This is a genomic window from Microcoleus sp. T3_D1, assembly GCF_036700405.1.
In the GTDB taxonomy this organism is placed as follows: Bacteria; Cyanobacteriota; Cyanobacteriia; order Cyanobacteriales; family Microcoleaceae; genus Microcoleus.
In genome coordinates, this window is record NZ_JAUBOV010000048.1 from 1 (window position 1) to 41,796 (window position 41,796).

Sequence of the window (41,796 nt, forward strand, 5' to 3'; positions counted from 1 at the left end):
GCAGTTATGGATCGCGAATTAAATAACTTACAATTTTAATTGTTATTGTGGGATGGGCGCCCCGCCCGTCCAAAAAGGACGGGCGGGACGCCCATCCCACAAACTTGTGGAAGTTATTTAATTCTCATTCCTATATCAAATCCGGTGGCATCGGATTTGATATTACCTACAGTCAGGAGACGACGCCGTGCGGTTTCCCTACAATTAATCGGGCGATGGTTATATCTCTTATATTCGTATCAGCAACAGGCTTTCCGGCCTGTTCCACAAAGAGTAAACCGGGAGTTATTATAAATATCAGAATAACCAGCAATCAAAATAACCAGCGGGAGGCGAATCGTCATGCAAAATTTGAGCTTGGTCTAAATTAGGTATAGCTTCCGCCAATTCTCTACCTAATTTTACTTCCTGTGCTCTCTCTGTTAAGGGAAATGAAAATTGATAGCCATCTTGCAAATATTTTGCCCTAGCAACAATCTCGTCTTTCTCTAAAATAGCGCTGTTGCTACCAATCAAAACGCTGTTAATGTCCTTCCACGGACACACGCACACCTGAGAGAACACGCTTTGAAAAGTCTTGATTTTTTCCGCATAAAACTCATCTCTTTGCAGCAGATTTACCAGCACAACTCCTGCTGTTGACAAGTGTTTTTCGCAGAGTTGATAAAATTCTTTGGTGGATAGGCGGTGGGGAAAGTAGCCGTTGCCAAAAGCTACGTCGATCATGATGATATCGTACTGAGTATCTGATTTTTGCTGCTCTAAATACTCTCTGCCGTCTTGAATTGTTACAGTTAGCCGATCGTCCAATTTTACCCCAAAACACTGTGTAGCTGCTTCGATCGCGATCGGATCGACATCCGCACATTCTATAACAGTTTCCGGCAAATAGTGGTGCAAAACTAACGGAATTCTGCCGCCGCCAAATCCAGCTATGTAGATTCTTTGAGGTTGGTTTTGCCACACTAAACCTAACATCATCGCCTGAGTATATTCAGACACTAGATGTAAAGGATTGTTGAAATCGAAAACAGATTGCAGTAAATCTGTTTGCTGATTTATTTTTTCTACTAAAGATAGCTTAATGTGCGATCGCTCTTTTGTGACTGCAACATAGTGAACACCCGACTCTTTGCAAAAAATAACTTTGTCTGGCTGTTGCTGCAGCCAAGCCAGCCGCTGTCCAATAGCGGATAAATTAATAGATTGCCAAGTTTTGTGTTCCTCAATCATCTGATTTTAAATTTTATTTAAATTCGATATTCTCTAGGAATATAGTCTCATCAACCCGGTTGGTACGCAAATAGCGGAGTAGCCGAAACTCTGCGAATAAACCGGGTTTATAGCGAAGGCTGGCCAAAGTCATGTTCTCCTTTTCCAGCAGGGCCAAGAACGAGAAGACCACAGAAATTAACCCGATTACAGCCGCTTGTACGCCACCAATTCCAAACCTGAAACCGAAAGTTCCACTTTTTCCCAATTTTGCTTGTCACCTTCCAACTTTTCAAAGGCTGCTGAGGTAAGCAAAATCTCTCCGCGTTCCGCCAAATCCTCTCCCAGCTTGGATGCCAGATTAAATTCCGATCCGTACATATCCTCTCCTTCCAGCATCAAAACATCGCCACAGCCAATACCAATGCAGAGGTAAATATCCATCTCCGGCGGCAGTGTCGTGTTGACAGCCGCCGTTTGTTTCAAAGAGTCGATCGCAGCTTCCACCGCTGATTTTACATCGGCAAAAACTGCAAAAATATTGTCGGCTTCCTCCTTAACTACAGTGCCGCCGTATTCTGAAATTATCGGTTTGACAATTCCGTGCATCCGGTGAATCATTGCCAAAAAATGAATAATTCCGTAGCGGACTGTCGTGCGCGAGAATCCCGACATATCCATTACTAAAATGGCGTAATTTTTGCGAAAAGATTCATTAATTTTTGCATCAATTTCCGCCATTCTTTCGGGATGCTCGTTTCTTTCTTGCAGCAACTTTTCCAAGTTAGCGCGGTTATTTGTTTTCATTTTTGTTTAATTAAATTCCCAATCGCGACACAGTTCTTGAGGGCGGCCAGCAGGATGCACCGCACAATTGATGCCATCCTTACCGTAATAATAATCGCAGACTTTGCAAGGTTTAGTTTGCTCTAATTTTTTCATCAAAATTGTTCGGATTGTCTGGACTCGGTTGCGATACTTGTTTGCATTCGAGTGACTCGGTTCAATTGCCAAAGCTTGCTCGAAAGCTGCTAAGCTGGAATCGTACAATTTAATAATTTGCGAACTGTATTTTGTCCAAGCATCGGCATGGCTTTGATACAGTTCGACTGTACTTAAATTTAAAATTCCGTATTCTGTCCAAGCGTCGGCTGAAGCTGGATCGAACTTAATATTGGCATTGAGCAAAACTTTTTTGATCGTTGCTAAAAGTTCCCTCGGCTGCCAAGGTTTGCTAACATAAGCCTCGGCGCGATCGCGCTGGAACCTCGCAAATAAAGCTAACTGCTGTCCCTTGCCTGTTAAAAATACCACCGGTATGTTCCGAGTTTCGGGATTAGCTTTAATTAAACGACAAACCCCGTAGCCGTCCAGACGGGGCATTATGACATCTAATAATACTAAATCAGGGCAATTTTTCTCAATTTTATCCAGCGCTTCCACACCGTCAGATGCCTGAATTACATTCAATCCGCTGCATCTCAACTGATGTGAAATGCACTCCCGCTGGCTGCGGGAATCTTCCACCACTAAAACTGTACTCATCACTCCCCACCTGGTTTCTGAGGTAAACTTGTTCGCTGCTTCGAGTAACCCTTGCTGAAATCAGTTTACCCGCCTTGGATGAATTTGTTATCACTGGCAAGCTAAATTTACTAAAATTGCAACAAATCTTAAACTGGGGAGCAAAGAGGGTACTTATCAGAAAATGCTGGTTGCTAATACGCGGATAATTGTTGAAGGTTTGGGCGACAAATATTGGGCTTTTAAGCCTTAATAACGGCAAATCGTACTGATATGGGACGAAAACCTTGTTGAATTGCAACAGATAATCGGCTACTGTGTACGTTGAAGTTCTTAAGGACGACAAATGAATCGATTGCTCCTCACTTTATTGGTAAGTCCGACGCTGTTTGGATCTGTGATGTCTTTTAGCGCGATCGCAAATCCCGCTCTAATTGGCGAAACACCAAGCCAATCGGCTGATTCGCCCCAATGCGTGCGATCGCCCCACACTCAGCGTCTGACTTGCGTGCGGCTTCCTGGCAAGTCTGCTGCTGTGGCTTCTAAGCCGAGAATTACTTGGCAGCGCCCGGGTGAAGAACGGGTGGCGATGCTGGATTTTTCGGAAGCAGAAAGCGATGAGGCGGTGGCGCTGTTTGGCTGCGACTGCCAGGCGTGTATCAACTCGCTGCGGCAGTTGCGCGGTTTGCCGCCTCTGGATCTGACTTGAGGCCGATCGATCTCATATCTTGCATCATTCTCAATAAACCTTTTATGAACAGGCTCTCCGGCCTGTTCCACAAGAAAACTTATCTTTTCTGGAACAGGCCGGAGAGCCTGTTGCTGACAATTGTGCAAGATATCAGATCGATTGTGAATTAACCTTTTATGAACCGGCTTTCCGGCCTGTTCCACAAGAAAATTTATCTTTTGTGGAACAGGCCGGAGAGCCTGTTGCTGACAATTGTGCGCTTTTGAGTACCTTTAGCTTTCTCACTTTTAGAGAAATTATAGTCAATTTGTTCCATCATTTATAGAGATTTTTTATCTCTATAAATCGGGTCTCTACTTTTTAGCTTAAATTTGTTTAAGTTGAGCAGTTGCTTGCTCAATTTTTTCGATACTACCTGGGTTGACCAATCCGTAGTAGTCAAAAACGTAAACTCGATTATTTTTTGTGGCTGTTAGTTGATTCCAAAATGAATCGGATTTAAATTGGTCTAAAATTCCTTCTCCGCGATCGACTACAATGATAACTTCGGGATTAGCCTCTAAAACCTTTTCCGCTGAAAGCGTCACGTAGCCTCGCACGGGGCTATCTCCTTGCAATTGGGCTGCGACATTTTTCACGTTAAACTTACCCAGCAAATCTCCAGCACAACTGCTTTGATTGGGTGATAAAATCGATCGAAGTTAAAATAGCACCTATCCAAGCCGCCAAAGGCAGCCAAGTTTGAAATATTCCCAAAGCCAGCATGGTAATCGCAACCAACCCCGCACCCGCCGAAATTCCTAATACAAAAGGATCGGCTAAACCGTTGCGGAGCAAACCTTGCAGCAAAGCCCCTGACATTCCTAAAGCCGCACCAACCGTCAGCGCCGCGGCAACTCTGGGCAAACGCAATTCCCAGAAAATAGTCTGATTGACAGCATCACCTAGGTGCAGAAATGCTTGCCACAATTGAGCGGCAGTCATGGGTACCGCACCAAAAGAAAGCGAAAGGGCAATAGTTAATAGCAAACCCAACCCCAAGAATACAACTGCCTGAAAAACTCGATATTTTAGCCAGATTCTTTGCAGAGTCACTACATTACACCACAATCTTGATTAACAGCACTAAATACCATATTTCCTCTGTTTATAACTCTCGAACTCGTTAACTACAATAACAATAACCCATTCACCTGAAGACGGCTTCAGTGGGAGCAGATGAGCAGGCGATCGCACCCGCCGCCAAAATTAAATGTATAATATTAACGAAGTAAACCGCGACGAGTGAATCATGTCCGCAAACACCGCGCTACCCGCAGCCCTAGCTAAAATCGTTCAGCGCTTTCAGCGACATTCCGATCCCAAACAGCGCTACGAACAACTGCTGTGGTATGCCAAAAGACTCCCAGCATTTCCCGAAAGCGACAAACTGCCGGAAAACAAAGTTTCTGGCTGCGTGTCGCAAGTTTATGTTACTGCAAATTTGGCAGAGGGAAAAGTTTTGTATCAAGGCGATTCAGACGCTCAGTTAGTCAAAGGATTAGTTGGCTTGTTGGTGGAAGGTTTGAGCGGATTAACGCCTGCTGAAATTGTCACCATTACCCCAGATTTTATTCAAGACACGGGATTGAATGTGAGTCTGACACCTTCCCGCGCTAACGGATTTTACAACATCTTTCAAATGATGAAAAATAAGGCGCTTGCTTGTGAATTGAGCAAGCAAGCCGAAGAAAATTAAAAGAATAAACAGCCATGACTCAAACTACCAATTTAACAAAATCACATTCTGGCAACTATCCCGTCGCAGTCCAAGAATATCTCTGGAATTGGCAAGAAACGCAAATAAAAGTTATTTACGAAACCAGAGGACAGGGAAATCCTGTATTGCTGCTGCCGGCTTTCAGTACGGTTTCGACGCGAGAAGAAATGCGTCCTTTAGCAGAATTGTTAGCTTCTAACTTTCAAGTTGTGAGCTTAGATTGGCCGGGTTTTGGCGAATCGGATCGGCCGCGAACCGACTATCAACCGCAATTATACCATCAATTTCTCAAGGATTTTGTTGAGGCAAATTTTAATAGTCCTGTGGCTGTAGTTGCGGCAGGTCACGCGGCGGGTTATGCGATGCAGTTAGCGCAATCCAAGCCCAATGTATGGTCAAAGATTGTCTTAGCTGCACCGACTTGGCGCGGGCCTTTGCCGACGATGAGCAAACAGCAAAGTGGCTGGCACGGAATCGTGAGAGAATTAGTACGATCGCCCTTACTGGGACAATTCCTATACAAACTCAACACTGCGCCGTCATTCCTCAGCCTCATGTACCGCCGCCACGTCTATGTCGATGCAGCTAAAGTCACGCCAGATTTCATCCAAAGCAAATGGCAAGTGACGCAAAAACCAGGTGCTCGATACGGTTCCGCTGCCTTTGTGACTGGTGGTTTAGATACGGCAAAAGTGCGATCGGAATTTACAGATAATTTTCAACAATTAGCAGTGCCGGTGATGGTTGTAATTGCTGAAAATGCGCCGCCCAAATCCAAGGCTGAAATGGAAGCATTAACGGAATTACCGGGTGTTGAATCGCGAGTTATTCCTGGTTCTTTGGGTATGCACGAAGAGAATGCAGAAGCTTTGGCAAATGCGATTCAATCTTTTATTTGAGAGGATTAAGAGGGGATGAACCGCAGAGGGCGCAGAGAACGCAGAGGGGAGAAGCTTCCAGGGGATGAATGCAAGCTTTTTTTTTAACGTTAGTTTGGATGGTTTGCTATTGGTTTTGTCTGCCAGTTTATGCTGTCGGAGATCCGCCGATAATCAATTTGCCACAGAGTATTATTGAAGGTGCGATCGACTTTCACATTCATTCTTCTCCTGATGTGATTCCCCGCAGGTTGGATGATTTTGAAGTAGCGAAATTAGCTGCTGGGGCGAAGATGAAAGCTGTTGTATTGAAAAATCATTATGCCAGCACAGCAGGGCGGGCAGTTTTGGTTAATAAAATAGTAGCAGAAATCGAAGTTTTCGGAGGAATTGTTCTCAATCATTCGGTAGGTGGCATTAATCCCGAAGCTGTTGACGCAATGCACCGCATCGGTGGCAAATACGGTAAAGTAGTGTGGCTACCAACGGTTGATGCTGAGCATCATTTGCAGGTTTTTCACAAGCCGAGAATGGGGATTAAAGTTGCGGAAAATGGCAAGGTTTTACCGGAAACAGCAGCGGTGTTGAAGATTGTAGCCAAAGAGAATTTGGTATTGGAAACCGGTCATATTTCATCAGAAGAAGTGATGGCGGTTGTCGGTGCAGCCAACCTGCTCAATATTAAGAACATCCTGATTACTCACGCAATGGCAGATGTACCCGGTTTGTCCCTAGAAAATATGCAAAAAGCGGCCCAGATGGGAGCTTTTCTAGGGCGTCGGTTCAGTATTAGGAGTTGACAAAAAAAGGACTTTATGAAATTAGCCAGTGCATGAGTTCGACTCTATGCCCCGTTTAATTGGCCGAACCCTATCCATTCGAGCAATGACATGAAGATTATGAACAACAGCGACTCGCCGTAGATCGAAGAGATTTTTCCGCAGTCCAATATAGCGAGCACGGTTCCCCTGCCAATGGCCAATATGAGCCAGAGAGTGTTCAACTGTAGTACGTTTTCTCAAGTCTTGGCGACCAATAGCAGTGGATTGACGTGCTCGCAACTCTTGCATTAAGGCTTCATCAGGATGAATTGATACAGTCCGTCCTCTTTTACTATTCGTGCAACCAGACCTCAGAGGACAAATTGCACATTCATTCTGAGGAAAATGAACAGTTTTCCCCGGTTCAAATGGGATACTTACCTGATTGGGACAGCGAATTAAATGCGTATCCCAGTCAAGAAAAAAAGAATTTTTATCAAACCGTCCAGAATTTCTGACCGGCCACGCCTTGCAAAATATCTGTAATTTATCATCCCGTTGTGTCACCCAATGACTGGATAAATAAGCCCGGTCAATATGTAACTCGGCTAGGTGAATATTTGGAAATTTTAAGTCACGTTCTAGGTCAACTGTAGCAGCGGATTCTGGAGTATTGGCGCGTGTCAACGCAACCGCGCAAACTACACCACTCTCTAAATCTTTGAGGACGTGACGTTTATATCCATCTATTTTTTTAGAGCGGCTTTTACGCCCATGCCGCATATCGGGGTCTTCGATAGAAATGCGACGATCTTTGGCGACCCCTTGGCGGAGAGTCGGAACTCCTTGAGAGTCTAAAGTTACATTTTGGGATTCAATGACTCGGGCAACACACAAAGAATCTTGAGCCGCTTCAAAGTCATCACAATTAGCCTGGCTTTGCATCCATTCTTCTACGGAATTTAAGCTATTTAGGAGAATTAAGAGCGCATTTTGACGTTCTACTGGATCATCCCAGTTTAAATCTAAGGCCGTTTTTAAGCTGGAACTATTAACGATGGGTGCACCTGCTTCATGGGCAATTTCTGCTGGCTCCCTCCCCTGCACAGCAGCTATCACACTCACCGCCTTACGCAAAGCATGACCCAATAGATTATATGTATCTTCGACTTTCCCGGCTCCCCATAACGGGGATGAATCTAAAGCCACTTTAAGTTGAGATGAGCCAAATCCACCTTTTTGTTTGGCAATTTCTACGGTGCGGTCAATTAAACGTTGGTCTAGTTCTTTTTTAATTAAGCCCTTTCTGAATCTCACCAAAGTGGCTTTGCTAAAAGGGGGAGTTTCACAATTGAGACAATCAAGAACTAACTGCCAACGTTGATCCATGAGCATTTCTTCAATTACTTCATCATCAGAAATGCCTAAGTAGGCTTGCAGAATAATTGCCAAGGCAATTTGTGCAGGAGGAATTGGGCTCTGACCCACTGTGCTGTCTTTAAAAATTGTAGCAAGTTCTTCTTGAAACTCATCATTAAATATGAATGAACGATTCAATCGAAGAAACGTGAATAACTTGGCTCGTTTAATGCGTTTGACGATCGACGCTTCAGCGTCTGAGAGTTCAACTGGAGGATGCCATAAGGGAGGACGCATAAGGTTTCTTCCTTCTTCCTGATTGTGAGAATTTAACAGGCTTCTCAATTCACATATCATTTCCCGTCTGTTTTGTCAACTCCTGATACTGAACCGACGCCCTAGAACTAGCATTTGTGAACGATTTGATGGGAGAAAATGCCGCTGATGACGGACACAAAAACTGGCATCAAGTTCCTATTAGTAAAATGGCAGCAGCGATTAAACTAATAGGAGCAGAGCATTTTGTAATGAGCACGGATTTAGGAAGAAAACCCGATCCTTTGCCTGCGGAAGGTTACAAATTATTTGTGAAAAAATTGATAGATGAAGGCATTTCCCCGCAGGAAATTGATTTAATGATGAAGGAAAATCCAGCTCGATTGTTAGGCATTTAGAATTGGTAATTGGTAATTGGGTATTGGGAATCGGGGATTGGGAATCGCTAATTGCGAATTCTCTTCCCTCTTCCTTCTTCCCTCTCCCCTCTTCCTTCTTCCCTCTCCCCTCTTCCTTCTTCCTGACATCCGTTACATCCGTTACAGAATCCGTTGCCGAACTTCCCTCTTCCTTCTGCCTTCTTCCTGACATCCGTTACATCCGTTACATCCGTTAAAGAATCCGTTGCCGAACTTCCTTCTTCTATTCTTGATTGTCTTTGCCGCGCAGGTATCCGTTATCTGCTATGCGCCAAGCACCCCCAGCATTGCCCGTTAAATCGCTATCTTCCACGGTAGCAATGCCATCTCTGTAAACGGCGATCGCCTCACCTTCATTACCATTAATCCGACACCGGCGCACGATCAATTTTCCTCCCAATCCGACACCTATTCCCAAACTGCCGTTGTCAAAAATACTGCAATCTTCCACCGTTGCTTTCCCATTATCCGATATAAAAATTCCGTTCCATACCCCATCATGAATTTGACTGCGGCGGAGGATAGAATTTGCATCAGGGCCGAAAATTCCCACCACAGAATAGTCCGCAGAAGTGATATCGCTGTCTTCTACGATTAACTCGCCTTTGCGAATATCTACAGCGTAATATTTTCCAGTAGCACTCAGGGTTAAACCCCGCACTAAAGCAGTATCAGTTGCCATTTTAATGCAGTTTGAGTTGATACTTTCAACCACAATGCGATCGACCTCTCCGCGGCCGATAATTTCTACCGATTTGTCGAGAATTAGACTTTCGCGGTAAACGCCTGGATGCACCTCAATGTGAGTGCCCGGTGCTGCATTTTTCAGCGCTTCGCTAATAGTAGTATAATCGCCTTGACCCTGCTGAGAAACAACAAATCCTTGACTCTTCCCAACTTTGGTATGTGAAGTAGATGCTTTAATTTGCCCTGACTTCGACTCAAACTGCTCAGATTGTCGATCGCCCGCTTCGGAAAGTTGCGATGTTAGCTGCAAGCGTTCTTGATAAACTGTCTCTAGCTGATGTTCTAACTCGCATACTTGAGATAGAAGTTGAGCTTGATTCTGGTTTGCTGTCTCGATTTGACTTTGAGTTTCCGAGAGTTGAGAATAAAGGTGCGATCGTTCTCTGTTAGCAGTTTCTAGCTGAGATTCCAATTCAGTGCGACTTTGACGCACACTTTCTAGCTGGTGTTCTAACTCGGAGATTTGAGATTGAAGTTGATTTTGATTCTGATTGGCTGTCTCGATTTGACTTTGCAATTGGGAGATTTCAGAAGTGAGCTGAGATGCCAATTCAGAGCGAATTTGACGCACACTTTCTAACTGAGCTTCTAACTCCGATATGTGAGATTGAAGTTGATTTTGATTCTGATTTGCTGTCTCGGTTTGACTTTGCAATTGGGAGATTTGAGAATTGAGTCCAGATTCCAATTCAGAGCGACTTTGACGCACACTCTCTAACTGGTGTTCTAAGTCGGATACTTGAGATTGAAGTTGAGTTTGATTCTGGTGGGCTGTCTCGGCTTGACTTTGAATTTCCGAGAGTTGAGAATAAAGTTGCGATCGTTCGGTGTTAGCTGTTTCTAGCTCAACTTCTAATTCAGAGCGAGTTTGACGCAGGCTATTTAGCTGATTTTCTAAGTCCGATACTTGAGATAGAAGTTGAGTTTGATTCTGATTAGCCGTCTCGATTTGACTTTGGGATTCCGAGATTTTAAAAGTGAGCTGAGATTCCAATTCAGAGCGACTTTGACGCACACTCTCTAACTGTTGCTCTAACTCGGATATTTGAGATTGAAGTTGATTTTGATTCTGGTTTGCTGTCTCGGCTTGACTTTGCAATTCCGAAATTTGAGAAGTGAGTTGAGATTCCAATTCAGAGCGATTTTGACGCACACTTTCTAACTGTTGCTCTAACTCGGAGATGTGAGATTGAAGTTGATTTTGATTCTGGTGGGCTGTCTCGGTTTGACTTTGCAATTCCGACAGTTGAGAATAAAGTTGCGATCGTTCTGTATTAGCAGTTTCTAGCTGAACTTCTAATTCTGAGCGAGTTTGACGCACACTCTCTAGCTGAGATTCTAAGTCGGATACTTGAGATTGAAGTTGAGTTTGGCTCTGGTTGGCTGTCTCGATTTGACTTTGCAATTGGGAGAGTTGAGAATAAAGGTGCGATCGTTCTGTGTTAGCAGTTTCTAATTCAGCTTGCAGTTCTGATAACTGAGACTGGAGTTGCGAGCTATCTCCTTCCTTGCGATGTATCTGAGACTCCAATTCTGACAACTCAGACAGCAGCCTTTCTCGCTCTACAACAACCATTTCGGATTGAAGTTGTACTTCATGAAGTTGAAAGTTTAACTGCATTTTCTCCAGATTAGCTGCTTCTAACTGTCTTTGCAGTTCTAATAATTCAAAGGGAGGTTGCTTTGCTTGTTGGCGAGCGGTTTGCAATTGAGAGTTGAGTATTTCACGTTCTTGCTCTGCACTCTCCAATTGAGCTTGTATATCTGACAATTCCGAAGTAAATTGCGATCGCTCTGCTTCGACTAATTGCAGTTGAGCTTGCAAACCCGACAGTTGAGACTGAAGTTGCTGCCGCTCTTCAATGGAGCGATCGAACTTTATTTGAATTTCCGACAACTGGTACAGTACCTGCAATCTGCTTTGAGTAGCCGTTTCCAACTGACTCTCAAATTCCGACAGCAAAGCGTGAAATTGAGAACGTTCTGCATCAACCGCCTCTAACTGTGCTTGCATTTCGAGCAATTGAGCGTTAAGCTGCGATCGCTCCCGATCCGCAACTTCTAACTGATATTTAAGTTCGGCCACTTCTCCTAACTGCGACTCAGCTTGTTGAGCATTTTCTAGCTGAAACTGCAAATCAGCAATCAGAGAATCAATCTGCGATCGATCCTGGGCAATTCCTGCCAAAAATGCTTCCATTTCCGACACTTGATTTTTTAACAAGTCTTGCTCGCCCGTCACAGTTTCCAACCGACTTTGCAACTGAGATAATTCAGAATTTAGCTGATTTTCATTCTGCACCTTTTGCCGCAATTCCGAAGTTCTGGCATCCAACTGACCAGCCAAATTCGATATAGCCTCCTGCGAACCCTGCATCCGCACCAAATTGCGTGAATTTCGCTTATTCAAAATTAGCCAGCAGACTAATGCCCCGCCTCCAAATCCTATTAATAAAAGTAATGCTTGCATTTGTTTTATCTAATTAATATCAATTGAGCTATTTTGATGCAGACCCAAAAATGGACATCTACCAATCGCTATCTTATATCGTTTCCGGTTGCATCGGAATAATAAAATCGAGTCAACAGTTAACACTCAAGCATTCAGTTTTACGACTGCGAGTCAACTGTCAACTGTCAACTGTTAACTGTCAACTGTCATGAGGAGTGCAACCGGAATTGATCTTACTCAAAACTATCACAACTTGCCAGCCTGTGTTCACTTGGATCGAGAATTTATATTTCTTTACAAATCCCTTTTGGTTACAGGTAAGGTGCAGCGCACCCTGCAAGTCCGATTAATGAAGCAAATCCACAATATGAGGAATAATTTCGATATGCTGAGTCAACAGTTTATATTACTGCAAATTTGGCAGACGGAAAAGTTTTGTCTCAAGGCAATTCAGCCGCTCAGTTAGTCAAAGGATTAAGCTGTCACGCATTTAAATTGCATATTCAGGGCGGGCTCTTAGGCCCAACCCCTACTCCCCACAAGAATTAGATTGTTTTTTGACATTCTATTTAAATGCACAACAGCTTAGTTGGCTTCCTGGTGGAAGGTTGGAGCGGATTAACGCCTGCTGAAATTGCCACCATTACCCCAGATTTTATTCAAGACACGGGATTGAATATGAGTTTGAGACCTGCCCGCGCTAAGGGATTTTAGAAGAGTTTTCAAATGATGAAAAAACAAGCGCTAGAATCCCAGGTAAGTGAGCAATAATAACTGAATTAAGCATGAAAAATCCTCAGTAAAATCAACAGCCAATGATTTTTATAGAAGAGCAGCTTTTTTATTTTCTCTCACCCAAAACAAAGTTGCAAACATTGTCGAAACCATTAATAAAACCCCAAGCACCAAAAAAGTAGTATGTGTAGCAAAAAGTAATGCTTGTACAGGCGCATTGCTAATATCCATATTCGGTGCAAAATTAGCGCTAAAACTTGTTGTAAAGAAGAACAAAGCACCTACTATTGGTACTCCCAGCATCTGCCCTAATATCCGCGAAAATGACAACAATCCCGAAGCAATACCTAATCGCTCTTTTGGTGCGGCTCCCATAATAGAGCTATTGTTAGGAGAGTTGAACATCGCCACTCCTACCCCATAGGGAATAATTCCCCAAATATACTTGATGACTGTTAATTCAGTATCAAATCGGCTGATTAAAAAACATCCAATTGCCATAAATACTAGACCCATCAAAGTAATTACCTGCGTGCCAAAACGGTCGGAAAGAATACCCGCAATAGGCGCAGTCGTCACAATCAGAACTGACGGTACTACCATTAAAAAACCAGATTTTTGAGTTGAATAGTGTTCAAGGAAGGTGAAGAAAAAAGGAAGGATGAAGATGACACCTGCGATCGCGAAGTTTGCAATAAAACGTAGCGTTAAGCCCAGGCTAAACTCTACGGATCGAAATATTTTAAAGTCGATCATTGGTGCTGCTATTCGGGATTCAAACCATAAAAAGCCAATCAAGCTGACGAGAGAAAAACCCAGCAGATTTATGGCAATATAAGAATTACCCTTCTGTAATAGGGTAATGCCAAGAATAAAAGAAGTTAAGACTACGGTCAATATCAGCGTACCGATGATATCAAAGTTTTCTGGGTTTCCACTAATCGCAGAATTAGGTACAAAACAAGCCACAATCAAAATGGCAACAATCCCAATCGGAACATTCACCCAGAAAATTAAAGGCCAGCCTCCCACACTCATCAGCAGTCCTCCTACCATAGGCCCCAAGGTAATCCCCATTCCGTAAATTCCCGCTCTAATACCTAGTCCCAGTCCCCGCTCTGCCGCTGGAAATGCCTCCACAATCATCGCAGTTCCCAAGCCTGATAAAAACGCAGCACCTACTCCTTGCAATCCTCGAAATGCTATTAAAAACCCGACATTTGGCGCCATTCCACACAATAGTGAACTGATCGTAAAGATTGTTAAGCCAATAATGTACAATCGCTTCTTGTTCCAGATATCACCTAATTTTGATACCAATATTACAAATATGGCGATGGCCAGCAAGTAACTTAAAACTATCCATTGACTCGTGGCAAAACTGGTATGGAGAGATTCAACCATAACTGGCAAAGCCAAGTTAACTATATACACATCCAAAGCAAAAATGAATACACCAATACCAATACCAACTGTAGTCCACCATTTTTCAGATGATTTATTCTCTTCTTGCCTTAATTCGTTAGAGTTTTCTGCTGGGGTTATTGACATTATTACTATCTAGGGAGAGGTGGGTAAGCTGTGTTGCATCTATATTGCCTATGGTATTAGAGAGGGAGAGGGTCCGATGGGGAGCGGGGGAGAGGATTTGAGGATTTTTGATCGGGACTCGAAATATACAATTTAAATGCACAACAGCTTATTATTCTTAAATAATCCAAACTATAGCATTTTCTACTGGGTAGGTGCTACTGGAAATTAGCAATTATCAATAATTTCTATAAAGTCTTTATCGATATCGATTGGGGTTCCTCTTTTAGCAATTTCTTTAACTTTTTTAAGAATCTTAGCTACTAAATGTTTGTTTTCAGCTAGTTCCTCTCTGCCAATCTGCTTTAGAGCTAATTCTACAGCAGTCAATCCCGATTGCATCCCTAATGCAATACTACTTTTAATTCCCAAAGTTTCTGGATTTAAACTTTGATATAGGCGATCATCTTTGGCCATTGCCGTAACGTGAACACCTGCATAATGGGTAAAAGCATTTTTCCCCACGGCAGGGTGATGAGGAGAAATAGGTACATGAGAATACTCGCTTACCAAATTATACAAATCTTTCAAATATCCGAGTTTCCAAAAGTTTTTCTCCTCAATAATGTCGGATAAATTTATTAGTAATTCGGCCAAATCCACTATGCCAGCTCTTTCCCCTAGTCCCATCACGCTGACATCAATAATATCTGTTCCAGCTCTGTAGGCATCCAAGGCATTTGCTAGAGCTAAACCTCGGTCGTTGTGGCAATGAACTTCTATTTGTGGATATAATTCTCGTTTGGCTAGTTCCTCCTTCAGGATTTTGACAAAATAATAAATACTACGTTTTTGTTGAAATGGGGTTGTATATCCAGTGGTATCAGCTATGCTGATTATATTAGCTCCAGCCTGCACTGCTGCACTAGCCGCCTCAATCACATTTTTCAGAGGAGATCGAACTGTATCTTCCGGCGTATAGCGAATCAATAAACTATCATTCTGCTCTCTAGCATAAGTTATTACTTCCACAATTTTATCTATGGCGGCCTCTAAACAGATATTATAGTCGCATTGCAATCGTTGAGAGGATACACTAAAAAACACGCCTAAAAAGCTGACATTACAATCCAGGGCTTTTTTAACATCCTCTATTCGGCAGAGCGAATGAGCGCCTATTTTTGCTTTTAGTCCAGCATTGGCAATGCGGGTAACGGCTAAAGCAATTTCGCTATCTACAGCAGGATTGCCAGCTTCAATAATATCAACTCCTATGTGGTCTAAAAACTCCGCAATTTTTAACTTTGTTTCAGGTGCGAAATAAACTCCAGGGGTTTGTTCTCCCTCTCTCAAGGTAGAATCAAGAATTTTAATCATAATCTACGATCAATTTACCTACTAACACAATCTTGAAAAAGGGGCTGGCATCGGCGATGGCACAATACCTTATAGAAACTTGAGCCATGACCCCCAATAGATATCTCCAAAAAATACAGTCAAAGGCCACCAGGATGCCTGCTCCACAAAAGTTATTGGGGAGATCTAATAGATAAGTCTAAGGGTAGATCGCCAACTTTGCCAAAGCTGCCTGCACTGTTGGGGGTAATTGACGCATAATCTTACCTTTGTCCCGATCGACACCAACCAAAGTTACCTGTGCTGTCACATATAACTCCTGAGTATCAGCCGATCGAATTTCGTAATCCCAAAGCAGCCGCACACCCTCGGTAGCAGCCATCCGCGTTCTGACTGCCACAGATTGACCCATTTGTACAGCCCGGTGGTAGCGCAGCGAAAGTTCCACCACGGGCAATTCCAAACCCTGCGCCACCCAGTCTGCATACTCGATGCCAAGAGATCGCAAACTTTCCACCCTAGCTTCCTCCATCCAAGCCAGATAAGTCCCGTGCCAAACCACACCGCTGTAGTCAGTATGGTGAGGGTACACTCGCACCAAATATTCAAACCAGCCTTCAGAGTCTATCCCGCGCCGATTTTGAATAGCACCAGCCGGTGCGAGTTCTGGTTGAGTTCGATCGTTCTCTAACACTTTACAAATCGTTCCAAAACGCTACATTTCTACAAATCATAAGACAAACTTCAGGCTTATGCTTGACAGTAAGCAACTAGAGTACCAACGCCCTAGTTTAACGTCGCACAAGAAAACTCAACTGTTTTTACCGCCAAAAAAACCATGATAGAAAAAATTTTAGTAGCCGTCGCCGGTCGCGGCTTGTGCGAAGAGATGTTTAATATGTTGATGGACATCCCTTCCTTGCAACAAACCTCTGTCACCGTCTTGCACGTCGTGCCGCCCCAGGTAACCTCCGAGGGCATGGCCGAGAAGTTGGAAGAAGGAGGCAAGATTTTAGCACAAGCAGTCCAGTCTTTGAAAATAGATCCCAGCAAAGTCAACCCCCGGCTCAAACAGGGAGACCCGAAAACCACCGTTTGCCAAGTCGCAGAAGAAGAACAATCCGACTTAGTAATTATGGGTTCGCGGGGACTCGGACGGCTGCAATCGATTTTGGAAAACTCAGTCAGCCAGTACGTTTTCCAGCTAACATCCCGACCGATGCTGTTAGTAAAAGACGACATCTACGTCAAAAAAATCAAGCGCGTCATGGTGGCCGTAGACAAATCAGAAGCTGCCAAACAGTCATTACAGCTTGCGCTATCTTTGGTCAAAGAAGTCAGTGGCCCAGAGATAATTTTAGTACACGTCACCAAAGATTTGACGGGAAAATCCAGCACAGATTTAACAGCAAGTGCTGAAAAAGACGCTGTATTGGCCCCAGCAGTAGCACTAACCAAACAAATGGGAGTTAGCTACCGCTGCGTGAGTGCTACAGGCAAGCCAGGGGAAGAAATTTGTCGGATTGCAGACGAGTTGAATGCCGACTTGTTGGTAATCGGTTCCCCGGATCGGCGACCCAATGTTGCCAAAAACTTTGTGGATATCGATCGACTCCTGGGAAATTCCCTATCAGACTACGTGCGAGTTTATGCCAACTGTCCCGTCTTGCTAGCCCGCACAGTCGGCTAGAGTGTCAACGTTAAGAGTTAGCAGCTAACACTCAACATTTAACAAAAAAAGCGCCTCAGCAAAAAGCTGTTGGCGCTTTTTTTTTGCAAGCAGCAAAGCCAGAGAGAAATAGCAGCAGTTGCTAATCTTTTCTACCTTGACGGCTAGCTGTTTGAATGTACAGAATGATTAGAAAAACACTGGGAACCAATACAAAAAGAATGGTTGCCACAAACCCTAAATCGTTAACTTCCATGAAGACGCTCGCCTCTATCGGAAAATAGAAAAACACACACAACTAGGATATCACTCAAAGGCAAAAGGCAAACTCGAAGACAGAAGAAGAGCTGACGGATAAGCGTCGAAACCCGCTTTCTGCCTGAATGCCTCGTTGCCCAATCTCTTATTTTTCCTAGAAACCAACTTTCTTTTCCTAGGCGAGCAAAAGGCGTGATTATACAGTGAAATAGGAAAAAAAAACAAAATTATTGCATTCTGCATTTTTCTTTCCTTCTGCATCTCTAGCATCTCTAGCCTTCTGCCTTCTGAAAGTCACGGTTTAGTCTTCACGCTCACCTGGCCATTGACCATAGCTTGACAAGCCAACCGATAGTTTTCGGGCTTTTTCTTGAGCTTGCGGTTCTCAAAGTCAGTGCGGGGCGACAGATTTTCACTGCCCTCGACAATTTCTACAATGCAGGTGCCGCATTGACCAATGCCCCCGCAATTCATGAGCTTGCCCGAAAAGCTGTACAAATCGATGCGGTTTTCTAGAGCTTTGAGCCTCAAATTGGCCCCGTCTGCGGCGATGACTTCCTGATTTTCCTTCACAAACTTGATATTGGCCATTGCCGATTCCTTAACGCAGTTGACATGGAACTCTATTACAAAATATTAACTAATGTGTCGGACGTTTAATACCCGATGTCTAATTACCTGTGTGATTAAAGGACGCGCGTGCGTAGCTCTCCCGTAGGGAATCGCCCCAACCCAATCTCAAGGAGCATCCGAGAGGTTATTCGTCGGAAGATTGCTCACAGCCCGCTGGAGAGACGAAAGCCCCAGGTTGTAGGTGACAATTGCCGACAATCGGTTTCTCTCAGCCCTAGTCAAATCAGTTTCCGCCTGAATCACATCCGTCTGAGTACCCACACCAGCTTGAAAGCGCAGTCTAGCCAGACGCAGAGCTTCCCTTGACTGCAAAACCCCCGCCTCAGAAGTTTCGATATTCTCAAAACTCGATTCTAAGCCAAAATAAGCTTGTTCCACTTCCCGGCGAACCTGATTGCGGAGTTGGTCGAATCGACTTTCGGCGATCGCAATATCAGCATCCCGCTGTCTCACCCTCGCGTTCGCCGCGCCCCCATCGAAGATACTCCAAGTCAGACTCGCCCGGATCGAATACCCGTCGGCCCACCCACGAGTAGCAAACGGGTTGGGGTCGTCAGGGTCTTGGCCCAGCACGTTGTAACTACCCCCAACACTCAGTTGAGGCAAACGCCCCGCCTGAATCGATCGCCTCTGCTGCTTGCTGATATCCCTCTGCACCAACTGCTGTTCCAACTCGGGGCGATTCTTAAAAGCCTGCACAATACTCTCTTCCAAAGACAGCCTCCAAGAGCCCGCTTGTTCTACCGGATCTGCCGCTGTCAAGTTCGCCGACTGGCTGACATTCAAAATCTCAGCCAGACGCCGCTGGGCAACTCGCTGGTCGCGACGAGCAACTGACAGTTGTTGCACTTCGTTAGCCAAATTTGCCTGAGCCTGCAACACAGCAAACCGGGTTCCCACCCCTGCCCGTTCCAGGGCTTCGGCATCCCGCAAACTTTGCTGGGCATTTCTGACCGAAGCTTGGCGGATGGCAACTTGTCCGTCCGCGTTTTGCAAGTTGTAGTAAGCCTCAGCAGTGTCGAAGCGGAGTTCCTCGGCTTGGCGTTCCACATCCAGTTCCCGAAGGCGCAACTGTTCCTCTGCCGCGCGGATGTTAGCCCGCCGCCTTCCGAACAAATCGATGTCATAGCTCAACTGCAAAGTGCTGTTGAGACTGTTGCTGCCTAAATTTTGGCGGGCTTGCTCGGCGGGCTGCCCGGTTCCGTTAGCCCGAGAGTTGTTGAAGCGCTGCTGAGCCCGGACTCCGAGTTCTCCGCCGGCAGTCACAGACCGGCTCGCGTCCATTTGAAAATTCAGGTCTGGATAAAGAGCAGCTTGCTGTTCGCGCAAAGCGGATCTGCTTTGTTCCACTTGCTGTCCGGCGATTTGCAAAACTTGGCTGTTGCGGCGCGCGAGGTCGATCGCCTGCTGCAAGGTAATTGACTCTGTTTGCTCGATCCTGACATCCTCCGGGTTTGCCGGAAAATTCAGCGGATTCGGGTTGGGTTCCAGGGAAGCCGGAGGCTTGGTGTCTAAAATGCCCCTCGGAGGGAGAGGGGGGAAACTTTCGTTCGGAGTGCCCCGGAGAATTGGTACCGGGGAACTCGGCACAGGAACATTGTTGGGAGGGTTTGGGGAAGGCTGCTGAGTCTGTGTCGGTTCCAACCCTCTTAGAGGCGTTGAACCGGCCTGAGACAGAGTTGATGGGGAAGCCGGAGCAGCCTGTTGAGGCTTTGATGCTTGCTCGGGCCCGGTTGGGGGGTTAAGGGCGATCGACTGTTCGGCGTGTGATGCTGATTCTGCTGCTGTGTTCGAGGTCGATCGAACATTCTGCCCTAATTCGACGAGCTGATTGCTAGGGGCCAAGCTGTCCTGAGACTGAGCCGGAGGCTGTGCTGAAGCACTCTGTGCGGCGTTGCCCAAAGTAATTGCAGCGCCCACTCCGACTCCGATGATTTGACGAAAAACACGCATAATTTTTTAATTACTCTGCAATCCTAAGAGACAATTTTAGAGCAAGATTGAGGTCTCAAGTTTCTAGTCTGTAGCCTGAACTCGACGGTTACAAGTCACAATTACCATACTCATCTTAACTTTTGAATGTTCGATTCAAAATTTAGAATTTAACTTCAGCATTTGCCAGACCGATCGCCGCCGAGATTAGTTCCTCTACTCCGCTCACCGGCAAAATCCGGGTTTTCAGCGAGCTGGCGAGCTGTTCGAGGGTCATGTCGTCGAGAAAACGCGGTTCCCCCTGTTTTAGCATCACCGACGGCAGCAGGATGCCATCTCCCAAGTCTCGCCCCTGCAAAGCTTCGAGCAAATCTTGCCCGGTAAGCAAACCCGTGACAGTGATAGTTTGTCCCCAGTAGCGGCTGCACAGTGCTGCCATGTTGACGGACAAGCCGGGAATTTGGTTTAGTTGTTGTACGATCGGCTCAAAAGCTTTTTCGACAGCATTCCCCACCACCCAAACTAACTTGCGATCGGGCTCGACTTGCATCGGTTGCAGCTTCTCAAAAGCCGTTTCAAACTGCTGGATAAACTGCCTAATCGAACCCACACCATTACCAATTTGCGGATAATCTTCGTAATCAGCAGCCGACGGCAAATCTAAACCAGCTATTAAAAACCACTCGTCAGCCAGCCAAATACAGCGCGATTTTGAATTCTGCTTTTTAGCTTTTGGGCCACCTTTTCCTGTACTTAAAAGCACTTGAATTTTCTGCACTTGCTCGATTACTTCTCGCGCTTTTTGGGCAGTTACTGCGATCAGTTCATCTTCGGCAGGACGAAAGCGAGTTAAACCCACCGGCACTACAGCCACCGATGCTACAGCGGGAATACTTCCAGTATGAAACTTTGCCAAATCTAACAAAGTGCGTTCTAAATGTTCGCCATCATTAATACCAGGACAAACAACTACCTGAGCGTGAATTTGCAAGCGGCGTTCTTGAAACCATTTGATTTGTTCGAGAATCTTCCCAGCGCGGAGATTTTTTAGCAACCGAATTCGCACTTCCGGTTCCGTAGCGTGCACGGAAACATAGAGAGGAGAAAGCCGCATTTGTTCGATTCTGTCCCACTCTTTTTGAGACAAATTTGTGAGAGTGAGATAGCTACCATAAAGAAAACTAAGTCGGTAGTCATCATCTTTGAGATACAAAGTTTCGCGCTTTCCCGGTGGTTGTTGGTCTATAAAGCAAAAAGGGCAGCGATTGTTGCACTGAATTAGTCCGTCAAAAAGAGCGGTTTCAAATTCCAATCCTAAATCTTCGTCGTACTCTTTTTCGATTTCTAACTTGTGACTTTTGCCTTTACTGTCTAATACTTCTAATTCTAGAAATTCATCGGCGCACAGGAATTGATAGTCGATCAAGTCGCGGGGTTTTTGACCGTTGACGGCGACGATTGAGTCTCCGGCATCAAATCCGATTTCGGCGGCGATGCTGTCGGGGATGACTTTGCTGATTAGGGCCGGACGTGTTGACAATTCGCTCATAAGTTCGCTAAATTAGTAAGCTTTAAAATAATCTATTGTATGTATTAAGCCACATTAAATTTTTATCGTTAATTGTGCCTATTTTACGGCGGTTAGCGTAAAGGTAAAAATCGCACTTGCCCTTCCCATTCTCCTTCCAGACTGCACTCAGCAATTAGCAAAATTTCCTCGATCGCCAAACCTACAGATACACGGCGGCTGACTTCAAATAATCCAGGCATCGCAAGACCTGCTTGGATTCGATCGTAGGCGAAGTTGGTCATCGTTGCTACATCGTGAGTTAGTACCGCGCGCCCTTGCAGCGCTGCCCATTCTAAGACGGTTGGGTCGTCTGCTTCTATCAACCCCATATCTTGAACGCGGACAATATCAACGTCGGGATTTCGCCGCATAATACCCCGAACAATCTGATTGTTAAAGTTCTCGTCTGCCAAGAATCGCAGCATATAAAACTACCCTTTTTGGTTGCGTCTTGCTAATAGGCGATCGCGTATTCCAACTGGGTTAAAACGCCTTTCTGCTTCCTGCTGAACTTCTGCGGCAAGAAGCTGACGTTCCATCAGATAAGCATCAACTTCGGATTGGTGTCGCAAGTAATAACCGATCGCAACATAAATATCGGAAAGCTCAAGAGACGGGTACTGTTCCCGGATTTCTTCTGCTGTGGCTCCTTCAAGAAAAGCTGTAATGACTGTATCTAGGGTGACGCGGGTTCTACCAACACGGATGACATTGTTTGCATCAGCCACAAGTGGAATTGGTTCAGCCGTAGGAACGAGTAGCATTGTGAGGTTGAGAGCAATATTAGTTTTCTCTCTTCAGCATAGCCGATCGATACTCCCCGCTCTAATATATTTTTTCTGCACGTCCTCCTGCAATCCGTACCTCAAAGGTATTCCCGATCGCGCGAGGCTGCCATCCAAGCTGCACTGCTTGTTGTATCCATTGTGCTACATCAGAGGGCGTTACTGGTTTCACTTCGTTAGTACCCCAACATTGAGGATGAGGTCGATCGGTGATGATAACTAACACCGAACCCCGTTTTTGGGCGTGTTCGACACCAACATGAATATTTCCGCCAGCGTAGCATGATTGCGTATAAGTAGCTTGTCTTCGGATTAGCCAGATGAAACTTTCCCCATCAACAATTATTTTTCTGGCTCCTTTTTTCGGTATTGACATAGTTTGCTAAGGTCGATCGCCTTTAGAATCAGAATAAGTTCTGGGTTGTGAATTTAGCTTGGCTGTGAGAGGATGTATCAAAAATATGTATTTATGAAACTCAAAATTTTGACGGGTTCCTGACAGGCTTAGGATCGCGAATTAAATAATTTACACTCTTGAAAGTGGGGAGTAGGGGTTGGGCTTATACCCCGCCCTTTCTGGACGGGCGGGACGCCCATCCCACAAGAACCATCACGCATTGTAAGTTATTTAATTCTCATTCCTTAGTTGTTTTTGCCAGCACAACACCGCTCTTTTGTCAACCCAGCCGTCCGGGAAATAATCGCTTTTTTTGCGATACTCTTCCATATATTAGCACTGGGATTCTGAACGGAGAAGCCGTTTGAAATCTGATACTATTGTTCTCACAATTCCGGGAGAGATAAAGAAGGACATCGCTACACCAATGCTAGCAGCAGGAACCAGCATAATTAGCGCTAATTGTGCATTTTGGGGCTCGCTATCTTTGAGCATTCTACATTTTTCACGGCGACGCTCACTTTGAGTTAAAAGCTAACAGCTTGTCAGCTTTTAATAAGCTTTTTATGAACGGGCTCTCCGGCCCGTTCCACAAGAAAATTTACTCTTTGTGGAACAGGCATCTTGCCTGTTCTTGTTTTGTGGAACAGGCAAGATGCCTGTTCTTGTTTTGTGGAACAGGCATCTTGCCTGTCCTTGTTTTGTGGAACAGGCATCTTGCCTGTCCTTGTAATTATAACAACCTACGCATTTTTCACTGCCCCACCTGCGATCGCCGTTAAAATGGCTACGCCAAAAGCCAGCCGATACCACACAAATATCCAGGTATTTTGAGTTTGCAGGAACTTCATCAGCCACGCGATCGACAAATAAGAAAACACAAATGCCGAAATCGTTCCCACTATCAAAGCTGCAACTCCAGCATCGCCGATTCCTTCTCCTAAAGCACCCTTCAATTCCACTAATCCAGCCAGAGTAATTGCCGGAATTCCCAATAAAAAAGAAAACCGCGCGGCGGCGGGTCTTTCCAATCCTATAAACAATCCTGCTGTTAGAGTGGAACCCGATCGCGAACACCCCGGAATCAATGCAATTGCTTGAGCTAATCCCATCAAAATACCATCTTGAACAGTTAACTTTTCATAAGTGCGATTGCGCTTGCCAATTTTTTCTGCTATTGCTAACAGGAGCGACATGACGATCGAAGCAATGGCGATGCTGGTCAAACTCCTGAGTGGCGACTTGTCAAAATCGGGAACCAATGCCTTGATTAGCAGCCCAAAAAAGACTATAGGTATTGTTCCCAAAACAAGCCCCAGGGCCATTTGAAACTCATGCGATTTGTAGTCGCGCCGCACCACTGCATCTACAGCACCAACAGTTATATTTGTCAAGTCTTTCCAGAAATACCAAAGCACTGCCACAATACTGCCCAACTGAATAACAGCAGTATAAGCAACCCCCGGATCGCCCCATCCCAGGGCGATCGGCACTACCTTTAAATGAGCGCTGCTGCTGATGGGCAAAAACTCGGTTAATCCTTGTACAATTCCTAAAATAATCGCCTGCACCAGATTGATTTGAGCCGGCCCGGAAACATCAGCAGCCGGCGTTTGGGCGACGAGTGCATCAAGCAAAGCTATCATTAGTTGTAAATTCCCAGTTGTCAGTTTCTAGTAATCAGTTGAATTTAATATCTTGCACCCTTCTGGGAAGCTAGAAGCCCACCCCACCACAAATAAATTTTATTGTGGCGCGGACTGTTCCAGTCCGCCCCTGAAAAGCCGATCGCAAATAGTGATCTTCGGTCTGTAGAATCGCCTTGTCGATCGCCACTATCAGCAATTTACGATCGTCGAGCCGAAACTACTTTAACCTACTCAACAACATTTGCCTACATTTTCCTGATAAACTTAGGAAAGTTTTTGCATCTGATTTCGCTTTCGTTACAGCAACTGCCAACAACCTATGATATTTCCTGAGAAAAAAAATTCAATTGTTACTGCTGCTTCTGGCATCCGCTGGCTGAGGCGAATCTTGTCAGCCAGTCTTGTAACAGTGGCGATCGCACTTAGCTTAATACTGCTAAGCGGCACTGCGCCAGCCTTCGCAACTCTCACAGACGATCGCTTTGACGGTACAATCTTTGCCCTCTACGCCGGCAACGGTTCCCTAGTTCCTCCTAAAGTCAAGATCACAGATTCTTTCAAACGCAATAAACCCGTATTGTTAGTGTTTTACACTGACGACAGCAGCGACTCCAAGCAATACGCGATCGTCGTCTCTCAACTCCAGGAATTTTACGGTCGCGAAGCCGATTTTATGCCCATAACAGTTGACTCTTTGCCTCCACAACCGTCACCCGAAATCACCGAACCAAGCCATTATTACGAAGGTTTCGTACCTCAAACAGTCATCCTAGACCAATCGGGAAAAGTAGTTTTTAATGAGAAAGGACAAATACCATTTGAACAGGTAGATGATGCTTTTCGGAAAGTATTTGACTTGCTGCCCAGAGAAAAATCAATCCCTCTCAAACGCCGTGTCGTAAACGAACTCAATATCGAATTGTCGAAGTAATAGGTAATAGGTAATGGCTAATTGCTAGTCGCTATAGCAATTTTCAATGATTCCTTAACCAGAGTTTTTCTGTCTTATATTGAATAAGGTACGCTGTGGCGCACCTTACATTGCTCGTGATACTAATTGGATTGAAAAAGTGACAGGCAGAAGATAGAAGGTAGAAGTGAACAAACCTGACGGTCAACTGAGTACAGTTAGACCGCAGGCTTCTTTTTCCTTTTTTTTCTCATGCTTTTTATAGTGAGGTAGTTCCACCCCCACTTGCTAATATAGTATCAGAGTATTTCCAGATCCTCAAGGGGTATAAAAGAATAATTGTCGCTTTGGGTACCTACACCCGACGCTTCTTTCCATCCCAAGGAGTAATTTATTCGGGGTACGGGGCGCAGCGCTCTGATTAATCCCCTCTAAATATACCGAGGGACTTCCCGGCTGGTAGTTAAAAATTAAGCTAGGGGTAAGGACACGGCATTGCCGTGTCCCTACCGGTATCAAGGCAAAATAGATGTGAACAGTTTAAACTTTAAACAATGAGTAGAACCTTAATTCCTGTGATTCTGGCCGGCGGTAAAGGCGAACGTTTCTGGCCACTAAGTCGCAAACAGCGGCCCAAGCAGTTTTTGAGTCTCGACGGTAGCGGCAAGAGTTTGCTGCAGGCTACTGCGGAAAGACTTTTGGAATTAGGTAACGGTTGGGACGATTTGTGGGTGGTAACGTCGGAAATGTTGGCTGCGGGGGTTCGCGAACAGTTGCCGCTGTTACCGCCGGAGAATTTGCTGGCGGAACCGGAGGGTCGGGATACTGCGCCGGCGGTGGCCTGGACTGCTATAGAAACGGAGAAGCGTTACGGTGAGGATGCGGTTGTTGGTTTTTTCCCGGCGGATCACTGGATTGGGGAACCACAGGAGTTTATCAAGACTTTGGAGGCGGCGGCCCAGTTGGCGAAAAATCAGGATGCGATCGCCACTTTGGGAGTAAAACCGAGTTATGCTTCCACTGGTTACGGCTACATCGAACAAGGCGAGGAAATTGGCAGTTTTGGGGGTTTTCCGGCCTATCGGGTGGCGAGGTTTACGGAAAAGCCCGATCGTACCACTGCGGAAGAATTTGTAGCCAGCGGCAAGTTTAGTTGGAACGGGGGAATTTTTGTATTTCGAGTCGGAACGGTCTTGACAGAATTGCGAAATCATGTACCGGAAATGATGGCAGCTTTGGAAGCAAAAGGCGCGCAGGCGTACTCGGAATTACCCAAAATTAGCATTGATTACGCGCTGATGGAGAAGACGCAAAAGGCCTGTGTTCTGCCCGTAGGCTTTAGCTGGGACGATTTGGGAGATTGGAATGCGATCGGTCGTTTGCTGCAAGGAGATAAGCCGAATGTGGAGTTAGCAAAACACGTCGGCATTGATACGAAAGGCGGCATTTTTTATGCAGCCGATCAGAATGAAGTCATTGTCACCATTGGTTTAGAAGATGTCGTAGTTGTCAGAGATGGCAATGTGACTTTGATTGTGAAAAAGGACAGGACGCAGGAGATTAAACAGGTAATTAAAGTGTTGGGAGAAGATGATAAATTGAAAGATTTATTGTAATTAATTCTGTAGGGTACGCAGTGCGTACCTTACCGCTACCAATAGTTTTGCTCTTCAGTTTTTGCATCCAAGAAGGTTAAATAATTTCTGCTAAATCCAAGACAAAACCTGGCAGTACCTCTTCCCCTGAGAGAGTGCGAGGATTTTGGATAATTTCAACATCTTGACCGGGGCGATAAATTTCTACCCGCCGATTTTGCCTGTCAATTAACCAACCCAATTTAGCACCGTTCTCTATATATTCTTGCATTTTCTCTTGAAGTTTCTTCAAGGAATCAGTCCGAGAACGCAACTCGACAACAAAATCAGGACACAAAGGAGCAAAACTGTCTTTTTGTTCGGGTGTTAAAGCATCCCAGCGTTCTTTTTTGACCCAAGAGGCATCAGGAGAGCGATCGGCACCATTGGGGAGCCTAAAGCCTCCAGAAGAGTCGAAGGCAACTCCTAGATTATTTTGGCGGCTCCAGGCTCGAAGTTGATACGATAGATCCATATTGCGCTTGCTAGTTTCACTGCCTGTCGGTGGCATAATAATTAATTCCCCGGATGCTGTACGTTCAAATTGATAATCACGGTTGTTCTGACAAAGCTGAAAAAATTGCTCGTCAGTTAAGTTGATGGATAATTCGATCGAGGTCTGAGGAAATTGGATTGCAATCATGTCTCTTATACGGTTTTAAACACATTTAGACTCGGGTTATTTAATCACTTACTCATTCCAGTATTTGACACATTTTTTCAATTAAATAAATTTAATTATAAAAATATCATGTCTGCTTTAACTGTATATTACTATCAGGAGTAATGCCAAAGCCAAAAACCGATCGCCCCCACACCCCAAAATTCTCACGCGCATTCCCACCCTTTCGCCCAAGTTATTCCCCAAGACACTGGTCAGCCCGGTCAACAGCGCTATCCTAGTAGTTATATAGCCCTTAAACCCGATCGACCCGGAGGCCCCTTGTTTAGCCTAGTTCAAAACAATTCTCGCAAAGGAGAAATTCTAGAGGTCGTCTTCCGCAACGGTTGGGACTACATGAAAAGCCTCCTAACCGGCCGCAAAACCGACGCACCCAGTCTCCCAACTCCAGCAGTTCTCCGCAACATCCTCGTCCAATTAGGCCCAGTTTTTGTCAAATTAGGACAATTGCTGAGTACCCGTCCCGACCTTTTACCGGCCAGCTATATCGAAACTCTCTCCACGCTACAAGCGGAAGTGCCGCCCGTACCGTGGTCGCAAGTAGAAGCAATCGTCCGCCAGGAACTCACACAATCTCTCGAAAATACCTTCGCCAAATTTAACACCGAAGCCATCGCCGCAGGTTCGATCGCCCAAACCCACAAAGCTACTTTAAAAGACGGCCGCGAAGTCGCCCTCAAAGTTCAGCGCCCCGGTATTGATATTGTCATCGAACAAGACATCGCCGTGCTCCGAGGTTTGGCAGAACTTGTCATGCTCACAGACTTCGGTCAACAATACGATATTGTGGCCCTAGCTGAAGAATTTGCGATCGCCCTGCGTGCAGAATTAGACTTCATTCAAGAAGCCAGCTACACAGACGAACTGCGCCGCAATTTATCTAAAAGTAAATGGTTTGACCCCACACAAGTTGTCTTACCAGAAATTAACTGGGAGTTGACCACAAAAAAACTCTTAGTAATGGAGTGGCTGAACGGAGTCCCGATTTTGTTAGGCGATTTGCAAGGAATTCGCCACAAAGGAGATATAAATGCCGAACGCGAAGATATTACAACGCTGCTTTGCCGCGTTTTCTTCCAGCAGTTATATATCGACGGCTTCTTTCACGCAGACCCGCATCCGGGAAATTTATTTTATCTCAAAGACGGCCGGATAGCTTTGCTCGACTGCGGCATGGTCGGCCGATTAGACCCGCGCACTCAGCAGAATTTGACAGAAATGTTGCTGGCCATTGTGGATTTAGACGCTCAGCGCTGCGCTCAATTAACATTGGAAATGGCAGAATTTGCTCAGCCTACAAGTTTAGTTAATCTAGAGAACGATTTAGCTCGAATGCTCCGCAAGTATTACAATGTGAGCTTGTCGCAAATGAACTTGTCGGAAATTTTTTATGAGGTGCTAGAAATCACCCGCAAAAATAAAATTCGGCTTCCCAGCAATCTCGGTTTGTATGCAAAAACTCTAGCTAATCTGGAAGGACTGGCGCGCTCTTTTAATCCCCGATTTAATATTGTAGAGCAGGTCAAACCGCTGATGACCGATATGTTTCGGCGTCAGTTATTCGGAGATGACCCGATACAAGCTTTGTTGAGAACTGCCCTGGATCTGAAAAGCTTGTCTTTGCAATCCCCGCGACAGGTGGAAGTGCTTTTAGACCGGGTTACTTCGGAAACTTTGAAGTGGAACTTGACACTAAAAGAACTCGATCCGCTGCGTCGCACTCTGGGGGATTCTGCGAACCGACTTTCTTTTAGTATTGTTGTGGGTTCGCTGATTATAGGGGCGGCAATTATTTCTTCTAACGCACAAAGTTCTCAGCTATCTTTTCTGAGCACTGGTTTGTTTGGGGCGGCGAGTTTTTTGGGTTTTTGGTTAATTATTAGCATTCTCAGGTCAGGGCGTTTGCGGAGTTGATTGTACAATATCGGTATGTGTTGTGGAACAGGCCGGAAAGCCTGTTCTTGAGAATGGTGGAAGATGTAGAATATAGCCTAGTGCAACAACCGCATAAAGGTAGGCTATGTCACAGGATGATGCTTCTCTCCCAAAGTCGGCAATTAGAGACAACCGCCGCCGCGGCACTGTGGGCGATTTTTTGAAAGCCAAGGTTGAGGAAAACTCAACCTTGTCAATTGTTTCTGCTTACTTTACAATTTATGCTTTTGATGCTTTGAAGGAACAACTTCTAGGTATTAAAAGCTTGAAATTTCTCTTTGGCGAACCGCGCTTCATCAAGTCCCTTGACCCCAGTAAAACTGATAAAAAGGCGTTCCAAATTGAGGATGAGGGCTTGCAGCTACAGAATCGGTTGGAGCAAAAGCGGGTTGCGAAAGAATGTGCAGAATGGATTGAAAAAAAAGTACAGATCCGGTCGGTAAAGCAATCTAATTTACTGCACGGCAAAATGTATCACATTGCTCATAAGGGAACTGAAAATGCTATTATGGGCAGTTCTAATTTTACGGTGCGGGGACTGGGATTAGGTACGAAATATAACAATATTGAACTCAATCTAGAAGTAGATAGTAAACGCGATACCCGCGACCTTAAAGCCTGGTTTGATGAACTCTGGAATGATGCCGAACTCATCGAAGATGTCAAACAAGATGTGCTGCTGTACCTAGAGCAACTTTACCAGAATAATACTTCTGAGTTTATCTACTACAAAACTCTGTTTCATATCTTCGAGACTTTTCTAGATGACCTAGAAAAAAACGATATTCTCAGCGAACAGTTACACTTTTTTAATACAGAAATTTGGAACTCCCTATTTGAATTTCAGAAAGACGGAGTTAAGGCTGCTATCAATAAAATCGGACGATATAACGGGTGTATTATTGCTGACAGCGTTGGTTTAGGTAAAACATTTGAAGCTCTAGCGGTGATCAAATATTTTGAACTTCGCAATAAAGGAACAGTTTTGGTTCTTTGTCCCAAAAAACTCCGCGAGAATTGGACTGTATATCTAGCACAGAACAATAGCGAACTGAATCCTTTTCTTAAAGACGGCTTTAACTATGCAGTCTTATCTCACACCGACTTGAGCCGCGATTCCGGTAGGTCTGGGGACATTGATTTAGCAACGATTAAATGGGGTAACTATGACTTGGTAGTTATTGACGAATCCCACAATTTCCGCAACAACATCAAGAGCAAACGGGACGAATCTGGCAATCTAATTAGAAAGAGTCGTTACGAAAGGCTGATGGATGATATTATCAAGAGCGGTGTCAAAACTCAGGTGTTACTCTTATCAGCAACTCCGGTTAACAATGATTTAAAGGATTTGCGGAATCAACTTTATTTTATCACAGAAGATCGCGATGCTGCGTTTGGGGAATCGCTGGGAATTGCCAGTCTGCGCGATACACTAGCTGATGCTCAGGGGAAATTTACCAAGTGGGCCAAGAAAAGTCGCGATCGCAAAACTAGCGAACTGCTGGAAGAACTAAGTTCTGCTTTTTTCAAACTGCTTGACGAATTGACGATCGCACGATCGCGCAAGCACATTCAAAAATACTATAAAGATGCGATCGCCCAATTAGGCGGCTTTCCAGAACGGCTCAAACCCATCTCCGTATTTCCTGAGATTGACCTAAAGGGTGAGTTCATGTCCTACGAACAGCTTAACAGCGAAATTTCTAAATATCAACTCTCGCTATTCAACCCTTCAAAATATGTCCTGCCGCCATACCGTTCGGTGTATGAAAATAAAAGAGTGCAAAACTTCAAACAGAGCGATCGGGAACGCTCTCTAATCGGCATGATAAAGGTTAATTTTTTGAAACGCCTGGAAAGCTCGGTGAATTCCTTCGCTATCACAATGCAGCGGACTATTGACAAAATATCCGAGTTACAAAAACGACTCGAATCCTTCAGGAATTGGCAAGACGAAAACGCGGAAATTGATTTCAAGGATTTAGAGTTCGAGGCAGAAGAAGACGAGGATTTACGAGCGGCGTGGGAGGTTGGCAAGCTAAAAGTTAAAATGGCGCACCTCGATGTCGAAACCTGGTTAAAAGACCTGAAACGCGACAAGGAACAGCTTAAAAAAATTTACAATTCTGCCCAAAGCATTTCTGTTGAACGCGATGCCAAGCTGGCTGAGTTAAAAGAACTGATCGCCGAGAAAGTTAAGCATCCTACCACTAACAAGCATGACCAACAAAATCGCAAGGTTTTAGTCTTTACAGCCTTTGCAGATACGGCAGTCTATCTCTACGAAGGATTGCGGGAATGGGCAAGAGTAGAATTGAAAATTAACTTAGCTTTGGTCACTGGGGGATCGGCGGCAAATAAGACTACCTTTGGCAAAAACGAGTTCAATCACATCCTGACAAATTTTTCGCCTTTCGCCAAGAAACGCGCCCAAATTCCATCTATGCAGCAAGACGGCGAGATTGATCTATTGATTGCCACAGATTGTATTTCCGAAGGGCAAAATTTACAAGATTGTGATTATCTGATTAACTACGACATACACTGGAACCCAGTCCGAATTATCCAGCGGTTTGGTAGGTGCGATCGCATTGGCAGCCCCAACCACACGGTACAATTAATTAATTTTTGGCCGACAGAGGACTTGGATCAATACATCAATCTGAAAAATCGAGTAGAAGCACGGATGGCACTAGCAGACATGGCTGGTACATTTGAAGATAACCTGCTGGAGGCAAAGGAGATTCAAGAACTGATTGAAAGTGATTTGAAATACCGCGACAAGCAGTTGCTGCGATTGAAAGATGAGGTGCTGGATCTCGAAGATTTCACGGAGAGTGTAGCCCTAACGGAATTCACTCTCGATGATTTCCGAATGGAACTAGCCAAATACATTGAGAGCAACCGCAAACTACTCCAAGATGCTCCTTTAGGACTCTATGCAGTAGTTCCAACTAACTCGGAGTACCCGATAATTGCTCCGGGCGTAATTTTTTGCCTCAAACAAAAAGGCGATTGTCTTGATAATAAAACCGTCAACCCACTGCAACCATACTTTTTAGTTTACGTTCGAGAAAATAAGAAACTGCGATTAACTTTTGCTCAACCCAAACAAATACTTGAAATATATCAGTTGCTGTGCGCGGGGTGTACTGTTCCCTATGAAGAGTTGTGCAACTTGTTCGATAGACAAACTAATAACGGATTTGATATGAGTTTGTATAATGATTTGCTTGAGGGGGCGGTTGATTCAATTGCAGGTATTTACAACAAGCGGCTCAGCGGAAATCTGCTGTCTAGTCGCCGTGCTGTGTTGGTTGAACAAGCCCATCAGGTTAAAGCAACAACTGATTTTGAACTGATTACCTGGCTGGTGATTAAATGAGCGTCAGCGAACAACAAGCCAAAGAATCTATTAACCAAGCTTTAAACAGTTTTGCCAAGGGAAAACTTGCCGATAATGCCCGTAATTTGTTCTTTGCTCTTGGCTACCGCAGTGATAAAACTCTTCCGTTTTATCCTAATAGTTCGGATAATTTTATTGCAGTATTTGACATATATCACAAGCTCAACTCCCAAAAAGCTCTCTTAGAGGAATGGCTGTCGGTCGATTTCCTCTTCCAGTTTACCGGAACAGAAATTGCAGATAATGACCAGTTTGTCGAATTTGATACTAGCAGCGGTGACAGTGCCTTTTTTACTTCCTACTTGTTTTTCGCGATCGCACTGCGGAGGAGCGCGTACACTATCGAACAACTTGACGGGATTGTCAGCGAGATTAATAAAATTTTCCCCATGCCGGCGATCGTTCTTTTTCAGCATGGAGAAACTCTGACTTTATCCATTATCAACCGCCGCGCCAACAAACACAATGAATCTAAAGATGTATTAGAAAAAGTCAAACATATTAAAGATATCCCATTCGACCATCCTACAAACTCCCATTTAAAAATTCTCTTCGATCTTTCCTTGGCAGAGTTGCATAAAAATTACGGATTTAGCAACTTTGACGAATTTCACGAAGCTTGGCATAAAACCATTCCTGACAGCATTAAATTTAAAGAAGACCGTATACCGTCAGATTCGCTTCGGGTTTACCTGCAAGAAATCCGTCGATTTCCCATGCTCAAAGCTTACGAAGAGATTGAATTAGCTCGTAAAATTGCTGAATTAGAATTAGAGGGCTGCCGAAAAGCTAAACACAAAATGGTAGAGTCTAACTTGCGGCTGGTAGTCTCAATCGCTAAAAAATATCAAAATCGAGGGCTGGATTTATTAGACTTGATTCAGGAGGGAAATCTGGGTTTAATCAGGGCTGTAGAAAAGTTTGATTGCACGAAAGGCTACAGGTTTTCCACCTACGCGACTTGCTGGATACGTCAGGCAATTACGCGGGCAATTTATAACCATTCCCGCACCATCCGGGTACCAGATTACTTGTGGCGCACAATTTCCGAGGTTAAGCAAACTACTAAACGGCTTTCTCAAGAATTTGGTCGTATTCCCAAGATGGAAGCAATCGCCAATTGTTTGGAAATGACAACTGCAAAATTGCGCTTGGTTATTCAATCGGATAAACCTATCATTTCCTTAGATACTCGAATGGGTGAGGAGGAATGTTCTACATTGGGAGAGTTGATTGAATTCGATGGGGAAACACCAGAAGATTACATTTTAAACATTAACCGACTGGCAGACATAGAAAGAATCTTAAAGACCCTCAAACCCCGCGAACGTGAGGTTATGCGGATGCGATTCGGCTTGGATAATGGCTGCGAGAAGACTCTACAGGAAATCGGCAATATATTTGATGTTACCCGCGAGCGGATTCGGCAAATTGAGGCTCAGGCTTTGACAAAGTTGCGATCGCAGCGTCGCAGCACATTGCTAGAAGATTATATTCGCCCGACAGCAATTGACCAAACTCACACAAAAAGATTGATCGCCCAACCGATGCAGCCCAGACTGTTCAACATTTCAAAAAACTTGTCTCGCAGCCATTGCGACACTTTCTTACAAGAGCCTGTAGGTGATAAAATAGTTGAGATAGCTAATATGACCGAACCATTAATTCCTTCTAACAATTTCATAGAAGAATCAAATATACAACAAACAATATTGGCTGAGACTTATCTGTCGAGGGCAGAGGGAAGTGAAAAAAATCTGAATTATGCAAATTTGAATGAGCATAATTTCCACATTGCCGAACTGAGAGAAAATAACTTGAATGGAGTGATTAAACCGATGGAACACAATTCAGCAGACTTACTCAAACAACTCACCGCACTAGAAGATGTTTTTTCCCAACTGGAAGCACGGCTGTCAGAGGCGAGTGGAAAGTTGCTTTACCCTGGTATACCTATATGTCAAAAGCTGATTCAAGAACTTGACGAGTCCGGTAAAAATTTTATTCAGCTTCGCGACAAGGCGCTAGAACTGGCTGAATATTTGGCAGTATCGCCAATGCAGAAAGCTGAGGAAATTGGTTCTTTAGCAGATATCAAGTCTGTACTTGAGCGTGTTGATTTTGCCGAGAAGCAAAAAAGTGTGATCGCTCTTGTCCGCGACTCTGCTTTGAGGGTTCTGGAACGAATTTTAGCGATCGCCCATCGAGTAGAGAGCAATTTTCAGTCATTGTTGGAATGTCAGCAAAAAGCCCGCGAACTTCAACGCGCCATCTCCGAATCGCAGGAGTCTGACTTGCATCCCGACACCCAACTCTTGGCTGACGGCAATCATCCATTCTGCAAACTGCTAGCACTAATTGCAGAATTGGACGCAGCAGATTACGAGCGTTTATTTTCCTTACAGAATGCCGTAGCTTCATCATTTGGAATTCCTTTGGCGATGGCAGCAGTCAGACGAGAATTGACGCTCCAGACCGAAGCAATACCAGATTTACCTGCTCCTTCTACTAACAATAACTTAGAGGCAACTTCCTTAGTTGAGGAGCCGGAACCTGAAACTGTTCCTATTCTAGAACAACCACCATTAGCAGAGTTGAACGCGGTCTTGATAGAGGAGGCGATCGCGCAGCCAACCACTGAAAATATCCCAGATATTCCACCAACAGAAGCGCCTACCGCAACTCAGATAAATAATCAAAATTGGGAAAATAAGCAAGGAAAAGAAGTTGACAAGCCAGGGAATAAAAAAAGAGAAGAAAAACAGTCTCTCTACAGCTTCTCGCCCAATGATACCGCTCAACAAATCGCTCAATCCATCTTGGACGACCCCGACCCACAACGCCCAGCAGTTTTGCGCGACTTAGTTTGGCGACTGATTTTTGAACAAAAACTCAGCCTTGCATTTCATTTAGCTCGCTGCTTTGAAAAACAATACTCCAACTTTGAACCGCACCTGCCACCGCAGTTAATTCGAGCAGTATTGCTAGGACAAAACCTGCGCTATGACGTAGGATATGGAAAACTTGCAAATCTGCTTAAAGATGACTTCACCAGTTACACCGCCAGCTATTCATTACCAGACAAAAGTGAATGGAATCAAGCTGCAAGCTTGCTCTTAGCCGCAGCAGCAATGCGACCGTCTTTACTAGCGCCAAATACTGGTGCGAAGCACCTTCTCCAGCAACTTCACTTCGGTAAAGCTGGACTTGCAAAACTGTACGATTATTGCCAAATAATAGCCAAACACGGCGATGGTCAGCGGGCGCTGGATCTCAAAGCCATCAAGAAAGCCAAAGACCAAGCAGACGTACAAAAATCTTTAGACGAATTGCATCAAAACATCGAAGCTTGGTGGTTTCAAGCACAGAAAAAAGATATGATTTACCCCCCGGCGAAGAAGGTTTGGCAGGATTGGTTGAAGCCTGACGAACTGATTCACTCTTTAGTATTTCCTGTACTTGAAAAAGATTTGAGTAAACTTTCAGAACTCAAGCAGAAAGTCAATCAATTGTCTGACGAATCCCAGATCGACTCTGAAATTGAGAAGACAGACCGTAAAATTCGCCACCGCACTCGCCGTGATGCAATGATGGGGAAAGCCGTGATTCAGTTGCGCGATCGCGTTCGTGAACCTGTTGATTTGGTGGGAAAGTGGATTGAGGTTCAGGAATCGCGCTTAGATCGAAGAGACAATTATCTTCAGAAAGAAGCCCAACAGTTAAAAGAAGATATTGAGAAGCTTCAAGATACTGTTATTAAAGAATTGGATGCCTTTGAGGAAACAAAACCTCCAGTGTTTATTTTAGCTGGTATTGCCTGTTGCCGAAAAGCTGTCAAAGATATCGGAAATCTCTTCGATCCAGATACTGAATTGCCTACCGCAGAACCTTACCTAAAACATATCCTGCACGCGGATCTGTTAAGAATGCCGTCTCTCCCGATCGACGATGCCTGGGAACTGGATATCGCTACTCCTGAAGCGGGTATAGAGGTAATTTTGGAGTTAGTCAAAAATGATATTTGGGATTGGCAACAAGCATTCGATCTGCACAGTTATCTCTGTAGTTCAAAAGCTGTGGGAAATCACGAGGCTACGGCACAAATCATCGAATACCTCGAACTCTACCCCGAACCAAAAATAGACATCGCTCAGCTAAAGGACTTACGAAATAATCGGATTGAAGAGTGTCAAGGAATTTTGCAGGAGCAGGTCGAGACTACTAGCAAACAGCTCGAAAGTGCCGTAGCTTTTGGTTTACTAAGAGAAACAGATAGAAGTGCTTATGCAGCACAGATTGAAAGCATTAAAAATGCTCTGGTAACAACCAGGCGGTTTTCCGAAAAAATTGAGCTGCTTCGGGCGATCGGTCAAGGAATTAGCGCCAAGCGCCAGGAACAAATCGATCGAGTATCCGAGGAATTAGAGAGTCTTCAGCAAACAGGTATAGCAGATGCCGATCGTACCAGAATTTGCAGTGTATTGGAGCAAGGCGATATCCTGACGGCCGAGGAATATATAGATATGCTGAAAAAGGGGCGATCGCTTCCTGAACCAGAGGAAAAGAGAGAGGCTTTTAAAGACTTCTTCGAGCATAAGTATGCTGCGATCGAAAAAGTGCTTGAGGAGTGCGATCGCGATCGACAAAAAAAGCAAAATCTAACTGCAGACATTGGCAAAGGCAAAAGTATCGCCAAAATCCAGATGCCGCAGGGGCCCCAAGCCAAAAAAGCCGCTGAAATGCTTGATGCTTGGTTTGCAGTCAAGGGCAGAAATCAAGTCACAGAGAAAGATGCTTACCAAATTCTCAGCAATCTCGGTTTTAATATAAAATCTGTTGCCGTCAAAAAATTAGGAATATATACCTGGATTGACGTTAATTCTGAGCCGATATCTGACCAAAATCGCTGTCCTGTGTCTGCCTATGGTTCAGCCACGAAGGGTCATTACCGCATTCTTTGCGTATGGGATAGACCGAACGAACAGGATCTCCTCAATGCCGTTGGAGAAACTGCTCTGGGAGGGCCAGTCTTCGTTTTTCATTTTGGGCGAATGACCGTCAAGAAACGCCGAGATTTGGCTGATTTGTGCCGGCAGCGTCGGAGCACTTTCATTGTTATAGATGATGTGCTGATGCTCTACCTTTGCGGAGAACAAAAAACACGCTTACCTGTATTGTTTGACTGTACCTTACCCTTTACTTTTCTAGAACCGTATAAAACCGCAGCCGGAGAGGTTGCACCTGAGATGTTTTACGGGCGAGTACGAGAACGGGAATCTATAATCAATCCTGAAGGTTCTTGTTTAATTTATGGAGGCCGCCAGTTAGGTAAAACGGTTTTGCTTAAGTATGTACAGCGGACTTTTCACGCAACCGACGCGGGAAGGAACGCCCTATTTTTGGATATCAAAAAAATTGGGCGCCAGCAACAGTTAGATGAAATTTGGCATCTACTAAACGAAGAATTGGATAAATTGCAAATTCCCGGTATCAACCGGCGCAATTCCGTCCGCGAAAGCAGCTTGCAGCGGATTAAAAGTTGGCTGGAATCGGACAATCAGCGACGCTTTTTGCTGTTGTTGGATGAGGCAGATAATTTCCTGGAAGCCGATGGTAAGGAGGATTTCCCGCGCTGTGATGAGTTCAGAAAATTAATGACGGAAACTAACCGACGTTTTAAGGTGGTCTTTGCCGGATTGCACAACGTTCTGAGAACCACTAGACAAGCAAACCATCCCCTGGCTCACTTTGGCAAGCCGATCTGCATTGGACCGCTGCTGAATAATGGTGAAATGCGAGCCGCAACAGCTTTGGTAGAACGTCCGCTGGCTAGTCTTGGCTATGGTTTTGAATCGCCCGATTTAATCCCGCGCATTCTGTGGCAGACTAACTATTATCCGAGCTTGATTCAACTTTATTGCGAGCAGTTACTCAAGCACATCACTAACCCAGATGTCCCTACTTTCGATCCTAAAATTAGTCCGCCTTACGCGATCGCTTCTCGCCATGTAGAAGAAGCTTATCAAAGTCAAGACCTTCGCAATAATATTCGCGATCGCTTTAAGTTGACACTGGGGCTCGATCTGCGCTACGAAGTAATTGCCTACTCAATTGCTGATGGTTCTCAGCAGAATGAAACAGGTATGGAGGATGGGTTTTCTGTATCTTGGATTCGCGAACAAGTCTTGTATTGGTGGTCTGAGGGATTCGCGGGAAGGTCATCGGAAGATGAAATTCTTGCTTTACTAGAAGAAATGGTCGGATTAGGAGTTTTACGAGAAACCGATGCAGGTTACTTCACTCTGAGAAGTTCTAATTTAGCCTTGCTTATGGGTACGCAGCCAGAAATTGAAGCAGAACTTCTGAGACCCCGCAAAGCTCCACCTGAATACGAACCTGCTACTTTTAGGTCTCCTCTTGTCAAAAATAAAGCTGATTCCCGGCGGAGTCCTTTAACTGTTCAACAGGAATCAGAGCTGCTGCGCCGGGAGTACGGTGTCTCTATTATATTTGGCTGCCAAGCGGCAAGAATTGACGATTTGAGAGTTTTTATGATGGAAGCAGCATCTAGTAAGAAGGATTGCAAAATTCACTATTTAGAAAATCTCTCTGATCGATCGGATTTCAGCCAGCGTTTGACAGAAATTATTAACCGTCGCAAGAAAGATACCACGACGCTCGTTGTTGTATCAGCCACCACCCTTTGGAGTAAGGATTGGGTTGATGACACACTTAAGAAACTCAAAAGATTGACTAAAGAAAAGTCGTTTATTCAGCTTGTTTTCGTCGCATATCCTGAGAAGGCTTGGCAGTTAGTTATTCATAATTGGAGTGGTTTTGATTCCTTTAAGGAACTGAGATTTTTCAGCCTCAAACCTTGGCACGAGGCCGCCCTGCGACATTGGTTGGAAGATGTTAATTTACCCAGCGAACTAGAAGTTAGAAAGAAGATTACGGCAGTTACAGGGAATTGGCCAAACCTGCTGCAAAAATTCTATCAATTTTCTCAAGCTAATCCGCATTGCTGGCAAGATTCCTTGGCGGAACTGAAGAATCAATTTAATAAGTCTGACAAATTAATTAATTCAATGGGCTTTGACGGTTGCGAACCTCAAATAAAACTGGTGATGCGAACTTTGGCCCAATGGGGAGAAGCAGCAGCGGTTGAGGAATTAATTGAGGTTCTTGATGATGTATCGCCTGAAATTGTCAAGCAGACTCTCAGATGGGCGGAGATCCTAAGTCTTGTCTCGCATTTAGGAAATCAGAAGCAAGACGGTAAGGATTACTGGCAGATTGACCCTGTAGTTGGTCGTCTGCTCGAATCTATGGCAGAGTAATACAAACTTTCTGCTGTGCGATGTACTTAAGCAGATCTCTGACTTAAGATAGGCGATCGACCGCAACAGCTAAGTCTAAGCTAGAAATTATAGTTAGATCGAGTTTTGAGGGACTAAAGTCTCTCAAAACTTGATAACTAAGGACTTCAGTCCTTATTACAAACCTATTTTGTGATAAAAATAGAGCTAGGTGTTATTTTGAATGAGTAATATTAACCAAGTATTGGAAAAGGACAAATTGCCGGAATTGGGGTTAGTCTGCATTACAACATCCGATGCAGTTCGCTTTCGCACTGTCACGCGGAAGCGACTTTTACAGCTTTCGGAAACTGAACAAGAAACGGTATTGCGCGAGCTTTATACAGACAACTTAAAGCGGCTTGACAAAGCGATCGACTTCTGTTCAGCTAATCAGATTAAGCTCTACCGCATGACTTCTGCACTGTTCCCTTTTGCAGATACAGATTTGGGGGAAGCAGTGCTACACTCCATGACTGAGGAATTGCAAAAGACGGGCGATCGCGCTCTTTCTTTGGGCATCCGTTTGGTACTCCACCCGGATCAATTTGTTGTACTCAGTTCTGACAAGCCTGATGTCGTTAAAAACAGCATTAAAATTCTGGCAACTCATGCTTTAATTATGGATAAGTTGGGACAACCCCGATCGCCCCAGGCACTGATGAACATTCACGGCGGCAAGAGCGATCGCACTTCGCAACTCAAGTCTGTCATCCGCGATTTACCCGAATCAATTCGATCGCGCTTAACCTTTGAAAATGACGAATACGCTTACAGTTCCTCGGAAATTTTAGAAGTTTGTCTCGATACCGGCGTACCAATGGTTTTTGACGCCCACCACCACGTCATTCACGAACATTTAGAAACTTACGACGATCCCAGCGTCGCCGAAATGCTCGCAGCAGCCCGCACAACTTGGTCTGTTCCTGAATGGCAATTAGTGCATATATCGAATGGCAGAGAATTTTTTGCCGATCCGCGCCACAGCGATTTAATTACAGAAATGCCTAATTGCTATTATCAAGCTCCTTGGATTGAAGTAGAAGCTAAATTCAAAGAATTAGCTATTGACAAGTTGCGCGCCGAATGGTTGTCTGCGAATGTTCCACAATTTAGCAATGTCTCTTAGGGTGGGGTTTTACAAACCATCTTTGTTTAACACCAATCATCTCGAAAATTCACCCCCACCCAATGATAAATCGCAAGAACAGGCAAGATGCCTGTTCCACAAAGAATGAATTTTCTTGTGGGGTGTCCCGCAAGAACAGGCAAGATG

Annotated in this window: 33 protein-coding genes and 1 pseudogene; 14 read left to right on the forward strand and 20 right to left on the reverse strand. The window is 44.7% G+C overall.

Features of this window, described 5'->3' with window-relative positions:
* Positions 1–297: 297 nt before the first annotated feature.
* The 3 genes from QT992_RS20855 to QT992_RS20865 form a co-directional block, all read right to left on the reverse strand.
* Positions 298–1,233, reverse strand: coding sequence for a fused MFS/spermidine synthase (locus QT992_RS20855; protein WP_333377636.1), 936 nt, complete (start codon positions 1,231–1,233; stop codon positions 298–300).
* A 186-nt stretch (positions 1,234–1,419) separates the two neighbouring features.
* Positions 1,420–2,019 carry an adenylate/guanylate cyclase domain-containing protein gene (locus QT992_RS20860; protein ID WP_333319578.1) on the reverse strand — a complete coding sequence of 200 codons (600 nt, stop codon included), beginning with the start codon at positions 2,017–2,019 and terminating at the stop codon, positions 1,420–1,422.
* A 6-nt stretch (positions 2,020–2,025) separates the two neighbouring features.
* Positions 2,026–2,757 (reverse strand): response regulator, encoded by a 732-nt coding sequence (locus QT992_RS20865; RefSeq protein ID WP_333319580.1) that lies wholly within the window; start codon positions 2,755–2,757, stop codon positions 2,026–2,028.
* Between the two features lie 325 nt (positions 2,758–3,082).
* Between QT992_RS20865 and QT992_RS20870 the strand changes: the two genes are divergently transcribed.
* The gene (locus tag QT992_RS20870; RefSeq protein WP_333319581.1) at positions 3,083–3,445 is read left to right on the forward strand and encodes a hypothetical protein; all 363 of its coding nucleotides are present in this window, start codon (positions 3,083–3,085) and stop codon (positions 3,443–3,445) included.
* A gap of 347 nt (positions 3,446–3,792) precedes the next feature.
* On the opposite strand, the gene QT992_RS20875 is transcribed toward QT992_RS20870, so the two are convergent.
* Both QT992_RS20875 and QT992_RS20880 read right to left on the reverse strand, forming a co-directional pair.
* Entirely contained in the window at positions 3,793–4,083 is a 291-nt protein-coding gene (locus QT992_RS20875; protein WP_333377640.1) for an ABC transporter substrate-binding protein, read from the reverse strand.
* Positions 4,073–4,522: an iron chelate uptake ABC transporter family permease subunit gene (locus QT992_RS20880; protein ID WP_333377643.1), complete on the reverse strand. Its 450-nt coding sequence runs from the start codon at positions 4,520–4,522 to the stop codon at positions 4,073–4,075. The genes QT992_RS20875 and QT992_RS20880 overlap by 11 nt, the downstream gene beginning before the upstream one ends.
* Positions 4,523–4,718: 196 nt before the next feature.
* Here QT992_RS20880 and QT992_RS20885 point away from each other — a divergent pair, with 196 nt between their 5' ends.
* The 3 genes from QT992_RS20885 to QT992_RS20895 all read left to right on the forward strand — a co-directional run bounded on the left by QT992_RS20885 (position 4,719) and on the right by QT992_RS20895 (position 6,864).
* Complete coding sequence (locus QT992_RS20885; protein ID WP_333319587.1) at positions 4,719–5,165, forward strand: SufE family protein; 447 nt, start codon at positions 4,719–4,721, stop codon at positions 5,163–5,165.
* A gap of 14 nt (positions 5,166–5,179) precedes the next feature.
* Complete coding sequence (locus tag QT992_RS20890) at positions 5,180–6,085, forward strand: alpha/beta hydrolase (RefSeq protein WP_333342922.1); 906 nt, start codon at positions 5,180–5,182, stop codon at positions 6,083–6,085.
* A 68-nt stretch (positions 6,086–6,153) separates the two neighbouring features.
* Positions 6,154–6,864, forward strand: a complete 711-nt coding sequence (locus tag QT992_RS20895) for a DUF6282 family protein (protein WP_333342921.1) — start codon at positions 6,154–6,156, stop codon at positions 6,862–6,864.
* A gap of 21 nt (positions 6,865–6,885) precedes the next feature.
* On the opposite strand, the gene QT992_RS20900 is transcribed toward QT992_RS20895, so the two are convergent.
* Positions 6,886–8,481 (reverse strand): IS1182 family transposase, encoded by a 1,596-nt coding sequence (locus QT992_RS20900; protein ID WP_333377646.1) that lies wholly within the window; start codon positions 8,479–8,481, stop codon positions 6,886–6,888.
* 116 nt (positions 8,482–8,597) lie between these two features.
* On the opposite strand from QT992_RS20900, the gene QT992_RS20905 reads away from it, so the two are divergent.
* Positions 8,598–8,858 (forward strand): hypothetical protein, encoded by a 261-nt coding sequence (locus QT992_RS20905; protein WP_333336576.1) that lies wholly within the window; start codon positions 8,598–8,600, stop codon positions 8,856–8,858.
* A 244-nt stretch (positions 8,859–9,102) separates the two neighbouring features.
* Here QT992_RS20905 and QT992_RS20910 read toward each other — a convergent pair whose 3' ends face one another.
* A complete protein-coding gene (locus QT992_RS20910; protein ID WP_333336578.1) occupies positions 9,103–12,096 on the reverse strand; it encodes a right-handed parallel beta-helix repeat-containing protein in 2,994 nt (997 codons plus the stop codon).
* Positions 12,097–12,651: 555 nt separating this feature from the next.
* Between QT992_RS20910 and QT992_RS20915 the strand changes: the two genes are divergently transcribed.
* Positions 12,652–12,792, forward strand: a complete 141-nt coding sequence (locus QT992_RS20915) for a SufE family protein (RefSeq protein ID WP_333319595.1) — start codon at positions 12,652–12,654, stop codon at positions 12,790–12,792.
* Between the two features lie 108 nt (positions 12,793–12,900).
* On the opposite strand, the gene QT992_RS20920 is transcribed toward QT992_RS20915, so the two are convergent.
* From QT992_RS20920 to QT992_RS20930, 3 genes are all read right to left on the reverse strand, one after another.
* Positions 12,901–14,364 carry an MFS transporter gene (locus QT992_RS20920; protein WP_333336580.1) on the reverse strand — a complete coding sequence of 488 codons (1,464 nt, stop codon included), beginning with the start codon at positions 14,362–14,364 and terminating at the stop codon, positions 12,901–12,903.
* A gap of 207 nt (positions 14,365–14,571) precedes the next feature.
* Entirely contained in the window at positions 14,572–15,720 is a 1,149-nt protein-coding gene (locus QT992_RS20925) for a homocitrate synthase/isopropylmalate synthase family protein (protein WP_333336582.1), read from the reverse strand.
* Between the two features lie 178 nt (positions 15,721–15,898).
* The gene (locus QT992_RS20930) at positions 15,899–16,393 is read right to left on the reverse strand and encodes a thioesterase family protein (RefSeq protein WP_333319601.1); all 495 of its coding nucleotides are present in this window, start codon (positions 16,391–16,393) and stop codon (positions 15,899–15,901) included.
* Positions 16,394–16,537: 144 nt separating this feature from the next.
* On the opposite strand from QT992_RS20930, the gene QT992_RS20935 reads away from it, so the two are divergent.
* Complete coding sequence (locus tag QT992_RS20935; protein ID WP_333319603.1) at positions 16,538–17,389, forward strand: universal stress protein; 852 nt, start codon at positions 16,538–16,540, stop codon at positions 17,387–17,389.
* A gap of 121 nt (positions 17,390–17,510) precedes the next feature.
* On the opposite strand, the gene psbM is transcribed toward QT992_RS20935, so the two are convergent.
* The 9 genes from psbM to QT992_RS20980 form a co-directional block, all read right to left on the reverse strand.
* A complete protein-coding gene (psbM, locus tag QT992_RS20940) occupies positions 17,511–17,624 on the reverse strand; it encodes a photosystem II reaction center protein PsbM (RefSeq protein WP_015177760.1) in 114 nt (37 codons plus the stop codon).
* Positions 17,625–17,920: 296 nt separating this feature from the next.
* On the reverse strand, positions 17,921–18,217 hold the full coding sequence (locus tag QT992_RS20945; protein WP_333155992.1) for a 2Fe-2S iron-sulfur cluster-binding protein: 297 nt from the start codon (positions 18,215–18,217) through the stop codon (positions 17,921–17,923).
* 147 nt (positions 18,218–18,364) lie between these two features.
* Positions 18,365–20,212 (reverse strand): TolC family protein, encoded by a 1,848-nt coding sequence (locus QT992_RS20950; RefSeq protein ID WP_333319605.1) that lies wholly within the window; start codon positions 20,210–20,212, stop codon positions 18,365–18,367.
* Positions 20,213–20,354: 142 nt separating this feature from the next.
* Positions 20,355–21,740, reverse strand: coding sequence for a TIGR03279 family radical SAM protein (locus QT992_RS20955; protein WP_333336583.1), 1,386 nt, complete (start codon positions 21,738–21,740; stop codon positions 20,355–20,357).
* Positions 21,741–21,832: 92 nt separating this feature from the next.
* On the reverse strand, positions 21,833–22,186 hold the full coding sequence (locus QT992_RS20960) for a DUF5615 family PIN-like protein (protein WP_333336585.1): 354 nt from the start codon (positions 22,184–22,186) through the stop codon (positions 21,833–21,835).
* 6 nt (positions 22,187–22,192) lie between these two features.
* The gene (locus tag QT992_RS20965) at positions 22,193–22,525 is read right to left on the reverse strand and encodes a DUF433 domain-containing protein (RefSeq protein ID WP_333336587.1); all 333 of its coding nucleotides are present in this window, start codon (positions 22,523–22,525) and stop codon (positions 22,193–22,195) included.
* Between the two features lie 61 nt (positions 22,526–22,586).
* Positions 22,587–22,922, reverse strand: a complete 336-nt coding sequence (locus QT992_RS20970) for a hypothetical protein (RefSeq protein ID WP_333336589.1) — start codon at positions 22,920–22,922, stop codon at positions 22,587–22,589.
* A gap of 566 nt (positions 22,923–23,488) precedes the next feature.
* Complete coding sequence (locus QT992_RS20975) at positions 23,489–23,659, reverse strand: hypothetical protein (protein ID WP_333336591.1); 171 nt, start codon at positions 23,657–23,659, stop codon at positions 23,489–23,491.
* Positions 23,660–23,686: 27 nt separating this feature from the next.
* A complete protein-coding gene (locus QT992_RS20980; protein ID WP_333319624.1) occupies positions 23,687–24,589 on the reverse strand; it encodes an undecaprenyl-diphosphate phosphatase in 903 nt (300 codons plus the stop codon).
* A 322-nt stretch (positions 24,590–24,911) separates the two neighbouring features.
* On the opposite strand from QT992_RS20980, the gene QT992_RS20985 reads away from it, so the two are divergent.
* Both QT992_RS20985 and QT992_RS20990 read left to right on the forward strand, forming a co-directional pair.
* On the forward strand, positions 24,912–25,523 hold the full coding sequence (locus QT992_RS20985) for a thylakoid membrane photosystem I accumulation factor (RefSeq protein WP_333319627.1): 612 nt from the start codon (positions 24,912–24,914) through the stop codon (positions 25,521–25,523).
* A 533-nt stretch (positions 25,524–26,056) separates the two neighbouring features.
* Positions 26,057–27,118 (forward strand): mannose-1-phosphate guanylyltransferase, encoded by a 1,062-nt coding sequence (locus QT992_RS20990; protein WP_333319630.1) that lies wholly within the window; start codon positions 26,057–26,059, stop codon positions 27,116–27,118.
* A gap of 76 nt (positions 27,119–27,194) precedes the next feature.
* Here QT992_RS20990 and QT992_RS20995 read toward each other — a convergent pair whose 3' ends face one another.
* Complete coding sequence (locus QT992_RS20995; RefSeq protein ID WP_333336593.1) at positions 27,195–27,779, reverse strand: Uma2 family endonuclease; 585 nt, start codon at positions 27,777–27,779, stop codon at positions 27,195–27,197.
* Between the two features lie 300 nt (positions 27,780–28,079).
* Here QT992_RS20995 and QT992_RS21000 point away from each other — a divergent pair, with 300 nt between their 5' ends.
* The 5 genes and pseudogenes from QT992_RS21000 to uvsE all read left to right on the forward strand — a co-directional run bounded on the left by QT992_RS21000 (position 28,080) and on the right by uvsE (position 41,649).
* A complete protein-coding gene (locus tag QT992_RS21000; RefSeq protein ID WP_333319635.1) occupies positions 28,080–29,732 on the forward strand; it encodes an AarF/ABC1/UbiB kinase family protein in 1,653 nt (550 codons plus the stop codon).
* Positions 29,733–29,838: 106 nt separating this feature from the next.
* Positions 29,839–33,141, forward strand: coding sequence for a helicase-related protein (locus QT992_RS21005; protein WP_333336595.1), 3,303 nt, complete (start codon positions 29,839–29,841; stop codon positions 33,139–33,141).
* 521 nt (positions 33,142–33,662) lie between these two features.
* Positions 33,663–34,661: pseudogene (locus QT992_RS21010) on the forward strand (sigma-70 family RNA polymerase sigma factor); the annotation flags it as partial.
* A gap of 558 nt (positions 34,662–35,219) precedes the next feature.
* Positions 35,220–40,502 carry an AAA family ATPase gene (locus QT992_RS33695; protein ID WP_445305801.1) on the forward strand — a complete coding sequence of 1,761 codons (5,283 nt, stop codon included), beginning with the start codon at positions 35,220–35,222 and terminating at the stop codon, positions 40,500–40,502.
* A gap of 202 nt (positions 40,503–40,704) precedes the next feature.
* The gene (gene uvsE / locus QT992_RS21020; protein ID WP_333336597.1) at positions 40,705–41,649 is read left to right on the forward strand and encodes a UV DNA damage repair endonuclease UvsE; all 945 of its coding nucleotides are present in this window, start codon (positions 40,705–40,707) and stop codon (positions 41,647–41,649) included.
* The last annotated feature ends 147 nt before the right edge of the window (positions 41,650–41,796 follow it).

Excerpts from the sequence above, each read along its gene's own strand:
- QT992_RS20855 (WP_333377636.1), bottom strand. The coding sequence starts at position 1,233 with ATGATTGAGGAACACAAAACTTGGCAATCTATTAATTTATCCGCTATT.
- QT992_RS20860 (WP_333319578.1), bottom strand. The coding sequence starts at position 2,019 with ATGAAAACAAATAACCGCGCTAACTTGGAAAAGTTGCTGCAAGAAAGA.
- QT992_RS20865 (WP_333319580.1), bottom strand. The coding sequence starts at position 2,757 with ATGAGTACAGTTTTAGTGGTGGAAGATTCCCGCAGCCAGCGGGAGTGC.
- QT992_RS20870 (WP_333319581.1), top strand. The coding sequence starts at position 3,083 with ATGAATCGATTGCTCCTCACTTTATTGGTAAGTCCGACGCTGTTTGGA.
- QT992_RS20885 (WP_333319587.1), top strand. The coding sequence starts at position 4,719 with ATGTCCGCAAACACCGCGCTACCCGCAGCCCTAGCTAAAATCGTTCAG.
- QT992_RS20890 (WP_333342922.1), top strand. The coding sequence starts at position 5,180 with ATGACTCAAACTACCAATTTAACAAAATCACATTCTGGCAACTATCCC.
- QT992_RS20895 (WP_333342921.1), top strand. The coding sequence starts at position 6,154 with ATGCAAGCTTTTTTTTTAACGTTAGTTTGGATGGTTTGCTATTGGTTT.
- QT992_RS20900 (WP_333377646.1), bottom strand. The coding sequence starts at position 8,481 with ATGCGTCCTCCCTTATGGCATCCTCCAGTTGAACTCTCAGACGCTGAA.
- QT992_RS20910 (WP_333336578.1), bottom strand. The coding sequence starts at position 12,096 with ATGCAAGCATTACTTTTATTAATAGGATTTGGAGGCGGGGCATTAGTC.
- QT992_RS20915 (WP_333319595.1), top strand. The coding sequence starts at position 12,652 with ATGCACAACAGCTTAGTTGGCTTCCTGGTGGAAGGTTGGAGCGGATTA.
- QT992_RS20920 (WP_333336580.1), bottom strand. The coding sequence starts at position 14,364 with ATGTCAATAACCCCAGCAGAAAACTCTAACGAATTAAGGCAAGAAGAG.
- QT992_RS20925 (WP_333336582.1), bottom strand. The coding sequence starts at position 15,720 with ATGATTAAAATTCTTGATTCTACCTTGAGAGAGGGAGAACAAACCCCT.
- QT992_RS20935 (WP_333319603.1), top strand. The coding sequence starts at position 16,538 with ATGATAGAAAAAATTTTAGTAGCCGTCGCCGGTCGCGGCTTGTGCGAA.
- psbM (WP_015177760.1), bottom strand. The coding sequence starts at position 17,624 with ATGGAAGTTAACGATTTAGGGTTTGTGGCAACCATTCTTTTTGTATTG.
- QT992_RS20945 (WP_333155992.1), bottom strand. The coding sequence starts at position 18,217 with ATGGCCAATATCAAGTTTGTGAAGGAAAATCAGGAAGTCATCGCCGCA.
- QT992_RS20950 (WP_333319605.1), bottom strand. The coding sequence starts at position 20,212 with ATGCGTGTTTTTCGTCAAATCATCGGAGTCGGAGTGGGCGCTGCAATT.
- QT992_RS20955 (WP_333336583.1), bottom strand. The coding sequence starts at position 21,740 with ATGAGCGAATTGTCAACACGTCCGGCCCTAATCAGCAAAGTCATCCCC.
- QT992_RS20960 (WP_333336585.1), bottom strand. The coding sequence starts at position 22,186 with ATGCTGCGATTCTTGGCAGACGAGAACTTTAACAATCAGATTGTTCGG.
- QT992_RS20965 (WP_333336587.1), bottom strand. The coding sequence starts at position 22,525 with ATGCTACTCGTTCCTACGGCTGAACCAATTCCACTTGTGGCTGATGCA.
- QT992_RS20970 (WP_333336589.1), bottom strand. The coding sequence starts at position 22,922 with ATGTCAATACCGAAAAAAGGAGCCAGAAAAATAATTGTTGATGGGGAA.
- QT992_RS20975 (WP_333336591.1), bottom strand. The coding sequence starts at position 23,659 with ATGCCTGTTCCACAAAACAAGGACAGGCAAGATGCCTGTTCCACAAAA.
- QT992_RS20980 (WP_333319624.1), bottom strand. The coding sequence starts at position 24,589 with ATGATAGCTTTGCTTGATGCACTCGTCGCCCAAACGCCGGCTGCTGAT.
- QT992_RS20985 (WP_333319627.1), top strand. The coding sequence starts at position 24,912 with ATGATATTTCCTGAGAAAAAAAATTCAATTGTTACTGCTGCTTCTGGC.
- QT992_RS20990 (WP_333319630.1), top strand. The coding sequence starts at position 26,057 with ATGAGTAGAACCTTAATTCCTGTGATTCTGGCCGGCGGTAAAGGCGAA.
- QT992_RS20995 (WP_333336593.1), bottom strand. The coding sequence starts at position 27,779 with ATGATTGCAATCCAATTTCCTCAGACCTCGATCGAATTATCCATCAAC.
- QT992_RS21005 (WP_333336595.1), top strand. The coding sequence starts at position 29,839 with ATGTCACAGGATGATGCTTCTCTCCCAAAGTCGGCAATTAGAGACAAC.
- QT992_RS33695 (WP_445305801.1), top strand. The coding sequence starts at position 35,220 with ATGCAGAAAGCTGAGGAAATTGGTTCTTTAGCAGATATCAAGTCTGTA.
- uvsE (WP_333336597.1), top strand. The coding sequence starts at position 40,705 with ATGAGTAATATTAACCAAGTATTGGAAAAGGACAAATTGCCGGAATTG.